The 57,004-nt window shown below is 58.9% G+C and carries 50 protein-coding genes (2 of these 50 running past the window's edge); 33 read left to right on the top strand and 17 right to left on the bottom strand.

Translation table 11 applies throughout. The features are described 5' to 3' along the window. Positions 1–361: the 5' portion of a bifunctional nicotinamidase/pyrazinamidase gene (gene pncA / locus IEX36_RS06775; RefSeq protein ID WP_188758495.1), read on the bottom strand. 284 nt of this gene lie to the left of the window's left edge; 361 of the gene's 645 nt are visible here — the first part of the coding sequence; the start codon lies at positions 359–361; the stop codon falls past the left edge of the window. Positions 362–888: 527 nt separating this feature from the next. Between pncA and IEX36_RS06770 the strand changes: the two genes are divergently transcribed. The 6 genes from IEX36_RS06770 (at position 889) to IEX36_RS06745 (ending at position 6,813) form a co-directional block, all read left to right on the top strand. Further along, on the top strand, positions 889–2,634 hold the full coding sequence (locus IEX36_RS06770; protein ID WP_373283031.1) for an acyl-CoA carboxylase subunit beta: 1,746 nt from the start codon (positions 889–891) through the stop codon (positions 2,632–2,634). 38 nt (positions 2,635–2,672) lie between these two features. Further along, the gene (locus tag IEX36_RS06765) at positions 2,673–3,806 is read left to right on the top strand and encodes a hypothetical protein (RefSeq protein WP_188758493.1); all 1,134 of its coding nucleotides are present in this window, start codon (positions 2,673–2,675) and stop codon (positions 3,804–3,806) included. Positions 3,807–3,833: 27 nt separating this feature from the next. After that, a complete protein-coding gene (locus IEX36_RS06760) occupies positions 3,834–4,697 on the top strand; it encodes a hydroxymethylglutaryl-CoA lyase (RefSeq protein WP_188758492.1) in 864 nt (287 codons plus the stop codon). An 11-nt stretch (positions 4,698–4,708) separates the two neighbouring features. Continuing rightward, a complete protein-coding gene (locus IEX36_RS06755; protein WP_229668770.1) occupies positions 4,709–5,500 on the top strand; it encodes an enoyl-CoA hydratase/isomerase family protein in 792 nt (263 codons plus the stop codon). Positions 5,501–5,613: 113 nt separating this feature from the next. Beyond that, entirely contained in the window at positions 5,614–6,036 is a 423-nt protein-coding gene (locus IEX36_RS06750; RefSeq protein WP_188758491.1) for an acyl-CoA thioesterase, read from the top strand. A 39-nt stretch (positions 6,037–6,075) separates the two neighbouring features. Next, positions 6,076–6,813 (top strand): SDR family oxidoreductase, encoded by a 738-nt coding sequence (locus IEX36_RS06745; RefSeq protein WP_188758490.1) that lies wholly within the window; start codon positions 6,076–6,078, stop codon positions 6,811–6,813. A 119-nt stretch (positions 6,814–6,932) separates the two neighbouring features. On the opposite strand, the gene IEX36_RS06740 is transcribed toward IEX36_RS06745, so the two are convergent. The 3 genes from IEX36_RS06740 to cyaY form a co-directional block, all read right to left on the bottom strand. Continuing rightward, positions 6,933–7,349, bottom strand: a complete 417-nt coding sequence (locus IEX36_RS06740) for a cobalamin B12-binding domain-containing protein (protein WP_188758489.1) — start codon at positions 7,347–7,349, stop codon at positions 6,933–6,935. Positions 7,350–7,368: 19 nt separating this feature from the next. Further along, positions 7,369–8,157, bottom strand: a complete 789-nt coding sequence (locus tag IEX36_RS06735; protein WP_188758488.1) for a glycosyltransferase family 2 protein — start codon at positions 8,155–8,157, stop codon at positions 7,369–7,371. A gap of 102 nt (positions 8,158–8,259) precedes the next feature. Further along, entirely contained in the window at positions 8,260–9,243 is a 984-nt protein-coding gene (cyaY, locus tag IEX36_RS17655; RefSeq protein ID WP_308422282.1) for an iron donor protein CyaY, read from the bottom strand. Positions 9,244–9,609: 366 nt separating this feature from the next. Here cyaY and IEX36_RS06725 point away from each other — a divergent pair, with 366 nt between their 5' ends. After that, positions 9,610–9,789 carry a hypothetical protein gene (locus IEX36_RS06725; RefSeq protein WP_188758487.1) on the top strand — a complete coding sequence of 60 codons (180 nt, stop codon included), beginning with the start codon at positions 9,610–9,612 and terminating at the stop codon, positions 9,787–9,789. Positions 9,790–10,158: 369 nt separating this feature from the next. Continuing rightward, positions 10,159–10,671: a hypothetical protein gene (locus IEX36_RS06720; protein WP_188758486.1), complete on the top strand. Its 513-nt coding sequence runs from the start codon at positions 10,159–10,161 to the stop codon at positions 10,669–10,671. Positions 10,672–10,733: 62 nt separating this feature from the next. Here the strand turns inward: IEX36_RS06720 and IEX36_RS06715 are convergent, their stop codons facing one another. Next, entirely contained in the window at positions 10,734–11,156 is a 423-nt protein-coding gene (locus IEX36_RS06715; RefSeq protein ID WP_188758485.1) for a VOC family protein, read from the bottom strand. 93 nt (positions 11,157–11,249) lie between these two features. Between IEX36_RS06715 and IEX36_RS06710 the strand changes: the two genes are divergently transcribed. Together IEX36_RS06710 and IEX36_RS06705 are read left to right on the top strand one after the other, a co-directional pair. Continuing rightward, positions 11,250–12,830 (top strand): carboxylesterase/lipase family protein, encoded by a 1,581-nt coding sequence (locus tag IEX36_RS06710; protein ID WP_229668769.1) that lies wholly within the window; start codon positions 11,250–11,252, stop codon positions 12,828–12,830. A 2-nt stretch (positions 12,831–12,832) separates the two neighbouring features. After that, entirely contained in the window at positions 12,833–13,252 is a 420-nt protein-coding gene (locus IEX36_RS06705; protein ID WP_188758484.1) for a nuclear transport factor 2 family protein, read from the top strand. Here the strand turns inward: IEX36_RS06705 and IEX36_RS06700 are convergent. Next, the gene (locus IEX36_RS06700; protein WP_188758483.1) at positions 13,225–14,607 is read right to left on the bottom strand and encodes an ATP-binding protein; all 1,383 of its coding nucleotides are present in this window, start codon (positions 14,605–14,607) and stop codon (positions 13,225–13,227) included. The genes IEX36_RS06705 and IEX36_RS06700 overlap by 28 nt on opposite strands. Continuing rightward, positions 14,585–15,301 carry a response regulator transcription factor gene (locus IEX36_RS06695; RefSeq protein ID WP_188758482.1) on the bottom strand — a complete coding sequence of 239 codons (717 nt, stop codon included), beginning with the start codon at positions 15,299–15,301 and terminating at the stop codon, positions 14,585–14,587. The genes IEX36_RS06700 and IEX36_RS06695 overlap by 23 nt, the downstream gene beginning before the upstream one ends. Before the next feature lie 202 nt (positions 15,302–15,503). Between IEX36_RS06695 and IEX36_RS06690 the strand changes: the two genes are divergently transcribed. The 7 genes from IEX36_RS06690 (at position 15,504) to IEX36_RS06660 (ending at position 20,171) form a co-directional block, all read left to right on the top strand. Further along, a complete protein-coding gene (locus IEX36_RS06690; RefSeq protein WP_188758481.1) occupies positions 15,504–15,935 on the top strand; it encodes a hypothetical protein in 432 nt (143 codons plus the stop codon). 102 nt (positions 15,936–16,037) lie between these two features. Then, the gene (locus tag IEX36_RS06685) at positions 16,038–16,520 is read left to right on the top strand and encodes a Spy/CpxP family protein refolding chaperone (protein WP_188758480.1); all 483 of its coding nucleotides are present in this window, start codon (positions 16,038–16,040) and stop codon (positions 16,518–16,520) included. A 21-nt stretch (positions 16,521–16,541) separates the two neighbouring features. Beyond that, positions 16,542–17,225 carry a hypothetical protein gene (locus IEX36_RS06680; protein WP_188758479.1) on the top strand — a complete coding sequence of 228 codons (684 nt, stop codon included), beginning with the start codon at positions 16,542–16,544 and terminating at the stop codon, positions 17,223–17,225. Between the two features lie 160 nt (positions 17,226–17,385). Further along, positions 17,386–18,663 carry a TIGR03435 family protein gene (locus tag IEX36_RS06675; RefSeq protein WP_188758478.1) on the top strand — a complete coding sequence of 426 codons (1,278 nt, stop codon included), beginning with the start codon at positions 17,386–17,388 and terminating at the stop codon, positions 18,661–18,663. Positions 18,664–18,805: 142 nt separating this feature from the next. Next, positions 18,806–19,138: a type II toxin-antitoxin system RelE/ParE family toxin gene (locus IEX36_RS06670; protein ID WP_188758477.1), complete on the top strand. Its 333-nt coding sequence runs from the start codon at positions 18,806–18,808 to the stop codon at positions 19,136–19,138. Further along, the gene (locus IEX36_RS06665; RefSeq protein ID WP_188758476.1) at positions 19,113–19,403 is read left to right on the top strand and encodes an addiction module antidote protein; all 291 of its coding nucleotides are present in this window, start codon (positions 19,113–19,115) and stop codon (positions 19,401–19,403) included. The genes IEX36_RS06670 and IEX36_RS06665 overlap by 26 nt, the downstream gene beginning before the upstream one ends. Before the next feature lie 228 nt (positions 19,404–19,631). Next, positions 19,632–20,171: a hypothetical protein gene (locus IEX36_RS06660; RefSeq protein WP_188758475.1), complete on the top strand. Its 540-nt coding sequence runs from the start codon at positions 19,632–19,634 to the stop codon at positions 20,169–20,171. Here the strand turns inward: IEX36_RS06660 and IEX36_RS06655 are convergent. Next, the gene (locus IEX36_RS06655) at positions 20,147–21,541 is read right to left on the bottom strand and encodes an NAD-dependent succinate-semialdehyde dehydrogenase (protein WP_188758474.1); all 1,395 of its coding nucleotides are present in this window, start codon (positions 21,539–21,541) and stop codon (positions 20,147–20,149) included. The genes IEX36_RS06660 and IEX36_RS06655 overlap by 25 nt on opposite strands. Positions 21,542–21,644: 103 nt before the next feature. Next, on the bottom strand, positions 21,645–22,913 hold the full coding sequence (locus tag IEX36_RS06650; RefSeq protein ID WP_188758473.1) for an allantoate amidohydrolase: 1,269 nt from the start codon (positions 22,911–22,913) through the stop codon (positions 21,645–21,647). 121 nt (positions 22,914–23,034) lie between these two features. Here IEX36_RS06650 and IEX36_RS06645 point away from each other — a divergent pair, with 121 nt between their 5' ends. The 3 genes from IEX36_RS06645 to IEX36_RS06635 all read left to right on the top strand — a co-directional run bounded on the left by IEX36_RS06645 (position 23,035) and on the right by IEX36_RS06635 (position 25,364). After that, entirely contained in the window at positions 23,035–23,508 is a 474-nt protein-coding gene (locus tag IEX36_RS06645; protein WP_188758472.1) for a nucleoside deaminase, read from the top strand. 2 nt (positions 23,509–23,510) lie between these two features. Next, the gene (locus tag IEX36_RS06640) at positions 23,511–24,812 is read left to right on the top strand and encodes a homoserine dehydrogenase (protein WP_188758471.1); all 1,302 of its coding nucleotides are present in this window, start codon (positions 23,511–23,513) and stop codon (positions 24,810–24,812) included. 117 nt (positions 24,813–24,929) lie between these two features. Continuing rightward, entirely contained in the window at positions 24,930–25,364 is a 435-nt protein-coding gene (locus IEX36_RS06635; RefSeq protein WP_188758470.1) for a hypothetical protein, read from the top strand. 256 nt (positions 25,365–25,620) lie between these two features. Here IEX36_RS06635 and moeB read toward each other — a convergent pair whose 3' ends face one another. Continuing rightward, the gene (gene moeB, locus IEX36_RS06630) at positions 25,621–26,856 is read right to left on the bottom strand and encodes a molybdopterin-synthase adenylyltransferase MoeB (RefSeq protein WP_188758469.1); all 1,236 of its coding nucleotides are present in this window, start codon (positions 26,854–26,856) and stop codon (positions 25,621–25,623) included. Between the two features lie 186 nt (positions 26,857–27,042). Between moeB and IEX36_RS06625 the strand changes: the two genes are divergently transcribed. Beyond that, entirely contained in the window at positions 27,043–27,738 is a 696-nt protein-coding gene (locus IEX36_RS06625) for an SGNH/GDSL hydrolase family protein (protein WP_188758468.1), read from the top strand. A 116-nt stretch (positions 27,739–27,854) separates the two neighbouring features. On the opposite strand, the gene IEX36_RS06620 is transcribed toward IEX36_RS06625, so the two are convergent. From IEX36_RS06620 to IEX36_RS06610, 3 genes are read right to left on the bottom strand one after another with little or no spacing between them, the layout of a single operon-like run. Continuing rightward, positions 27,855–29,405, bottom strand: a complete 1,551-nt coding sequence (locus IEX36_RS06620; RefSeq protein ID WP_188758467.1) for an NAD(P)/FAD-dependent oxidoreductase — start codon at positions 29,403–29,405, stop codon at positions 27,855–27,857. Continuing rightward, on the bottom strand, positions 29,402–30,355 hold the full coding sequence (locus tag IEX36_RS06615) for an archaeosine biosynthesis radical SAM protein RaSEA (protein ID WP_188758466.1): 954 nt from the start codon (positions 30,353–30,355) through the stop codon (positions 29,402–29,404). The genes IEX36_RS06620 and IEX36_RS06615 overlap by 4 nt, the downstream gene beginning before the upstream one ends. Continuing rightward, entirely contained in the window at positions 30,352–31,671 is a 1,320-nt protein-coding gene (locus IEX36_RS06610) for an asparagine synthase-related protein (protein WP_188758465.1), read from the bottom strand. The genes IEX36_RS06615 and IEX36_RS06610 overlap by 4 nt, the downstream gene beginning before the upstream one ends. Before the next feature lie 109 nt (positions 31,672–31,780). Between IEX36_RS06610 and IEX36_RS06605 the strand changes: the two genes are divergently transcribed. The 4 genes from IEX36_RS06605 to IEX36_RS06590 all read left to right on the top strand — a co-directional run bounded on the left by IEX36_RS06605 (position 31,781) and on the right by IEX36_RS06590 (position 37,617). Next, positions 31,781–32,716 (top strand): YihY/virulence factor BrkB family protein, encoded by a 936-nt coding sequence (locus IEX36_RS06605; protein WP_188758464.1) that lies wholly within the window; start codon positions 31,781–31,783, stop codon positions 32,714–32,716. Positions 32,717–32,723: 7 nt separating this feature from the next. Further along, positions 32,724–34,910 carry a PP2C family protein-serine/threonine phosphatase gene (locus IEX36_RS06600; RefSeq protein ID WP_188758463.1) on the top strand — a complete coding sequence of 729 codons (2,187 nt, stop codon included), beginning with the start codon at positions 32,724–32,726 and terminating at the stop codon, positions 34,908–34,910. Positions 34,911–35,131: 221 nt separating this feature from the next. Beyond that, entirely contained in the window at positions 35,132–36,460 is a 1,329-nt protein-coding gene (locus IEX36_RS06595) for a sugar porter family MFS transporter (RefSeq protein WP_188758462.1), read from the top strand. 26 nt (positions 36,461–36,486) lie between these two features. Further along, the gene (locus tag IEX36_RS06590) at positions 36,487–37,617 is read left to right on the top strand and encodes a glycoside hydrolase family 172 protein (RefSeq protein WP_188758461.1); all 1,131 of its coding nucleotides are present in this window, start codon (positions 36,487–36,489) and stop codon (positions 37,615–37,617) included. An 82-nt stretch (positions 37,618–37,699) separates the two neighbouring features. Here IEX36_RS06590 and IEX36_RS06585 read toward each other — a convergent pair whose 3' ends face one another. Next, on the bottom strand, positions 37,700–38,710 hold the full coding sequence (locus IEX36_RS06585) for a YncE family protein (RefSeq protein WP_188758460.1): 1,011 nt from the start codon (positions 38,708–38,710) through the stop codon (positions 37,700–37,702). 249 nt (positions 38,711–38,959) lie between these two features. On the opposite strand from IEX36_RS06585, the gene IEX36_RS06580 reads away from it, so the two are divergent. The 8 genes from IEX36_RS06580 to IEX36_RS06545 all read left to right on the top strand — a co-directional run bounded on the left by IEX36_RS06580 (position 38,960) and on the right by IEX36_RS06545 (position 54,410). Further along, entirely contained in the window at positions 38,960–39,967 is a 1,008-nt protein-coding gene (locus tag IEX36_RS06580; protein WP_188758459.1) for a LacI family DNA-binding transcriptional regulator, read from the top strand. A 241-nt stretch (positions 39,968–40,208) separates the two neighbouring features. Beyond that, on the top strand, positions 40,209–43,775 hold the full coding sequence (locus IEX36_RS06575; RefSeq protein ID WP_188758458.1) for a TonB-dependent receptor: 3,567 nt from the start codon (positions 40,209–40,211) through the stop codon (positions 43,773–43,775). Between the two features lie 266 nt (positions 43,776–44,041). Beyond that, positions 44,042–45,646: a fucose isomerase gene (locus IEX36_RS06570; protein ID WP_188758457.1), complete on the top strand. Its 1,605-nt coding sequence runs from the start codon at positions 44,042–44,044 to the stop codon at positions 45,644–45,646. Between the two features lie 12 nt (positions 45,647–45,658). Further along, positions 45,659–47,248, top strand: coding sequence for a ribulokinase (locus IEX36_RS06565; protein ID WP_188758456.1), 1,590 nt, complete (start codon positions 45,659–45,661; stop codon positions 47,246–47,248). Then, a complete protein-coding gene (locus IEX36_RS06560; RefSeq protein ID WP_188758455.1) occupies positions 47,245–48,573 on the top strand; it encodes a sugar porter family MFS transporter in 1,329 nt (442 codons plus the stop codon). Before IEX36_RS06565 ends, IEX36_RS06560 begins: the two co-directional genes overlap by 4 nt. Positions 48,574–48,594: 21 nt before the next feature. Continuing rightward, entirely contained in the window at positions 48,595–49,722 is a 1,128-nt protein-coding gene (locus IEX36_RS06555) for a glycoside hydrolase family 172 protein (RefSeq protein ID WP_188758454.1), read from the top strand. A gap of 25 nt (positions 49,723–49,747) precedes the next feature. After that, positions 49,748–52,105, top strand: coding sequence for a glycoside hydrolase family protein (locus IEX36_RS06550; RefSeq protein WP_188758453.1), 2,358 nt, complete (start codon positions 49,748–49,750; stop codon positions 52,103–52,105). A gap of 262 nt (positions 52,106–52,367) precedes the next feature. Next, positions 52,368–54,410 carry a beta-L-arabinofuranosidase domain-containing protein gene (locus tag IEX36_RS06545; RefSeq protein WP_188758452.1) on the top strand — a complete coding sequence of 681 codons (2,043 nt, stop codon included), beginning with the start codon at positions 52,368–52,370 and terminating at the stop codon, positions 54,408–54,410. A gap of 306 nt (positions 54,411–54,716) precedes the next feature. On the opposite strand, the gene serB is transcribed toward IEX36_RS06545, so the two are convergent. The 3 genes from serB to IEX36_RS06535 form a co-directional block, all read right to left on the bottom strand. Beyond that, entirely contained in the window at positions 54,717–55,946 is a 1,230-nt protein-coding gene (gene serB / locus IEX36_RS06540) for a phosphoserine phosphatase SerB (protein WP_188758451.1), read from the bottom strand. 351 nt (positions 55,947–56,297) lie between these two features. Then, on the bottom strand, positions 56,298–56,645 hold the full coding sequence (locus tag IEX36_RS17765) for an outer membrane beta-barrel protein (protein WP_444542338.1): 348 nt from the start codon (positions 56,643–56,645) through the stop codon (positions 56,298–56,300). Continuing rightward, positions 56,563–57,004: the 3' portion of a hypothetical protein gene (locus tag IEX36_RS06535; RefSeq protein WP_188758450.1), read on the bottom strand. It continues 1,124 nt past the right edge of the window; the window shows 442 of its 1,566 coding nt (coding positions 1,125–1,566); its start codon lies beyond the right edge, outside the window; it ends in the stop codon at positions 56,563–56,565. The genes IEX36_RS17765 and IEX36_RS06535 overlap by 83 nt, the downstream gene beginning before the upstream one ends.

Raw genomic sequence — 57,004 nt, 5'->3', positions numbered from 1 at the left:
TGTGTCGGCGGAAGCCTTTGCGGAGGATCAGTTCGGCGTGGGGGGTTTCGAGCGCCGGGTGCAGGGCCGCGCCTTCGGAGTGCTGGAGGCAGTGTTCGGGCCACAGCGTTTGGGGGCCGTAGGGGACTTCGATGACTTCGTAGGGCTGCTTGCCCTGGGTTGTGGCGAAGGAGATGTGGCCCGCCGGGTGCCAGTCCTGCGTGAGGATGACGTGGTCGAATTTTTGCGCGAGGGCGTTGATGATGGGGACGACCTGGTCGCCGTCTTTGACTGCGAGCGCGTCTCCGATGCCGTTCGCGGCAGGGCAGAAGTCGTTCTGGACGTCGATGACGAGGAGCGCGTCGGTGGGTTGGAGGGTCATTTGGATGCTTTCAGGCGTTCGCTCAAGATGGTGACGAGATCCTTTGCTTGGCGCTGGAATTGGTTTTGCAGAGATAAAAGATAGCGATTAGGAGAAGGCCCGTCCGAATCAAACCCTCTATCGAATAAAGCGAGGTGAGAAGATCACCATTTGTGAGCGGTTCTCCGAAAAATGTGTGAATTTTTAGAGACGGACTGCGCACCATTTTCCGTATCAGGATGTGATCGAGCTGACCCGTCACAATTGGCCAGATGATGACTGCGAGACCTAGCCAGATAAAACCCCAATCACGAGTCCGGAGATACTTAAATACCAAACTTGCGCCAAGAGCAAGATAAGACACCACAGCCAAAGAAAATAAGAACAAGTTGAGATACATGTTTTCCTCGCGAAATGATCATAGCGTGCGATCTCGATCTTCCGGCAGCTTTTGTAAGCGGGTCGGCTATGTCGACTTAGCATTGATATGCACCGATATTGCAGAGATGCTATGCTGACACGTTTTGCGGGGTGTTATGGCGGATGGCGTGAAGTTGGAGAATGGGTTGGCGTCGAAGGTGGATGTGAAGGCGGCGCGGTTTGGGGCGAATCGTGACGCGCTCGCGGTTTTGATGGCGGCGCTTGCGAAACAGGAGAGTGAGATTCGGCTGGGTGGTGGGGCGAAGGCTGCGGAGGCTCAGCGGGCCAAGGGACGGTTGACCGTGCGGGAGCGGCTGAAGCTGCTGCTTGATGACGGCTTGGAGCTGATGGAGCTGGGGCTTTGGGCGGCGCATGGGATGTATGAGGAGTATGGTGGCGCTCCGGCGGCGGGAGTGGTGACGGGGCTGGGGCGCGTGTTCGGGCGGCTGTGCATGATTATTGCCAACGACGCGACGGTGAAGGCGGGCGCGTTTTTTCCGATGACGGCGAAGAAGGTGATTCGCGCGCAGACGATTGCGCTGGAGAACCGGATTCCTACGCTGTATCTGGTCGACTCGGCGGGGGTGTTTCTGCCGCTGCAGGAGGATGTGTTTCCTGACCAGGATGACTTTGGGCGCGTGTTTCGCAACAACGCCGTGATGAGCTCGCTGGGCGTGCCGCAGATGACAGCGATTATGGGGATGTGCGTGGCCGGCGGCGCGTATCTGCCGGTGATGACCGATACGGTGCTGATGACGGAGGGTTCGGGATTGTTTCTGGCGGGGCCTTCGCTGGTGCAGGCTGCGATTGGGCAGAAGACGGGCGCGGAGGAGTTAGGTGGGGCTTCGATGCACGCGGAGATTTCGGGGACGGTGGATTTTAAGGAGCCGAATGATGAGGCTTGCATTGTGCGGCTGCGGTCGCTGGTGGGGAAGATTGGGGAGCGGATTTCGGGAGTTGGGTCTCAGGTCTCAGGTGTCAGGTCTCAGGTATCGGGTGAGGTGTTTTCGAGGGTTCCGTTTGATGCGGCCAAGGATGCGCCGAAGTTTGCGGCGGAGGATTTGTATGGGTTGATTGATCCTGATCCGGCGCGGGCGGCGACGAATACGTATGACATGCGCGAGGTGATTGCGCGGATTGTGGACTGCTCGGAGTTTGATGAGTACAAGGCGGAGTTTGGCCGGACGGTGCTGTGCGGCTATGCGCGGATTGGCGGGCGTGCTGTGGGGATTGTGGCCAACCAGAAGGTGCATCAGCAGCAGACGGCGCTTGATGGCACGAAGCGGATGGAGGTCGGCGGGGTCATCTATACGGAGTCGGCACAGAAGGCGGCGCGGTTCATTATGGATTGCAACCAGGCGCTGGTGCCGCTGGTGTTTCTGCATGACGTGAATGGGTTCATGGTGGGCAAGGACGCGGAGTGGAGTGGGATTATTCGCGCGGGAGCGAAGATGGTGTCGGCTGTCTCGACCAGCGTGGTGCCGAAGATTACGGTGATCGTCGGCGGCAGCTTTGGCGCGGGGCACTATGCGATGTGCGGCAAGGCGTATGATCCGCGGTTTGTGTTTGCGTGGCCGACGGCGCGGTATGCGGTGATGAGCGGGGCTTCGGCGGCGACGACGCTGGTTGAGGTGCGGGTGAAGCAGTTAGAGCGCTCGGGTAAGAAGCTCGACGACGCGGAGAAGAAGGCTATCTTCGATGAGATCAAGGCGACGTATGATGCGCAGGCCGATCCTCGGTACGGCGCGGCGAGGTTGTGGGTGGATGCGATTATTGATCCGGCGAAGACGCGCGAGGTGTTGATGACTGCGCTGGAGGCTTGTGCGCTGAATACTGAGGTGCCGAAGTTTAATCCGGGGGTCTTGCAGACGTAGGTCTTTGTCGTTCTGCGGAAGTTATTGAAGGAGCGTCGATGGGTGGAAGTGTGAAAGCTTTGGCGTTATGGGCCGCCGTCTTGTTTTGCGCGGCTGGGATTTCATGCGCGCAGGATGCGGCGTCTGCGTGGGTTGGGGAGTGGGGTGCGTTTCAGGCGGCTTCAATGAATGGCACGCGATATAGCGGTGCGGGGTTGTCGATTTCAAATTGTGCGGCAGGGCGGTGCGAGTTTGCGATTCAGGTGATGAAGAGTGACGGCGGAAATGGAGGGGCGAAGGGATTTCTCGCCTTGCAGTCGCCGACGATGGCGGTTGCGCACCTGGTGTCGTTTGGTGAGGAGCATTGCACGCTTCAGTTAGCACTGAGTGCTGCTGCGCCTGAGATCGAGGTGCGGCCGGGCGGCGGTGATTGCAGCTACTATCAGACGCCAGGTGTGAAGTTTGAAGGGAAGTTTCCGCTGCACAGCCGCGTCCATTATGTGGACGATGAGATTGCGTCGTGCTTTGCTGCGGCTTCTAAGGTGAAGCTGGCTCTGTGCCGGAATGAGCAGCTTAGCAAGCAAAAGACCCAGTGGATGATTCAGTACCTGCAGGTGCAGGAGTTGAGTGATGTGTCTGCGGCAGAGGAGTTGAACCGCGAGGGCGTGGCGGAGGCTGCGTTATTTGCTGGGTGTGAACATGCAGCGGTGGTGGATGGCTGTTTGCGCGATGCGTTCTCGAAATCGCAGCGAGAGCTTGAGGCACGGATGCAGGCCTGGCATGATACGGTGACGGAGCCGGGCGATCCGGTGGTGGCTGCGGTGAAGGCGAAGGAGATTGCAGGGCGCTATCGCAGGCGATTTGCGAATGGCGATGTGACGGGAGACCACTTTACTTCAATCGACAAGATGACGATTACGGCACTTGCGAACGCGGTTGATTTCGATCTGCACCTGGAGTTTTACAACGGACACGAGTGCAGTCTTAAGGGCAAGGCAACGTATGCGCGCGCGGGGTCGTTTGTTTATCTGCAGAAGTCGGATGACGCGCAGGAACCGGAGTGTGTGTTTGAGATTGTTCCGGAGAAGAATGGGGTGAAGCTGAAGGACAAGACTGGCGGTTGCAAGATGATGAGTTGCGGCGAGCGTGGCGGGTATGGTGGCGAGGGATTTACCTTCAAAGAGCGATACTGAAGTTGTTTTTGTTGGGAAGGAGAAGGAGTGGTCAAGATCATCGAATGCCCGCGGGATGCGTGGCAGGGGCTGCCTAAGAATATGCCTGCCGAGATCAAGGCGGACTATCTGCGGGTGTTGATTGCGGCGGGGTTCAAGCATATTGATGCGGTGAGCTTTGTTTCGCGGACGGCGGTGCCGCAGATGGCGGACTCGGAGCTGGTGCTTGAGTATCTCGATCCTCCCGATGATGTCGAGATCATCGGCATTGTGGTGAATGAGAAGGGCGCTGAGCGGGCGGTGAAGACCGGCAGCGTGCAGACGCTGGGGTTTCCTTATTCGGTGTCGGCGGAGTTTTTAAAGCGCAATCAGAACCAGACGCCTGAGGAGTCGCTGGATGAGCTGGAGAAGATTGGCACGATGGCGTATAAGGCTGGGTTGGATGTGGTGGCGTATATCTCGATGGCATTCGGCAACCCGTATGGCGAGGCGTGGGACATTGATGAGGTGGTCTCGGCATGTGACCTGCTGGCCGACAATGGCGTGAAGCAGATTTCGCTGGCCGACACCGTGGGGCTGGCTACTCCGAAGCAGGTAGCTGATTTGGTGGCCGATGTGATGGCTGTGCACGATGAGCTGGAGGTTGGTGTGCATCTTCATGCGCGGCCGGATGGTGCGGCCGCTTTGATCGCGTCGGCGTATGGCGCCGGGTGCAGACGGTTCGATGCGGCGATTGGCGGGCTGGGCGGGTGTCCGTTTGCGCAGGATGCGCTGGTGGGGAATGTGCCGACGGAGTTGTTAATTGCTGAGCTGAAGGCGCTGGGCGCCGAGCTGGAGCCGTTGAGACCGCTGGATGGTTTGATTGCGGCGAGCGAGGAGATTGCGCGGAAGTATGGGGAGCGGGTGCAATAGATAGTTGCTGGTTGGGGGTTCGTTTGGATTACTCGACGATTCTGGTTGCGGAAGAGGATGGGGTTCGGACGATTACGCTGAATCGTCCGGAGCGGCGCAATGCGATGACGCCTGCGATGCAGGATGAGCTGCTTGCTGCGATGGATGAGGCGGCGGTGAGTGATTGTCGCGTGGTTGTGTTTGCCGGCGCGGGCGAGGCTTTTTGTTCGGGGCTTGATCTGAGTGCATTGCAGGCGATGAATGATAGGTCGGACGCGGAACATAGCGCTGATGCGGAGCGGGTGGCGCGGCTGTTTCGCTCGCTGTATGAGTTGCCGAAGCCAACGATTGCGATGGTGCATGGTGCAGCGGTTGCCGGAGGAACGGGGCTGGCGACGATCTGCGACTTCACGCTGGCTGTGCCTGGGGCGAAGTTTGGATATACCGAGGTGAGGATCGGATTTGTGCCGGCGCTGGTGTCGGCATTCCTGACGCTGCAGGTTGGAGAGAAGCGTGCGCGGGACCTGCTGCTGACGGGGAGGTTGTTTTCTGCTGAAGAGGCGCATCGTGTGGGGTTGGTGAATGAGGTCGTGCAGCCGGAGAATCTGCGGGCGCGTGTGGTGGAACTGGCTGACGCGCTGAAGCTAAACAGTCCGGCTTCGATGGCAGCGACGAAGCGGTTGTTGGCAGCGCAGAACAAGGCCTGGCTCGACCGGGCGATTGAGCTGGCGATGGCGGCGAATGCGGATTCGCGTGGGACGGCGGATTTTCGCGAGGGTGTGGCGGCGTTTCTGGAGAAGCGCAAGCCGGTGTGGAAAGGCTGACCACGGATTGCACGGATCAGCACGGATTTAGATCGTCGTCGTTTCCGTCTCTCATCCGTGCAAATCCGCGTCGATCCGCGGTCGCTTTTTGGGGTCTTCGATAGACTGTGTGGATGAGCCATAAGAAGCATGTTTGCGAGACGCGGGTGCGTGTGCGCTATGCGGAGACGGACCAGATGGGCGTCGTGTATCACGCGAACTATCTGGTGTGGTTTGAGGTAGGCCGGGTGGAGTTTATCCGGCAACTGGGGCTGGATTACAAGTCGATGGAGCAGGATGACGGCTGCGGCATCGCCGTGGTGCAGGTGGAGGCGCGGTATCGTGCGCCTGCCCGGTATGACGATGAGCTGGTGATTGAGACGCGGCTTGTGGCTGCGCGCGGGCCGGTGGTGCGGTTTGGCTATCGGATTCTGCGCGCGAAGGATGGCGCGCTGCTTTGCGAGGGTGAGTCGGGCCATGTGGTTGTGGGCAAGGACATGAAGCGGGCAAAACTTCCTCAGCGGTATGCGGAACGTTTTGCTGAGTGTCTCATCTAAACATTCGTGCGGTTTGCACAGACTACGAGGTGAAATGCGATGAGTGCTGTGAAGAAGGTTGCGCTGATTACGGGCGCGAACAGAGGGCTTGGACTGGAGACGGCGCGGCAGCTGGGCAAGCAGGGCATCACTGTGCTGCTGGGTGCGCGTGATTTGGCCAAAAGTGAGACTGCTGCGGCTGCGTTGAAAAAGGAAGGTATCGACGCGCGTGCGGTGAAGCTGGATGTGGGTAATGCTGCTGATTACGCGGCTGTGGCTGCGCAGATTGAGAAGGAGTTTGGCCGGCTCGACATTCTGGTGAATAACGCGGGAATCTTTCTGGACTCGCGCGGTCCGAACGAGACGAGCAAGACTTCGCAGGAGATTCTGCACAAGACGTTCGATACGAATTTCTTTGACGTGGTGGCGCTGACGCAGGCGCTGCTGCCGCTCGTGAAGAAGAGCGCGGCGGGGCGGATTGTGAACCTGTCTAGCATTCTGGGTTCGCTTACGCTTCATGCGACGAAGGGATCGTATGTCTACGATGCGAAGACGTTTGCGTATAACGCATCGAAGGCCGCGCTGAATTCGTTCACGATTCATCTGGCGCATGAGTTGGCAGGGACGAAGATCAAGGTGAACTCGGCGCATCCGGGCTGGGTGAAGACAGACATGGGCGGTGAGGGCGCGCAGATGGAGATCGTCGATGGGGTGAAGACCAGCGTGGAGCTGGCTACGCTGCCGGAGGATGGGCCGACGGGCGGGTACTTCCACATGGGAAAATCCTTGCCTTGGTAAAGGGAGGCTTAACACCGATTTGCACCGATAACACCGATATGAATACGACCGCGCGTCGTATTGGGTATTGGGATGGTTTGATCGGCGCTATTTGAGAAGATCGGTGTTGTGTCGATTGCTTACAGCGCGAGCTTGCGGGGCTTTATATTTTCGCGGATGAAGTGGATGGTGGTTTCAAGCGGCGTTCCTGGACCGAAGATGGCTCGGACGCCGCTTTGCTTGAGTGCGGGGATGTCTTCTTCAGGGATGGTACCGCCGAGGATGACGAGGATGTCGTCGGCGTGTTGGGCTTTGAGTAGATCGAGAATGCGAGGCACGATGACGTTGTGCGCGCCGGACAGGATTGACAGGCCGATGCAGTCTACGTCTTCCTGAATGGCTGCGGAGACGATCATCTCGGGTGTCTGGCGGAGACCGGTGTAGATGACCTCCATCCCGGCGTCGCGCAGTGCGCGGGCGATGACTTTCGCGCCGCGGTCGTGACCGTCGAGGCCGGGCTTGGCGACGAGGACGCGGATGGGAGCGGTGGTTGGCACGCGGCAAGTATACGCGGCACTAGCGCTTGCGCGCGGCGTTCCAGGCCTTGGCGTATTTCCAGCTTGTGTAGGTGGAGTGGTAGGCGTGCAGCAGTAGGCCCTCGCGGCCGTCGAGGAAGCCGAGGCGGAAGAAGAAATTCCAGATGAAGGTAAGCTGCGGGACGACGCGCATGTTGAAGAAGAATGCGGGCCAGGAGCGGCTGGTCGTGCCTTTGGCGACCAGGATTTCTGCGCCCAGTGTGCTGTAGCGGTCCATGTGCTCGATGTAGCCTTCGATGGTGGGATAGGCATGGTGGATGAGGTCGTGGTTCAGGGTTTCGAGGCGGCCGTCGAAGGCGATGGTCTCGTGGACGGGGCGGTCGGTGAAGCGGGTGGCGGGGGCGAAGTTGGCGGAGTGGTTGCGGAAGAGGCGCAGCTTGGGGTCGGGGTAGTAGCCGCCACGCTTGATCCAGCGGCCAAGGAAGAGGTTGCGTCGGCGGAGCATGTAGGCGTCGGCGGAGGGATTGCCGGGTAGGAGCAGGCGGATCTCGTTTTGGAGCTCGGGCGTGAGTTCTTCGTCGGCGTCGAGCGAGAGTACCCAGGTACCGGTGCACTTTTCGATGGCGGAGTTTTTCTGTGCGGCGAAGCCCTTCCAGGATTCGGAGAAGACCTTGACGTGGGGGAAGGAGTGCGCGATCTCGAGTGTGCGGTCGGAGGAACCAGAGTCGACGATGATGACCTCATCGGCGAAGGCGACGCTCGAAAGTGTTCGGGCGAGGTTGGCCTCTTCGTTGAGCGTGATGATGGCTACGGAGAGCGTGACTGGCATGAACGTCGACTACCTCGGCCCTGGGTCTGAGTCAGTTCAGGGAAAGTTTAGCAGCAGATATCCGGTTTTCTGTGATTCGGTTGAATGATTTTGTGGCGGGGTTCAGGGCAGGGTGATGGCGTCGTCGCCGAGATGTTCGCGGAGCAGGCGTTGGGTGAGCGGCTTGAGGGCTTCGCCGGTCCTGGGGAGGGTGAAGGCGTTGGCGGACTCGTTCCACTCGAGCTTGAAGCTGGTGGCCTGAGCGGAGATCCAGATCTGGCGGATAGGGGTGTTGGGGGTGATGACGAACTTGCTGGAGCCGTTCTCGAAGACGATGTTCATGACGCCGTTGTTGTCTTCGAACTCGAAGCCGGGGTCGTCGTCTTCGGCGGCGATGATGGATTGCTTGAGGGACTCGAGAGCCTGGTCGGAGACGCGGCGGAAGGTTGCTTCATCGATCATGGGTCTAGTGTAGCCGGAGGCGTCGTTTTGCGGTGTGTGGGGGCCTACCCGGGTGGAAGTGTGCAAAGTCTTCGGGTGATGGTGGTTAAGTCTGGACTCGGTTGCATGGATGGCTGGGATGACTTCGTGTGTGTCGGGTTCGACGTTGAGGTGTTTGGCGAGGGATTCGATGAGTCCTGCGGCGGTGGTGCGGGTGATGGGGTGGAGTTGGGGTGGGAAGGCTTCGTCGGTGGATGCGGTTTCTTCTGCTTCGGTTGGAGGTTCTATTTTTGCCGGCTCGGGTGCGGGTTCGATCTGTGGTTGTGGGCGGCGGCTGCGGGTGATGTTGACGGAGGCGATCTGGAGGCCGAAGAGGATGAGTCCGGCGCGGCGCGGGTCGATGTCGTTGAAGGCGACGGAGGTGAGGACTTTGCCGAGGGCGTTCTGGATGTCGGCGCGGGTGCGCGGCTCGGGGATGGAGAGGCCGTGGCGGCGAGCGTAGCGGGCCTGGGGGTTGGGAGCGGGCTTGCGGGACTCGTGGTGATAGTAGCAGTGCTGCTGGTTGCGCAGGGCGGGGCTGCCGCAGCGGTGTCCGTCGATGAAGATGTGGTGGCAGCGGAAGTGTTCGGGGACTTCGCGGCGGGATTCGGTGGTCTCTTCGTGCATGGCTGCTCCTTAAATGCGGAAGCCCGGCTGGGAGCCGGGCTTTTTGATCTCTGTATTTAAGTTTATGGGATGGAGCAAAACTAAACCGCCAAGTTGGCGAGGAAAATTTTTGTGGTGGAAGTGGTTTGATTGGTTTGGGTTGGTGGGTTTTTCGCTTGGTTGGTGTGGGGTTTGAGGGCTTGACAGGAATTTGTGGTCGTTTCGCCCTGCGGGCTTCACTCCGTTCCCTTCGGCTTTGCTCAGGCAGAGCGGTGACGCCTGCGACTTGGCGAAGGATGGGGCACCCGAGTTTTTTGTGGTGGGATGAGGGCGGTAGGGCAGCCGAGAAGAAGGCATATCCCAGGGGCTGAAGCCCCCCTTTTTTTTGTGGCTGGTGTTGCCCGGACTGAAGTCCGGGCCTATCTCAGGAGCAACGACAAGGGCAACAGCAACGACAACAGCAACGATAACAACAACAGCAACGATAACAACAACAGCAACGACAACAGCAACAGCAACGACAATCCGAGCGATGAGGGTATTTTGAACTTTCTTCGAAATTTATGAGGCGGGCTTTCAGCCCTTTGATTTCTACCTACTCTTTACCTGGGGCTACGCCCCAGGCTGGTATGAGGCGGGCCTTTGGCCCTTGGTTTGGTGGCGGTGCTTCAGTGTGTTGCTTCCTTGCTGGGTCGTGGCGGGGTGAGCGAAATGCGGGGGTTCTTCGCTGCGCTCAGAATGACAGCGGGAAAAACGAAGGAGAAATTCAGGGGGCCTCTCTGACGTGCATGAGGTGGGTGTGGGGAAAGCGGATTCGCGCTTTGCGCGAATTACCCAGGTCTCAGAAGCGAGACCTGGGACATCCGGCTCCTGGCATGGTTTGGGGATTATCGTTGGTTCATATTTTTAAGCTAGGGTGGGTTGCGGGAAGGGATGATGCTTCGATTCGATATGGGCGCTTTTTATCGGGCTGTGGATGAGCATCGGCAGAGGCGCGGGTTGAATTGGGTCGAGCTGGCGGCTGAGGTAAATCGGCCTTTTGAGGGCAATACTTCAATTCCGATCCATGCGGCGACAATACGCGATATGCCGAAGAAGCGGTCGGTGACGAGCGCTGTGGTGTTGCAGGTTTTGCGCTGGATGGAGGCTGCTCCGGAGGATTTTCTTGATGGCGCAGATCGAGAGCCGATGGAGGGTGAGCGGCTTCCGGAGGCGGGTCCGAGGGAGATTCTGCGGTTCGATACGGGGGCGTTGCATGCGGCGCTCGATCGACGGCGCAGAGAACGCGCGATGACGTGGAGGCAGGTGGCCGAGGAGCTGCCGGGATTTACGGCGACGATGTTGACGAATCTTGCCGGCGGGCCGCTGATTGGGTTTCCGCGTGTGATGACGCTGACGCAGTGGCTGGGATTACCGGCGGCGAAGTTTGTGCGGGCCTGTCTGCACTGAGCGCGAATTTTTCATGTCTAAGAAGCGAGACATGGGGAAACCAGGCGTGGTGGGTCGAGATGCTATAGATTTTCTGCGGTGCCGCCCCAGTCCTGGGGATGGACGTCGGCTACGGATTGGGAGAAGGTCCAGGCGTATCCGGCGAAGTCGGTTGCGTTGTATTGGCGCTCGCCGTAAGGGTGGGTGGTGGGTTCCTGTGTGATTTGCGCTCCGTGGGCGCGGGCGTGGGCGCAGTGGGCGTCGGCGTCGTCGACGCGGATGGTGATGGAGCAGCCGACGCCGAGTGGGGCATTGAACTCGTTGGCGCGGAGCTCGCGCACGGTGAGGGCACCGTCGCCGACGTTGAGTTGCACGCGGTGATCGCCGATGCGGAGACGCACGGTGAATCCGAAGGCGGCAGAGAGCCATGCGGCTGCCTGGTGGACGTTGGAGTAGGCGAGGACGGGTATGACGGTGGCGCGTTGGATGGACTTGTTGTTGAGCATGGGTCTCCGCTTCAGCCATTATGCGCGAATTGTGGCTTGAGGTTGTGCGCGCGACGTCGATCGTTCTTGACTCCGATGGAGTGGAGCATTATTGTGATCGCGACCCAAGAGGACATGATGATCCGTAAAAGCTCGCCTATTTGCCTGCTTCTCGTTTGCTTCTTTGCCCAGTTTGCGTATGCACAAGCGGCTGCGCCCAAAGTGAAGACTACGCAGGGAGAAGCTGCGGGGAAGTGGATTCATGATGGAAAAGAGAAGGCTTTCTTTGGCTTGCCTTATGCTGCGCCGCCTACGGGCGATCTGCGGTGGAAGGCTCCTGAGCCGCCGGCGAAGTGGAGTGGTGTTCGCGACGCTACGAAGTTTGGCAATCGGTGCGAGCAATGGCATGTATGGGATGACTATATCTTTACGGACGCGGGGCCTTCGGAGGACTGTCTGTACCTGAATGTCTACGAACCTGCTGCGGCAAAGCGGGGTGGCAAACTTCCGGTGATGGTTTGGATTCATGGCGGCGGTTTTCTTGCGGGGGCTGGTTCGGAGCCGCGCTATACCAATCCCGCGCTGGTGGCGAAAGGCGTGATCGTTGTGACGCTGAATTATCGCTTGAATGTCTTTGGCTTTCTCGCCAGTGAAGACCTGGCCAAAGAACAAGGCGGGCATGCGGGCAACTATGGCTTGATGGATATTGTTGCCGCGCTGCGGTGGGTGAAGGCCAACATTGGGGCCTTTGGAGGTGATGCGAATAATGTCACCATCTTTGGAGAAAGCGCGGGCTCGTTTGCTGTGAGCGCGCTGAGTGTTGCGCCCTCGGCGCGTGGGCTGTTTCAGAAGGAGATTGGAGAAAGCGGGGCTTTTTTCGGCAGCGTCATTCCGATGACCTCGGCCAGTGAACGCGCGAAGCGGGATCAGGCGTTTGTGACTTCGCTGGGCGCTACCAGCCTGGAAGAGTTGCGCGCGATGCCGGCCGATAAAATTCTCGACGCTGCGAAGAAGCAGCGAGGGATTGGATTCTCGGCTGTAGTCGATGGGTCGTTTCTGCCGGAGTCTCTGCCGGATGCTTATGCTGCCGGTCGCGAAGCGCATGTGCCGTCCATCATCGGCTGGAACCGCGATGAGCGCGCTGGTGTGCTTTCGAAGGGAATGACCGCTGAAAAATGGAAGGCCTTCGCCAAAGAGCACTATGGCGATAAGGCTGACGAGTTCCTTGCAGCTTTTCCGGGGAATATCGATGAGCAGGCTGTGCGCTCTGCGGATGACTTCACGACTAACGGCTTCATTGCGATGGGTGCGTGGAGGTGGGTGGAGGGCCAGAGCAAGACGGGGCAGGCTCCGGTCTATCGTTATCGGTTCGATCGTCCCGCGCCGGCAGAGCCGCTTCACCCCACGGGCAAGTATGCGTTTCACTCGACTGAGTTGGAGTATGTGTTTGGGACACTCGATGTTCGTCATGGAGCTACATGGCAACCGGCTGACCGCAAGCTAAGCGATGAGGTCATCACCTATTGGACTAACTTCGCGCGGACGGGCGATCCCAACGGTGGTGGTTTGCCGCAGTGGCCGCGTTATGACAAGGAGAAGATGGTGATTCATCTCGATGATCCGATTACGGTCACACTGGACACGACTCGTGCCGAGTTTGAATTTATGGCGAATGAGCCGCCGCTGAGACGCTAGCGATGGACGAGCGACAAAAGAAGGACTGCGAGTCGGAAGTGCGGGACCATGCAATCCGTGTGGCGTTGGATCGGCACTGGGCGGCGTCGGATGCTAATGATTTTGAAACGGAGCATCTCATCTATCTCGAAGATGCGGTGCTTGAATATCCGCAATCGGGCGAGCGAACGCGCGGTCGATCCAACATACAGAGTCAGCGGGCCAGTCAGCCGAGCAAGAAGCGGTTTTCTATCCGGCGCATCGTTGGAAGCGGTGATCTTTGGGTCACCGAATTTGTGCTGACCTATGACGGCAAGCCGTCGTACACGGTGAGCATTATGGAGTTCAAGGGCGATAAGGTTGCGCGGGAGACGCAGTACTTTGCGGACCCATTTGTGGCCCCTGCATTCCGCGCTCAATGGGTCGAGCGGATGGACGGCTGAGGAAGAACGATTTCGATCTTTAGCCCGTGAGGTGCGGCGTTTTCGGCGCGGATCGTTCCTCCGTGGAGACGGACGACGCGGTCGGCGATTGCCAGGCCGAGGCCGGTGCCGCCTGACTGTCGGTCGCGGGCGCCGGTGACGCGATAGAACGGCCGGAAGATGTTTTGCAGTTCGGAGTCGGGTACGCCTGGGCCGTGGTCGCGGACGGCGAGGCGGACACTGGCTCCGGCGGGTAAGGTTTCGCGGGTCAGGCTTACTTCGACGGAGGTTCCGTTGTCCGTGTAACGCATCGCATTGCGCACGACGTTTTCGATGGCGCTGTGCAGGAGCTCCGCGCTGCCGTGCACGATGCAGGGCATGGCCGAGGTGAGAGTGATGCTGGCGTTCTGCTCCTGCGACTCGAATTCGGCGTTGCGGGTGATCTGTGAGAGAAGGTCTGCGAGATCGACATCGGCCATGGGGACCTGCGGAGCAGAGACATCGAGCTTCGCGATGGTCAGCAATCGTCCGATCATTTCGTCGAGAAGCTTGAGGTCTTCCTGCATGTGCTCGAAGGCGGGATCGTTGCCTTTCCTTTGGAGGCCCAGGTCGAGTGCGACGTTGAGTCGCGCCAGCGGAGATCGGAGCTCGTGAGAGACATCGGAGATGAGTTGACGTTGCCGCGAGACGAGCTCTTCAATTCTGGACGCCATTGCATTGAAATCGCGGACGAGGTCGCCGATTTCGTCCTGGCGTCGCGCGAGGTCCGGGCCGGCGCGGGCGCTGAGATCACCGGCAGCCAGCATCTGCGACATTTCGCGGAGGCGCAGAATCGGCGAGGTGAGATAGCGCGTGAGGAGTGAGCAGATGAGTCCGGAGACGAGAAGAGCGATGCCCCACTGCAGAACGACCGCGTCGCGGTTGATGCCAAGGGCTGCGCGAGGGCCTGCGGGAAGTTCGGTTGCGAAGATGTAATCGCGTCCGCTGGGGCCGCTGAGCCTTATTGCGACCCGCGCAATGCCGTACTTCATGTTGAAGTCCGACTTGCTGGAGACCTGCACATGCGTCGCCATACCTTGGAAAGAGCGGCAGCTGCTTCCGGCAATGACGTTTCCCGCGGCGTCGAAGAGACAGGCCGTCATGTGCGTCGCGTGGTCGATTTGAGTGAGGTACACGGATGCAGCGGCGGGGCCGTCGCGCTCGGCTGTTTCCACTGCGATGGCGCCGGAGTAGCTGGCGGTGTCGATGAGTGATGCGTGCCATCGTGAAGGCACACTGCGAGGCTCGACGATGAAGGTGAGGATGAGCGCAACGCCGGTGGCGATGACGGTTGCCCAAAACCAGGCGAAGATTTTAAGGAAGAGGTTGCGCATCATCGGCGTCCTTTGTGTTGGGTCGCGAAACGAAGAGATAACCGCTGCCTCGGACGGCTTTGATCCGCTGGCTGTCCTGCACTGCGGCAAGCTTCTTGCGCAGATTGCTGACGTGAACGTCGATGACTCGATCGAAAGGCCCGAGCTTTCTGCCGAGGACCGCCTGGGTGAGCTGCTCGCGGGAGAGGATGCGGCCGGGGTCGCGCATGAATGCTTCAAGCAAGGCGAATTCGACGCTGGTCAGATGGAGTGGCGCGTTTTCTAACCAGGCTTCGCGGATGGCTGGATCGATGCGGATATCACCTACGGCGAAGGGGCCGGCGGAGGCTTCGGTGCGGCTGGTTCGCCTCAGGATGGCACGGATGCGGGCGATGAGTTCGCGGGGGTTAAAGGGTTTGGGGACATAGTCGTCGGCCCCCATCTCGAGGCCGAGAATGCGGTCGGAGTCTTCGCCGCGCGCGGTGAGGATGAGCACTGGAGCAGGCGAGACTTTGCGCAGGCGGCGCAGCACGTCGAGGCCGCCCATGCCCGGCAACATGAGATCGAGCACGACGAGGGCATATTCCGTCGCGAGGGCGCGCTCCAGGCCGCGTGCACCGTCGTGCACCGTCTCGATGGCGAAGCCTTCGGTGGCCAGACGTTCGGCCAGAAGGTTGCAGAGTTGAACGTCATCGTCGACGAGGAGAACCCGGTCCATAGTTTTCCGCCACCCGCCTGCCGATTCGATAGTAGACGATTCGCTACCGGGTGCGATCGGTCTTTACACAACTTTACTTTGCTTAACCAAGCCATACCGCACGGTGCTGCTGGTGCTGCTGAAATCGAAATTGTGATGAATGAGTTCATCATGAGCGGGGCTTCGATGAAAGACACAGGCGCTCGCTCGAAGGAGGAGAAGTATGAAGCGAATTATGTCTGTGATGATCAAACCGCTGCTCGTGATTTTGATCGGCGGAGCTTTCGCAACGAGTGTGCAGGCGCAGAGCGCGCATGCGATGACGGTCAGCATTCCGTTCCAATTCACTGTCGGTACGCGGAGCATTGCACCGGGAACTTACCGGTTCAATCTGGAGCCGGACTCATTCGAGCTCTCCATAATCAATACAAAGAATGGGCATGCGGAGTTGTTTGCGGTGCTTCCTGAGCAGGAGCGAACACTCAGGCCGCTCGGGCATCTTGTTTTTGAGAAGCGGGAAGACGATCGCGTTCTGAACGAGGTTCATTTTTCGGGGACCGACATGTTCATCGAGGTGGTCCAGCCGCACGGTGCTCGAAGGGTCATGGCGAAGCGATCGTTGCCGAGCGATTCGGTGTCGGTGGCGCAACGCTGAGCGATCTGTCGACGGGTTGGGGCTCGCATGGTTCTTTCCTGGAGTGAGCCCCTGACTTCCATCTTTAACGCTCGTTCCAATTGCAGGGTGAGAGGTATTTGTATGAAGCGATTCACACTATGGGCCACCGTGGCGGTGGTGGTTGGGCTGATGGCGTTCGTCATTGTGCGTGCGGACGCGCGAGGGCGGAGTGGCTGGTGCGGGCACGGATGGCATCGCCCGGGACCCGGGAACTATGTGGCTCACGCATTGAATCTGAGTGATGCGCAGAGGACGCAGATCAAAACAATCTGGCAGGCAGAGCGGCCGACCGTATCGGCGCGGGTTCAGGAACTCCTTGCGGAAAACAAGGAGATGAACGCGCTGGCTGCCGAGGAAAATCCGGACCAGAGCAAAGTCGAAGCGGTTGCGAATCGTCAGGCCAGCACGATTGCGGCGCTGCTGATGGAGAAAGAGAAGATGCAATCGAAGATATACGGCACGGTCCTGAATCCTGATCAGCGCGTGAAGGCTGATGAGCTTGAGAAGAGATGGGAGTCCCGGCTGGACCGCGTCGCCAACCACCTTGCAACACAACCCAAGTGAAGACGTTCGGGAGGAAATACGATGTATCTTCAACGCCATGCCAAGGCCGTTCTTCTCACGCTTACGGTGATGTATGTCGTTCTGCTGAAAGCCGGGGGGTCGAATGTAAGCGTCGCTTTCCACGTGCCACATGATGGAGCGGTCGCGGTTGCTTTTGTGGCACAGCACAGCTGGGCGATCCGGTGGGGATCGTTTTGCGAATTCGTGTCTGCGATTCCGTTGGGTATCTTCATGGCCCTTAGCGTCGGGCTTTTGCGATCTTCAGGTGCGCGTTCGGGTGGCGAACAGATTGCGGCCCTGGGCGGGATCGCTGCTCCGATGATGCTGGTTGGCTCCGCTTTGGCGACGTGGTCGCTGACCAGGCCGGGTGTGGCTGCGGCAACGGGCGCCGTTGTAGCGCTGCAGTCGCTGGGGTTCGATGGGGGAGGTCCCGGCTTCGCGGTGTTTCTTGGGTTGTTTGTCGCCGGAGTATCGGTGGCGGCGGGCAAGCTGTTGCCGCGATGGCTGATGGGGCTGGGTATTGTGGTTGCGGCCGCGGGTGTGCTCTCTGCGCTGACACTGATGAATTTCACTGCGGGCTATTTCATTCCTGTGGCGCGGTTTCTGAGTATTGTGTGGATGGTTGGCTTCGCGCTCAAATTGCCGGCTGCTGTGCCGTTGAGTGAGGACAGGCGTGCGGCACTCGCGGGGGAACCGGGATATTGACCCGTCGCTGGAGTTGCCGAGTGGAGGATTGGCAAAGCGGTTCGCGCGAATGTGAGTTACCCAGGTCTCAGAAACGAGACCTGGGGCGCCCGCACGCATTTTGGGTTTGCCATCAACAAACTAATGTAGTAGATATTATGACAACTGTAGGAGTATGCCGATGAGCTGCGTCTCCGGAGTGACGGGATCGAATCTGAAGAAGCGCATCGTCCGGATTGTGGCGGAGCAGGTGCGGTTCAAGCTGGATGTCTGGCGCAAGCTGCTGCTGTGTGCGGCTGCGGTGTTCGTGGTGATGTTGCCTGTGGGGGTGGGGTTGGCCCATGCTGCGCAGGACCAGATGATGGTCGCGCGGGGTAACGGGATTGAGGGTTCGTGGCAAGGCACGCTGGAGGGACCGAACGGCGGCCGGCGCATCGTGGTGCAGATCGGCAGGAATGACGCGGGCGCGTTGCGTGTGATCGTGTTTCGGCTGGATATGAATGGCCCGATGGGCGTGCCGCGATTTGCGGCTTCGGATGTGAGCTTTGTCGGCGATGAGCTGAAGTTTTCGCTGGTGTTCGGGAACTCGAGCTACGACGGGAAGATGAACAGCCAGCATGATTCGATCAGCGGCTCCTGGACTGGACAACAGGGAACAGAACGGCTGGTGCTGGAGCGCGCTACTCCGGATACGGCGTGGACCATTCCGCAGGCTCCGCGCATGAAGCCGATGGCGGCGGACGCGAATCCGGGTATCGAGGTGGCGACGATCAAGCCGAGCAAGGCGGCCGGACATATGATGTTTCAGATCTCCGGCGATCGGCTCCTCATATCGAGTATGTCGCTTCAGGATTTGGTGATGTTTGCCTACGATCTGGAGCCTAAGCAGATGGTGAACGCGCCTTCGTGGTCCGGCTCGGACAGGTACGACATTGAGATTCAGCCCGATCAGCCGGGCTCGCCGAGCAAGGAGCAGTGGAATGGCATTTTGCGGAAGCTGCTCGCCGAGCGGTTTCAACTGAAGTTTCACACGGAGCAGAAAGTGCTGTCGGCGTACATTCTGACGGTGGCCAAGGGCGGCCCGAAGATGACGAGGAGCGATGTTCAGAAGCTGGGTGGGCGCGGAGGGCCGGAAGGAGCCATGATGAGGCCGGGCAGGCTGAATGCGCAGGGTATGTCCATGGCTGACTTTGTTCATACGCTGCGCAGGATATTCGACCGCCCGGTGGTCGATCAGACTGGCCTGTCGGGTCTGTGGGATTTGAATCTGAAGTGGACGCCGGACGAGACGCAGACGGGCATGATGAGCGGACCTCAGCCGGTCGCGGAGGACTCCGCCGATGCGCCGCCGCCGTTGTTCACGGCGCTGGAGGAACAGCTTGGGTTGAAGCTGGAGTCGGGCAAGACGCAGGTGCCGGTGTTCGTGTTCGATAGCGTGGAGAAGCCTTCGGCGAATTGATGGGGCTTCGCGCGGCTTGCTTTTGGCACGGCTGAAGCCGTGCCCTTCCACCAAAATTGAAATTGGGCACCCCGCACCAGGCTGTTTGTGGCTTGCCATTGTGTAACTTATGGGTTACATTTGAATTTGACTGAGGTGGGGGTTGGCAGAGATTCGGAGGACCCAGGAATTTGCTGAGTGGTTGATGGAGTTGCGAGACCGGCAGGGACGGGCGCGGATTTTGACGCGGATCGACCGGCTTGAAGATGGGAATCCGGGCAGGTATCGCGCGCTGGGCGGTGGTGTCTTTGAGTTGAAGATCGATTTTGGGCCGGGATACCGCGTGTACTACATGAAGGTCGGCGAGATTGTGATTGTGTTGCTCTGTGGCGGCGATAAGAGCACACAGGCGAAAGACATCAGGCGGGCGAAAGAGCTTGCGAAGCGGATTGAAGAGGAAGGGTGGCTCGATGAAAGTGCGGACGAAGAAGTATGATGCGGCGGAGTTTCTGACCGACGATGAGACTATCTCGGCGTATTTGACGGAAGCGCTGGAGAGTGATGATCCGCGGTACATTGCGAAGGCGCTGGGTGCGGTGGCGCGGGCGAAGGGTGGGATTGCTCAGCTTGCGCGCGATACGGGGATTGCGCGTGAGGCGCTGTATCGGGCGTTGAGCGACGCGGGGAATCCAGAGTTAGGGACGGTGCTGAAGGTTGCTCATGCGCTTGGGGTGAGGTTGTCGGCTACGCTGGTGGCGTAATTTTGTGGCGGGTTGGTCGGAGGATTCTGGTCGTTGCGCCCTTCGGGCTTCACTCCGGCCTTCGGCAGAGTGGAAGGCGCTTCGCGCGGCTTGCTTTTTGGCACGGCTGAAGCCGTGCCCTTCCACCGAAAACTAAAATTGGGCAGCCCTTGGAGGTTGCGCGAATGAACCCAGGTCTCAAAAGCGAGACCTGGGGCTCCCGGCACCCGGCTCGGGTAAACTCGCTGCATGCCGCAATCAGATTTCAAGTTCATGGATGCCGAACGAGATAGGCACTATAGTGCCATTGGCCGCGTAGCAGTCTTGTGGACGCGGGTCGAAAGCGAAATAGCGGCCACCGTTCGTATGCTTGCCGGGCTCGATTGGAAGGTGGGGTCATGCCTGACCGCACAGATTGCAAACACTGCACGAATGCTGGATGCCCTTTCGTCGCTATGTGAGCTTCGTTCTCCAGGGATGGCCTCAGACAAGGGGTTCAAGAAGCGCTTGGACAAGATTCTTGGGCTGGCCGAAAGGCGAAATCGTGTAGTTCATGACGTCTGGACGTTCGATCCTGGCACGACAACCAAGTGGCAAACAGCTGTTAGGCGGACACTGAAATCTGATGGTACAGAGATGTCAACCGAAGATGTGAACAAACTTGCAGATGAAATCGAAGTGGCGTGGAGTGAGTTCACGACGTTTTCGTATCACCTGCTCAACGATCTCAAGCTGTGGCCCGGCAATCCGCGCGATAACTTCGTTCAGCCCGAAACTACGGACGAGTGAGCCGAGGCGATGACTATGGTTTTGGCGTTGAGGAATTCGCGCATGCCGGCGGCGGCTAGTTCGCGGCCGTAGCCGGAGTGTTTGATGCCTCCGAAGGGTAGGCGTGGGTCGCTGGCTACCATCTCGTTGATGAAGACTGCTCCGGCCTGGATTTCGGCGATGAGGCGCTGCTGCTCGGTGGGGTCGCTGGTCCAGGCGCTGGCGGCGAGGCCGAAGGGGGTGTCGTTGGCGATGGCGATGGCTTCGTCGAGGTCGCGGACGCGGAAGAGCATGGCTACGGGGCCGAAGATCTCTTCGCGGTAGACGGGCGAGGTGCGCGGGACACTGGTGATGACGGTGGGTTCGAAGTAGTTGCCCGCGCCGGCCATGCGCTGGCCTCCGGTGAGGATGCGCGCGCCGGATTGGGTGGCGGCTTCGATTTGGGCTTCTAATTCCTCAAGAATTTGTAGCGTGGCAAGCGGGCCTAGATCGGTGTCTTCGCGCATGGGGTCGCCGACGCGGAGCTGGTTCATGAGCTCGACGAAGCGGGTGGTGAAGGCGTCGTAGATGCTGTCGTGGATGAGGAAGCGTTTGGCGGCGATGCAGGACTGGCCGGTGTTGACGCAGCGGGCGCGGACGGCGGTCTGGACGGCGTGGTCGAGATCGGCGGAGGGAAGGACGATGAAGGGGTCGGAGCCGCCGAGCTCGAGGACGGATTTTTTGATGAGCCAGCCGGCTTGTGCGGCGACGGCGCGGCCTGCGGGCTCGGAGCCGGTGAGTGTGACGGCGCCGACGCGCGGGTCGGCGAGGACGTGTTCGACGTGGCGCGCTCCGAGGAGGAGGGTTTGGAAGGTGCCGCGAGGGAAGCCGGCGCGGCGGACGAGGGATTCGATGGTGAGGGCGCACTCGGGGACGTTGGATGCGTGCTTGAGCAGGCCAACGTTGCCGGCCATGAGCGCGGGCGCGAGGAAGCGGAAGACCTGCCAGAAGGGGAAGTTCCACGGCATGATGGCGAGGATGATGCCGAGGGGTTCGTAGCGGACGTAGCTGGTGTGCGCCTCGCTGGTGGGGATGTGTTCGGGGGCGAGGATGCGGGCGGCGTTGTCGGCGTAGTAGCGGCAGGTGAGGGCGCACTTCTGGACTTCGAGGCGGGCGGCGTGGATGGGCTTGCCCATCTCGAGGGTGATGGTGGCGGCGAGCTCGTCGGCTTCGTCGTCGAGGATGGCGGCGAGCTTGCGCATCCAGAGGGCGCGGTGGTCGATGGAGATGTGCGCGTTGGCGCGGAAGGTCTCGTCGGCGAGAGAGATTTTCTGGCGCGTGGCCTCTTCGGTGAGTGGGTCGAAGACGCGGATGAGGCGGTTGTTGGCGGGGTTGATGGTTGCGATGGGCATGTGTGTGTGGCTCTGCTACTCCGATGCTAGAGCAAAATTGGTGCTGGGCGGGGAGAAAAGCGGGCCCTTGCGTTTGCGGCGGATGGATGACCATCCCGGCATTTCAGGCGGTTGGTTTTGGGATGGCTTCGTCGTTGCTGAGGAGCTTGAGGAATTCGAGGGTGGTGGTGAGGGCGGCTTCGATGTCGGGTGGGTGGACGCGCTCGTTGGGGTGGTGGCTGATGCCTTCGGGGCTGCGGAGGAAGAGCATCGCAGCGGGCAGGCGGCGGGCGACGATCATGGCGTCGTGACCGGCGCCGCTGGTCATTTTTTTGTGCGGGGCTTTTGCGGTGGTGGCGGCGGACTCGAGCAGTCTGGTGAGATGGCGGTCCATGGGGACGGCGGGTTGGTCGAGCTGGGTTTGGGTGGTGAGCTTGACTCCGCGTTTTGCGGCGCTGAGTTTTGCGGTGGTGGTGAGGTTGTTGATGGCGGTGGCGCGGGTGTCGTCGTTGGCGTGGCGGAGGTCGAGTGTGGCGGTGACGCGGGCGGGGATGATGTTGGTCGCTCCGGGATGGGCTTCGATGGTGTCGACGGTGGCGAGGAGGCCTTCACGGGAGGCGGCGTAGGCTTCGACTTCGGCGATCCATTCGGCGGCGGCGCTGAGGGCGTCGTGGCGGAGGTGCATGGGGGTGGCGCCGGCGTGGTTGGCTTGGCCCTCGAAGATGAAGGCGGTGCGGGTCTGTCCGGCGATGGCTTCGACGATGCCGAGGGGGAGGGATTCGCTTTCGAGCACGGGGCCTTGTTCGATGTGGACTTCGAGATAGGCGAAGCTGCCGGTGGCGAGCTCGGCGTTGGGCAGCTCGGCGAGGTTGAGGCCGAAGATGCGGATGGCTTCGGCGACGGTGACGCCGTTGCGGTCGGGGAGGGCGAGGGTTTCGGCGTCGAGCTCACCGATGAGCGCGAGGCTGCCGAGGAAGGGTTTGCTGAAGCGCACGCCTTCTTCTGCGGAGAAGCCGATGACTTCGATGCTGAAGGGAAGGTTCTGGCCGCGGAGCTCTTCGGCGACGGCGAGGCCGAGGACGACGCCGAGGGCGCCGTCGTAGGGGCCGGCGTTGGGTATGGTGTCGAGGTGCGAGCCGATGATGAGGCGCGGGGCTTGTGGCGTGGGGCCGGGGAGGACGCCGCGCAGATTGCCTGCGGCGTCGATGCGGACGGTCATGCCGGCGGCGTCCATCCAATCGCGGAGAAGGGTGTGGACGCGGCGCATGGCGGGTGAGAGGAAGGTGCGGGTGATCTGGCCGGGGACCTCGGTGCAGGCGGCGATCTCGCGGCAGCGGGAGAGGATGCGGTCGGCTGCGGGGCGTTGGCTGCGGGTTGGAATTGTAACTGTCATGGTTGCTTATTGTTTTGCTGGAAGGTTAGCGGCCGAGAGGTCTGTGGGGCGGTTGGAGGTGAGTGCATGTGACATAATTTGAGTGTCCCGCTCCATCAATGCAGATAAGGATATAGGGCCGATGCAAGGCAATCCAATCTTTATGGAAAAGGCGATCGCGCTGGCGACGGAGAATGTGACTTCGGGGCGCGGCGGGCCGTTTGGCGCGGTGATTGTGCGCGACGGTGCGGTGGTGGCGACCGGGGTGAACCAGGTGACGGCGCTGAAGGACGCCACGGCCCATGCCGAGGTGATGGCGATTCGGAATGCGTGCGCGGCGCTGGGAGCCTTTGAACTGCGTGGGTGCCAGGTTTATACGAGCTGTGAGCCTTGTCCGATGTGCCTGGCGGCGATTTATTGGGCTCGGTGTGAGGCGATCTTTTATAGCGGCACGTCTGCCGATGCTGCGGCCGCGGGTTTTGATGATGCGTTTTTGTATGACGAGATCAAGCGGCCGGTTGCGGCGCGGGGGATTCCGGCGGCGAGGATGCTGGCGGAGAAGGCAACGGAGAGTTTTGACGCCTGGAAGAAGCAGGCGGAGAGAGTGGATTACTGAGAATGGCTACGAAGAAGAAGCAGGCGAAGAAGGCGGATGCGGCGGTGAAGGTGGCGCTGCTGGGGTTTGGGACCGTGGGCAGTTCGGTGGCGCGGGTGCTCGCGGCGCAGAAGTTTGCGGGCATTGAGCTGACGCATATCTTCAACCGGAATGTGGGGCGGAAGCGCGCTTCGGATGCGGCGAAGGCTGTGTCTGGTTCGGTGAAGTGGACCGAGAATGTGGATGAGATTCTGCGGTCGGATGTGGATGTTGTGGTCGAGCTGACGGGTGGGCTGACCCCGACGGAGAGCTGGATTCGTAAGGCGTTGAGTTCAGGCAAGAGTGTGGTGACGGCGAATAAGCAGTTGATTGCTTATCGCGGGACTGGACTGGCGCGGCTGGCTGCGCAGCATGGCGTGTACCTGGTGCATGGCGCGGCGGTTGCGGGCGGTGTGCCGGTGATTCCGGGGATGCTGCAGGGGCTGGGCGGCGACAGGGTGACGCGGCTGAGCGGGATTTTGAATGGGACGTGCAACTACATTCTGAGCAGGATGGAGTCGGGCGCGGACTACGCGACGGTGTTGGCCGATGCGCAGCAGCTTGGGTATGCCGAGGCTGATCCTTCGGCGGATGTGGATGGGTACGATGCGCGGGCGAAGTTGTGCATCCTGTCGCGGATTGCGATGCGGGCGGAGCTGGATCCGGATGCGGTGCCGACGCAGACGATTGCTACGGTCGAAGCCGTAGATTTCGCTTATGCAAAAGAGCTGAACTGCACGATTCGGCAGATATCGCGGGCGCAGTTGGATGGGGCGGTGGTTCATGCGAGGGTGGCGCCGATGCTGGTGCCGTTGGCGTCGCCGCTGGCGTGGTCGCATGGGACGCAGAATATGGTGGTGACGAGTGGGGAGTTCGGCGGGGATGTGGTTTTCTCGGGCCACGGTGCGGGCGGCGAGCCTACGGCTGTTGCTGTCGTCTCGGATTTGCTGGCTGTGGCGCAGGGTTGCAGGTCGGTCGAGCTGCCGGTGAGGAAGCGCGCGGTGACGAGCGACTTTATGGCTCCGCACTATTTGCGGTTTGTGGTGGATGATAAGCCGGGGATTGTTTCGGCGATCTCGGGCGCGCTGGCGAAGGTGGGGGCGAATATTGATTCGCTGCTGCAACGGCGCGGCTATCCGAAGCATAAGCTGCCGTTTGTGATTACGACGGAGCCGAGCCTGACTTCGACGATCGAGAAGGCGATGGTGTCGATTGGCAAGATGGACTGCATGTTGGAGAAGCCGCTTTGTCTGCAGATTCTGGTGCCGGAGGATAAGGCGGAGTAGGGTTCGTGCCTCGCCCGCAATACAACGGCGGAATGGATGGAGCGTCCGGCAAGGTGTTCGATTCAAGGCAGAAACCCGCAAATTTATGGGACTTATTGAAGGGATGCTTAGAAGTCGATGATCGATCAAATCTTAAAAGATGCTATCGAACACCCCCATATCTTTTTATGGTGCGGCACTCCGGATGAAACAAAAATCAATAAATGGATACCACCCAATGGTGTCCAAGTTCCTCTTGATTTAAGAAAATTGTGGATTGCGACAGGAGGCGGAGAGATGTTTGAAAGTGAAACTCTCCTAAGTCCGTTTGCAGTTAATCCTGAGTATGACATTAATGCTAGAAATGAATTCTATTGGACATCTGGTGTCGACAAAACCCTCCTGGTTTTTCATTGCGGGACCTGGATATCTGCGATAAGGGATAGCGCCCCCCATTTCGTCTCTTTTAAAGAAGATGAGATGGAAAACAAATTGCAGTTCGAGAGTGTTAGCGCATGGTATAGCCAAACCTTGCGTAGAGAGTACGCGAACCGCTATGGTCTGAAAGATTAACGTTAGCGTGACAATGGTCTTCGATGCTCCGAGCTTAATTTCCCAAGCCAATCCCGCTATACCGGCAAAGAACTGCGTTTGTTTGGACAGAATTTGGGTCTTCTTAGGGAAGATGTGACTTCGCCATACTAGGTTTGAAAGTCGAAAACGCAGATTCCTCCGCTGCGCTAGGGAATGGGAATGCAAAGAGGCGCGAAAAAGAAGGGCGCATCCGAGGTGGGATGCGCCGTTGTTTTTTCTGCGAAGTGGTTTTGGTTTAGTACTTGGGCAGGGACTTGTCGATCTTGTCGGCCCAGGCGGTGATGCCTCCGGTGAGGTTGGAGACGTTGGTGAAGCCGGCGTTCTTCAGGAGGATGGAGGCCTTCTGGCTGCGTGCTCCTGATTTGCAGTGAACGATGACTTCGTCGTTTTTGTGTGCGGCGATCTCGCTCAGGCGTGACTCGATGGTGCCGAGCGGGATGAGCGGTGCGCCGATGTTGACGATCTGGTACTCGTGCGGCTCGCGGACGTCGAGGACGAAGATGTTCTCCTTCGCGTCGAGCTTTTTCTTAAGCTGCTCGACGGAGATCTGCGGGATGCCGTCGACGATGGGCAGGTCGGCTACGGCCTTGTCGCGGGCGACTTCGAGCGGACCGACCTCGGTGGGCTTCTCGATGCCGCAGAACTGGTCGTAGTCGATCAGCTCGGTGACGGTGGGGTGCGTGCCGCAGACGGGGCAGTCGGGGTTCTTGCGCAGCTTGAGCTGGCGGAAGTTCATGCCGAGCGCGTCGACGAGCAGGAGACGGCCGACGAGCGGCTCGCCGATGCCGAGGATGAGCTTGATGGTCTCGGTGGCCTGGATGATGCCGAGCAGGCCGGGGAGAATGCCGAGCACGCCGCCTTCGGCGCAGGAGGGCACCAGGCCCGGCGGTGGCGGCTCGGGATAGAGGCAGCGGTAGCAGGGGCCGAGCGGCGCGCCGAAGACGCTGGCCTGGCCCTCGAAGCGGTAGATGGAGGCGTAGGCGTTGGGCTTGCCGAGCAGGACGCAGGCGTCGTTGACGAGGTAGCGCGTCTGGAAGTTGTCGGTGCCGTCGGCGATGACGTCGTAGTCCTTGAGGATGTCGAGCGCGTTGTGGCTCGTGAGCATCGTGTTGTGCTTGACGACGTTGAGGTTCGGGTTGAGGCCCTTGAGCATGATCTCGGCCGAGTCGACTTTGAGCTTGCCGACGGTGGCTTCGGAGTGGATGATCTGGCGCTGGAGGTTGCTCTTGTCGACGACGTCGAAGTCGATGAGGCCGATGGTGCCTACGCCGGCGGCGGCGAGGTAGAGCGCGAGGGGCGCGCCGAGGCCGCCGGTGCCGACGCAGAGGACCTTTGCCGCTTTCAATTTACGCTGGCCCTCCATGCCGACCTCGGGCAGGATGAGGTGGCGGGAGTAGCGGGCGATCTCGTCGTTGGAGAGCTTGGGTAGTTCTTTGTTGATTTCGGTGGCTTCTTCGATGGCAGTTGGCATTCGGGATCTTCCTCAATGCTTCGTGGCGTTTGCTTAATTCTAGATGCTTTTGGGAGCAGAAAGGCTCAGACCGGCTGCTGTGGGTGGCGCGGCTTGCAAGTTGTTGATTTTAGGTGCTGCTTGTTCTGGGCTCGTGAGGGCGTGTAGATTTTTATGGTTGAAAAATTGTTTTTGAGGGGGATGTGGATGCGGATTGCTTTGCGGTGTGCGGTGTGGGTGGTTTGCGTTGGGTTTGCGGTCTCGGCGGGTGTGGCTCAGGCGCGGCATGCGGCTGGGGGCAAGAGCATTCTGGAGAAGATTGAGTGGACGTGGGCGGCGCAGCCGGATGCGGTGGATGCCGCGTTGCCGAATGTGTTGCTGGTGGGGGATTCGATTACGCGTGGGTACTATCCGGAGGTGGCGAAGCTGCTGGCGGGGCGGGCGAACTGTTATTTGTTTGCGACGTCGGCGGCTTCGGGTGATCCGCGGCTGGATGCTCAGGTGAGGGATTATTTTCGGATGATGCCGCTGCACTTTGCCGTGATTCACTTCAACAACGGGATGCATGGGTGGAAGTACACCGAGGCGGAGTATGCGGAGGGGTTGCCGGGGCTGGTGGAGACGCTGCGGACGAATGGGCGTGGCGCGAAGCTGGTGTGGGCGACGACGACTCCGGTGCATGCGAGCGATGCCGGTGGGGCTACGAATGCTCGGATCGATGTGCGGAATGCGGATGCGCTGGCGGTGATGAAGCGGTTTCGTGTGCAGGTGGATGATCAGCATGGGTTGATGCTTGGGCATGATGATTTGCATAACGGGAATGTTCACTATACCCCAGCGGGGTATGAGGTGCAGGCGGAGCAGGCGGTGAAGGTGATTGAGGGGTTGTTGCCGGGGCGGTAGGTGGTGCATATGGGCATACGGACTGCTATCGAGCAGGTGGCGAGGCTCGCGGAAGAAATACAGGGGTCTCTCCACTTCGCTCCGCTCCGGTCGAGATGACGTGCGTTTGTGTTGGATTAGAAGCCGCAGCGTTGGAGGAGTTGGTCGATGTCTTCCGGGCTGGCGTTGAGTTTGGGGGCGGCCTGGATGAGGTCGTTGGCATCGACAGGATACCAGTTGCGGCGGGTTGCGTTGCCGAGGCTGGCTACATTGATGGGGTCGATGGCGCCGAGGATGTCTTCGCGGAGCTCGGCGGCTTGTGCGGGAGTTGCGATGTGGAGGGCGCGTTCGCAGAGGCTTTTGCTCGCCGGACCGAAGGTCGGGTGGGTGTGGAGGAGGAAGGATGGGGCGAGTTCTGGCTTGTTGAGACGGTGGGCGGTTTCGGCGTAGCTGACGGCGGCGAAGTAGAGCAGCGAGAGCGCGCTGAAGGTGGGGAAGTCGTGCATGTTGGCGTAGAGCGCGGCGATGAGGCGGGTGGCGGCGAGTTGGTCGGCTTCGGTTTCGGCGGCGTAGGTTTGGAGTTCGTGCGCGAGGCTGGGTGAGTCGAATGATTGAGCGTCGGTCGATTGATTTAGGATGCGGGCGAGGCGGTCGATGCCTGTCAGGGTGAGTGGGAAGCCGGTGGAGAGGAGTGGGTCGACGAAGCCTGCGGCGGAGGGGAGAAGCGCCCAGCGTTTGCCGGTGATGGCTGCGCTTTGGAAGGAGAGGTGTGGGATGTGGCGGAAGGGTTGGGTGGGTTTTGCATCGGAGAATTGATGCTGGAGCGCGGGGATGTGGGTGAGGATGCGTTGCCAGGCGGGTGCGCCTTCGCTGAGGTTGAGTTTTGTGGCGAGCGCGTCTGTGGCGGCGATGCCTGCGCTGGTGATGCCGTTGTTGAATTGGAGGACCCAGATCCAGCCTCCATCGAAGATGTGATGGACTGCGGCGGCGTCTACGGGATAGGGCGGGGCTTGGTGTGAGGGTTCGATTTTGCCTGCGCCGGTGAAGTGGGTGTAGAGGGCTTGGGTGTGGGGGAGGTTGGGGAGCGGCTTTTCACCCAGATTGAGCGCGTGGTGGAGCAGGCCGCGCGGGCCGGTGGCGTCGATGAGGAGCTTTGCGGAGATGGTGATGGGGTTGTTGTGGCGTGTGGCTTCGAATTGGATTGCTGAATCGTGCTCGGTGATTTTGGTGAGGGTGGTTTCGTCGAGGTAGTCGACGCCGAGGGACTGGGCTTCGCGGACGAGGAGGTGATCGAAGTCGGCGCGGTACCAGTGGGTGTCGGCGATGCGGTCGTGCGGGCTGGCGGCGACGAGGAGTTGGTGGCTGCGGTCGGGTGGGAAGGGTTGTGGGTCTTCGAGATCGTGATGGTAGAAGGTGAAGCCGCGCTTGAGACCGCAGGCTATTTGTGGGTGTGCTTGTTGCCATGTGCCCCACTTGCTGAGCGGGCGGATGGTGGGGAGATCGTAGCGGGTGGTGAGCTCTTCGAGCAGCAGGTTGGTGAGTGGGGTGGAGGATTCGCCGATGACTGTGCGGGGGTGCGTGCCTCGTTCGATGAGGACGACGGAGTGGCCGAGGCGGTGGGCGATCATGCTGAGGAGTGAGCCTCCGAAGCCTGAGCCTGCGATGGCGATGTCGTAGTGGCGGGTCACGTGCGGCCCTCGCACGTGGAGCATTCGATCGGCGCGAGGATGGTCTGGTGCAGGTTCATCTGGTGGAGGCGCTCGATGCGTTGCGGGCCGCAGTGTGGGCAGGTGGGCTTTGCGTCCCAGAGGTCGGTGAAGACTCGGCCACGGTTGAGGGTGAGGCCGTAGTTTGCTGCGGCTTCGAGAGTGCTGAGTTTTGGTGGGGAAAATTGGCCGATGATTTGGAGGTGTTCCATTGCGCCGTTGCCTGCGCGGGTGGGGATGAGGGTGGCGGCGGTGGCTCCGGAGTTGAAGGCGAAGTCGAGTGAGCGGGCAGCCCATTCGAGCGATTCTTCTTCGCGCATGAATGGTGGCTGGACGAGGATGAAGACGCGGAGGGCGATTTCGTTTTGCTGGAGGAAGTCTGCGGCGCGCTTGAACTGGTCGAGCGTCATGCGCTTGTTGAGCTGGGTGAGGACTTCGGGGTGGGCGGTTTCGAGGCCCATGGCTACTTCGAGCTTGCCGGTGAGGTTACTTTTGAATTGCAAGCATCTTTGATTTGCGAGCGATGGGTGGCACTCGACGATAACTCGCTCGAAGTGGACTGTTTGCGTGGCGATGGCGGCGTAGTCTTCGGGTGGGATGGCTTGCGGGTCGAAGAAGCTGCCGGCGTTGTAGAGCTTGATTTGGCGGGATGGTGGGAGCTGCGAGAGTGCGTATTGGATTTGTGCGGGGATGGCTCCGGTAGGGACGGTTGTGGTGAGTGTGTTCTTCCAGAGGTCGCACATCACGCAGCGGAATGGGCACTCGCGGTTGGTGAGGAAGATGGTGGCTACGGGGACGATTTCGTTTTCGGCGGAGCGTTCGTCTTCGACGAGGAAGGCATAGGGGCGTAGTGGGTCGAGATGGTTGCGATCGGGGCGTTGGGCGATGATCCATTGATCGCGTGCGGCAGTCGATGCGGGGTAGGTGCTCATTGGTAGAGCGAGAGGAATTGTTTGCGGTACTCGGCTTCGCGATAGGGGAGGCGTCGACGCATCGAGTCTTCCGGGAGTGCGCCGTGCTGGAAGCGGCGTTTGGGGAAGACGGGCATCTTCATGCCGGTGACGGAGGCGATGCCGCGGGAGACGATCTCGCCTTTGAGTTCGTAGAGGCGCGGGACGTTGTATTGGGTGATGTCGATGAAGGGGATGGCTTCGGCTACGGCGATGACTTCGGAGCGCGTGAAGGGACTGAAGCCCTGGAAGCCGAAGTGGTGCGCGGGCGCGTAGGTGCGGGTGTAGGAGCGGCTGAGTCCGCCGGAGTAGGTGAGCGAGTGTTTGATTTTGCCGACGCCCCAGCCTTCCTGGTAGAGCATTCGGTTGTTAATGACGCTGGTGATGGTGAGCTCGGGGTTTTCTTCGATGGGATAGTCTTTGAGGTTTTCGTCGCCGCCGTCGCCGTCGATGAGGTGCAGCCAGTCGGGGTAGCGGGCGCGGATGCCTCGGCATAGAGCGAGAGCCATGGTGGCGGATTCGATGTCGAGGGGCTTGTAGTCTTCGGTGATGCGGATGGTCTCGGCGGCGTTGAGTGTGGCGGCATCGGCTTCGATGGGTTCGAGGAAGAGTTCGAGGTCGACGGCTTGGAGGAAGGAGCGGGCTTGCTCGACGTCGGGACCGTTGCCGAGGTCGAGCGTGAAGGCTTTGAGGCGTGAAGGGTTCATGCCGAGCTTGCGCATGACGTGGTAGGTGGTGAGGAAGACGCTGCCGCTGTCGATGCCTCCGGAGAACGCGACGCCGATGGGTTCGGCGGCGGGGATGCGCTGGAGCCACTGCGCGATCTCTTCGGCGACGGCGGAGATGTAGGCGTGGCCGATGTGGTCGAGGTCGGCGGGCAGCGCGGCGGAGACGGGTGTGAAGAAGCGGGTGTAGACGGGGTCGGGGTCGGGGCAGCCGATGAGCTGGATGTCGACGATGTGGTGCGCGGGCACCATGCGGGTGTAGCTGGGGTGGAATTGGGAGTCGAGGCCTTCGGCGCGGAGCCAGTTGTAGATGGTGTCGATGCGCGAGGCGACGATGAGTGCGGGGCCTTCTGCGCGCTTGGCGAGGAAGTAGCGCATGGGGCGGTCGAGCGAGCGGACCATGCGGACGTTCTTGCCGGATTTGGCGAGGAGGGCGAAGGAGCCGTGGATGGTGCGGATGGCTTCGGCGGGCTGGCTGAAGAGCAGGGCGCGGGCCTCGTCGAGGGTGAGGTTGTAGAGGTTGTTGTACTCGGGCTCGATGAGGTCGACGACGCGTTCGATGTAGTGGTTCATGTGTGGTCTTCTTTGGGATTGAGTTTATCAAGTGGAGAGTGCGAGTGGCGTGGGGGCTCTGCTAGCATCGGCATAGCGATGTGGGTTTTCTCGCGTCCAATTTTTAATTATGTCGTCGAATCTTTCGGACAAGAGCGCTGCTTCTGCGCAAAAGAGCGCGGAGCCGCAGGCGAAACCTATCGAACAGGTTCGGCCCGTTGTCCCGTCGGATGGGCTTGGCGCGCGGCTTGCGGCGCTGGCTCGCTACATGATGCGGACCGAGGTGCATACCTATGCGTTCAGCGTCGCGGCGAATGCGATCCTCTCGCTGTTTCCGTTTATTGTGCTGCTGCTTTCGATTACGCGTAATGTGTTTCATTCGCGGACGATGGAGATCGTTGTCAGCGACATGATGAAGACGTTTCTGCCGGTGGGGCAGGATTTTGTGATGCGGAATATGCAACTGTTGACGCATCCGCATAAAGGGACTGAAGTCTTTTCGCTGGTGATGCTGCTGATTACTTCAACGGGCGTGTTTTTGCCGCTGGAGGTGGCGCTGAACAACGTCTGGGGCGTGAAGAAAAACCGCAGCTATCTGCATAATCAAGGGATTTCGCTAGGACTCGCATTTGCGGTGGGTTTGCTGGCGCTGGGCTCGGTGGCTTCGACGGCAGGGCAGCAGGCGATTCTGTCCTGGGTGTTCTTTGGACACACGCAGAATCTGGTTTACCGGTTTATGTCGTTCTGGTTTTTGAGATTTTCGGCAGGGTTTGCGAGTATCCTGCTGTTCTTCTTGATTTATTGGATTTTGCCCTACAGGAAGGTGCCAGCGCGGGCGGTGCTGCCGACGGCGATTGTGGTGGGACTGCTGTGGGCGCTGGCGCGGCACATCTATATATGGGCGCTGCCGTGGATTGACTTCCAGTCGATTTATGGACCGTTCTATATTTCTGTTGGGCTGATGATGTGGGCGTTTCTGTCGGGGCTGCTATTGTTGGCGGGAGCGCATTTTTCGGCTACGCGGTATACGCTGCGCCTGGCGCGGCAGGCAAAGGCGGAGGAGTAAGAGGCAGATGCAGGGCGGAACAGGAGCGCGCGTTGCGGACTGGGTGAGGACGCACATTCCTTCGGGGCTGGCGGGGGCGGCGTTCTGGCTCGCGTTGCAATTCTGTGTGCTGGTGGGATTGAGCCGGTTGCCGGGTGAGTTCGGGAAGTTCTTTGGCGTGGTGGAGTTTTTTGTTGGTGTGGCGCTGGTGGTGGTTGGTGTGGCGCTGGCGGTGCAGTTGGTGCGTAAGCACATGCTGTGGAGTCTGCGGAACAAGCTGGTAGTGACGTATCTGCTGATTGGCGTGGCGCCGGTGGTGCTGTTTGCGACGCTGGTGTTGATCTCGGCTTACATCGCGGCAGGACAGTTTGCGATTCACCTGGCGGACTCGCGGTTGCAGAGCGAAGTGGAACAGATGAGCGCGGAGAATGGGCACCGCGCGGACTTTCTGGCACTGGTGATGAATGGGAATTTGCCCGGGCCGGCTGCGGGGCCGTCGACGACAAGTGAGAGTGTGCGGGGCACGGATGGTGAGCGGTTCAAGCTGCACTCGACGACGACGACGTATGTGGATGGCGCGCGCGTGGCGACGGGAACGAATGGGGACAGCAATACTCCGTTTGGGTTGCCGCTATGGGCGGCGAACCTGCATGGCGGCGAGTTTCATGGGATGGTGATCGATGGCGGCAAGCTGTACCTGGTGGCGTTGAACCAGCAAAGGCTGCACGACAAGAGGATGTTTACGGTCGTGGACAGCATGTCGGTGAATTCGACGCTGATGGACATGGTCGCCGCGGGGCTGGGCAGGGCGGTGCTGTTTCCGCTAAGAATTGAGAACTCGGACGAGACGACGCAGAGCGGCGGGTTCAAGCGGGAGTCGCGGGCGAGGACGCTGGAGAAGGCAGAAGAGGGCCACGGCGCGGGAGGACCGATTGAGGGAGGCGGCGAGGTCCGAGGGGTGAACCTGGCGGACATTCGCGTGCGTTTTCTTTCGACGGTGGCGATGACGGAGTGGGACACGGGCGCGCCGTATGGGGTGGCGATTGAGGTGGATTCGCGGCCGTCGCTGTTGTACCGGCAGTTGTTTGGCGGATCGCTGGGCGGGATTGTGACCAGCGTGATCCGGTTGTTCCTGATTGTGCTGTGCGTGGTGTTTGCGCTGATTGAGCTGCTGGCGCTGTGGATGGCGATTCGGTTGAGCAAGACGATTACGGCTTCGGTGTCGGATCTTTATCAGGCGACGCAGCAGATTGATAAAGGATCTCTGAGCCACAGGATTGGTGTCGAGCGTACGGACCAGCTTGCGGAGCTGAGCCGGTCGTTCAACAAGATGGCTGAGTCGCTGGAACGGCTGATCGAAGAGCAGAAGGAAAAGGAGCGGTTGCAGAACGAGATCTCGATTGCGCAGGAGGTGCAGGCGAACCTGTTTCCGCACCACATCTCGAATTTGAAGACGCTGGAGCTGCATGGGGTTTGCAGGCCGGCGCGGTCGGTGAGCGGAGACTACTACGACTTCCTGGTGTTTCACGAGGAGGCGCACAATGGGCATGCGCGGCGCGAGACGGGTGTGGGGATTGCAATTGGCGATATCAGCGGGAAGGGAATTTCGGCTGCACTGCTGATGGCGACGCTGCACTCGGCGGTGCGGGCGTACAGGTTTGCGAGCGAGGAGCTGGTGTACAGCGAGTCGGTAGTGGATGGGCTGATGTCCAGCCGCGATGGGCGTGGGGGTGATTGCGATGAGCTGTTTCATTCGCCGGGGCGGATTCTGTCGTTGCTGAACAGGCATCTTTACCGGAGCACGCAGCCGGAGAAGTACGCGACGCTGTTTTTAGCGCACTATGATGTGGAGTCGTCGTTGATGACGTACTCGAATGCGGGACAGTTGCCGCCGCTGGTGCTGGGACGCGACGGCGCTGTGCGCAGGCTCGACCAGGGTGGGACGGTGGTAGGGCTGATGGACGGGATGCGGTATGAAGAAGGCCGTGTGCAGATGCAGCCGGGCGACATTATGGTTGCGTATTCGGATGGGGTGACGGAGCCGGAGAATGACTTCGGCGAGTTTGGCGAAGAGCGGATGATTGAAGTTATTCGGCGCTATAGGGACCAGCCTCTGCATGTGATTTCGACGCAGGTGATGCATGCGCTGGACGCGTGGATTGGCGCGGCGGAGCAGCCGGACGATATTACGCTGGTGTTGGCGCGGCAGATGTAAGCCAGCTGGCTGGGCGCCAGCAAGCTGGCCCAGGTCCCCGTTGTATAGGGTGAGACGGTTTGCCTGAAATCTGATAAGCAATCATAGGCAGTCTGTGACAGACTGTATGGGCTCGCGCGAGCTGCCGATTGTTGCGTCTGAAAAAGGACGCTCGGTGGAGGTGTGGGCGCATACTACCCGGCTTGCGAGACAGCGGGCGGGACGCAGATTCAGGATGGCAGATGGCGATCAATTCTTATGTGATTAAAAGCACCGTGGTGGGCGCGCTGGGCGGTCTACTGTTCGGCTTCGACACGGCGGTGATCTCAGGCACGACGAATGCGCTGACTCAGACCTATCATCTTTCTCCTACGCTGCTGGGCGTAACGGTTTCGAGCGCGCTGGTGGGCACGGTGATTGGCGCGATGTCCGCGGGTATTCCAGGGCAGAAGTATGGGCGGCGCGACAGCCTGCGGGTGATGGCGTTTTTTTATGTTGTCTCGGCGCTGGGTTGCGCGCTGGCGTGGAACTGGCCGGCGCTGATCTTCTTTCGGTTTATCGGCGGGCTGGGGATTGGCGGATCTTCGGTGCTGGGGCCGATGTATATCGCTGAGATCTCGCCGCCGGAGTGGCGTGGACGGCTGGTGGGGTTCTTTCAGGTGAACATCGTGGTCGGCATTCTGCTGGCGTATATGTCGAACGCGATCATCGACACGATGCGCCTGGGTGCGATGGAGTGGCGATGGCAGCTTGGCATCTCGGCGGTGCCTGCGGTGCTGTTTTTGATTGCGCTGTTTGGGATTCCGCGCAGCCCGCGCTGGCTGGTGATGAAGGCGCGGCTGGATGAAGCGCTGGAGGTGCTGCACCTGACGGGCGTGACGAAGGCGAAGGAAGAGCTGGATGAGATTGTGGCTTCGGTCCACCTGGAGCGGAGCGGTTCGAGCGATCCGCTGTTCTCGAAGCAGTATCGGTTTCCGGTGTTTCTGGCGATTACGGTGGGGATGTTCTGCCAGTTGTCGGGCATCAATGCGATTCTTTACTACCTGAACGACATCTTTGCGTTTGCAGGTGCGAGCAAGGTTTCGGGCGCGCTGCAGGCTGTGGCCGTGGGCGCGATGAACCTGGTGGCGACGCTGGTGGCGATGTCGGTGATTGATAAGTTTGGGCGCAAGAAGCTGCTGCTGGTGGGTACGGCAGGGCTGGTGGTGTGTCTGGCGGGCGTGTCGTATATCTTTGAGGCGCACAAGCATCTGGACTGGCTGGTGTGGCTGCTGATGGCGTACATTGCCTGCTTTGCGATCTCGCAGGGAGCGGTGGTCTGGGTGTACATCAGCGAGGTGTTTCCGAACCGCGTGAGGGCGAAGGGGCAGGCGCTGGGCAGCTCGTCGCACTGGGTGACGAATGCGATTATCTCGCTGGTGTTTCCGATTATGGCGGGGTCGAGCGGCGCGTATCCGTTTATGTTTTTCGCGGTGATGATGGTCGTCGACTTCTTCATGATTCTGCGGTACTACCCGGAGACAAAGGGGATTTCGCTGGAGCAGGTGCAGCATAGCTTCGGCATTGACTAGCGCATTTCGCAAACGATGAGGTGCAGATGAAGGCGCGTCTTTTTGTTGTGGCTTTGCTTGCTGCGGGTTTTGCGGCGATGGCTGTGGCGCAGCGTCCGACGGACTGGCCAGATGTGACGCAGCAGCAGAACTACGTGCTGCATCGCGCATCGAGCACGGACCCGACGGGCGCGAATGCCGACTTTCGCCGGATTGAGCCGGGCGCGACGCTGACGGCGTTGGATGTGGATGGGCCCGGTGAGGTGTCGCACCTGTGGTTTACGATTGCGAGCGGTGAGCCCTATCACCTGAAGCGCATTGTGCTGCGCATCTACTGGGACGGCGAGCAGAGCCCGAGTGTCGAGACGCCGATTGGCGACTTCTTCGGACTAGGGTTGGGTGAGTATTATCGCTGGCAGTCGGAGATGCTTTCAGTGGGCAGCGACAAGAGCCTGAACTCGTTTTTCCCGATGCCGTTCCGGCATCATGCGCGCATCACGATTACGAATGAGGGCAAGCAGCCGGTTCACAGCTTCTACTACAACATCGACTATCGAACGTATGCGCACGAGTTGCCGCGCGATACGCTGTACTTTCATGCGGAGTACCGGCAGGCGCAGCCGAACCGCGGCTGGACGAACAAGTGGACGGGCAATGGCGATCCGCTGGTGAATGGGAAGACGAACCTGGATGGCAAGGACAACTACGTCTGGATGGAGGCGAAGGGACATGGGCAGTATGTGGGGGTGACCATGTCGGTGCTGCAGAACCAGGATGGATGGTGGGGCGAGGGCGACGACATGTTTTTTGTCGATGACGAGAAGACGCCGTCGATTGTTGGGACGGGGTCGGAGGATTACTTTCTGGGCGCGTGGGGATTTTCCGGGGGACCATTTTCGTATCAGCTTTATGGCGCTCCGGTAGTGGGTGGGGATGTGGCGGGGAGCAGGTCGAGTGTGTATCGCTTTCATCTTGACTCGCCGATTCCGTTTACGAAGTCGTTCAAGGCGACGATTGAGTATGGCAATGCGAATCATCGCTCGGACAACTTCTATTCGGTAGCGTACTGGTATCAGGCTGAGCCGCACGAGGCGTTTCCTCCGCTGCCTCCGGTGGAAGCGCGGCTGCCTGCGTTGCAGGATGTCGGGGGGCCGGGGAACGGTGCGCCTGCGAAATGATGTGTCTGGCTACTGGCGCATCTGAAGAGAGTTGCACCGGAGCGCGTTGATACTGGCTGCTCCGGTGCGTCTCGTCTGTGTGCTACTTGCGTCCGACTTCTACGATCATGAAGGTTCCAGGTTTGGGCCTGGGGCGACCTGTGCCGTTTGGTTGCATCTCAGCCGTGGGTAGGAATATCTGGCCGGTTCTCCGGTCAAGTCCCATGGTGCGGGCGCCTGCCGCGGTTTTTACTGTCTGGTCGACTTCCCACGTGCCGTTCTTCTCGGAGGCTACGATGAGCGTGCCGTCGCCGCAGCTGGCAAATGCGTGGCCGTCGGCGAACTGCGTCGCGTCGACGCCGGTACCGATCGGCAGCGATGCTTCGACCTTGCCGTTGTCGGTGTTCATGACGACGAGCACGTGCGGATTGCGGCAACCGATGAAGAGGTGGTGTCCTGCGCGATCGATGGCCATGCCTACGGGGTGGCCTCCGGGAGCGACGGGCCAGCGGGCGATGACTTTGCGCGAGTGCAGATCGACGACCGCGACGAGGTCCTTGTTTTCGAGATTGACGTAGACTTTGCCGTTGCCGTCGGATGCGAGGAACTCGGGCGCGCCGCCGAGATCGATGGGCGGGTCAATCTTGCCGTTCTTCGGGTCGATGTCGGGGCTGAAGGTCATGAGGGCGTTGCCGTCGCCGGAGACGGCGATGACTTTGTCGAGCTTGCGGTCGTAGATGATGCCGTCGGAGTCGGGCATGGTGGGGATGCGGCCGAGCACGGCGTAGGTTTTGAGATCGAAGATGATGATGGCCCCGCTGCCGCCACCGTCGGTGATGAAGCCGCGGCCCAGCTTCGGAACCAAGGCCACGCCGTGGGAGCGGACCTGTCCGGGTATGTCGCCGAGCACTTTGCCGGAGTCTTCGTCGATGGCCAGGGTGTGGGTTGCACGGGTAACGAAGAGCCGATGCTGCGGCGCGTCGATGGTGACGTAGTCCCAGCCGCCTTCGCCGCCGATGTGGAAGGTGTTTGTTACCTGCCAGTTGGTCTGCGCGGTGGCAGACAGGACTCCTGCGCTGATGCATAGCGCGAGAGTCATGAAAATCCGCTTCATTGTCATCTAAATTCTCCTTTGCGACCTCATGCTTCTGTTCTGTCAGAGTGCCAGATAGGAAGAGGCTAATCGCGAGAGATTAAGTGTGCCTTAAAAAGGGCCCGTTCGTTCAAGCAGGAACGGCAGTCTGGAGCAAGAAAACGGGCCGTTTCATCACCTGGGCTACACTAACAAGGCTCCTGATACAAAATATCGGTCAGGCCCATCGGCAGCGAATTCACTCAGCAAGCGGGGGCGAAACCTAACTCAATGGCAACGATCGTGGAAGTGGCACAACGCGCCGGCGTTTCGATTGCAACGGTTTCCAATGTCATCCGTGGCACCAAGCGAGTGAGCGCTCCGGTGCTGGCACGGGTTCAGGCTGCCATTCGCGAGTTGGACTACTACCCCAATGAGATTGCGCGCAGCCTGAAGGTGAAACAAACCCGGATGATGGGAATCGTCGTACCCGACATTACGAATCCCTTTTTTCCAGAGGTGATTCGAGGTGCGGAGGACAGTGCGTACGAACGCGGCTATTTTCTTGTCACCGCGAATACGGACGAGCAGATCGGACGTGAGCGACGCGTCGTATCCGCGCTCCGCTCCTATCGTGTCGATGGGATACTGCTTGCGTCAGCGCCTGGTCACGATACCAACCACATTCAAAGCGCGATCGCCTCTGGATTGCCGGTGGTGTGCATCGACCGGCCTGTTTCCGGAGTCAAGACCGATGCTGTGCTTCTGGACAATGTCCGCGGCGCACACGAGTGCTTGCGGCACCTCATCCAGATGGGGCACAGAAAGATTGCGATCATTACCGGAAAGCTTGACGCCCAGATAGCGCGCGAGCGCCTTGCAGGATACGAGAAGGCACTGCATGAAGCAGACATATCGGTTGATCCTGCGCTGGTGCTGGAGGGCGACTTTCGCGATGAGTCCGGCTACAGGCTTGGCAAACAACTGCTTCGAGGAAGAAGCAAGGCCACTGCGGTCTTTGTCTGCAATGGCGTCATGACACTAGGGTTGCTGAAGGCGCTCGAAGAGTCGGGGAAACGATGTCCGGAAGATATCGCCCTGGCTACGTTTGATGATCTTGCAGTGGACCGCTCCTTCCACCCGCATCTGACGGCGGTGGTGCAGCCTAGCTATGAAATGGGCGCGCGTGCGGCTACGATTCTGATGGACCGCATCGAAGGGAAGCGGACGGGAGAGCCTTCGGCGGTGCGGATTGTGCCTACGCTTGTTGTCCGGGAGTCGACCCGGCAGCGGCGCTGACGGCGGCATGATGGGCTGAGGGCTCACCCAAAAATATTTTCTTGACAGTGAATGCATCCTGGTGCTTGAATGCGTGGTGTCGTTGAGTTAAAGGTTTCACTTTATTCGAGGCGAAGACTCGAAGGGTCCCTCGCACCAGCAGCACGGCTCCGTTTCCTGTGTTTTCTGTATATTCGTTGTCCCGGAGCCTCGTAGTGTTCCATATTGCGCTCGCTTGAAGAGCATCGTTCGGAGGCTGAAAATGAATCGTTTCACCAAAGGAATTCGTTCGCCGCGTTTTTTGAGCCATCTGCGTCTGGCCCTGAGGGCCGGGCTGGCCATATTCGCTGCGTTGTGTATCTGCTCGGTACCGCTCTTCGCGCAAACGGCGACCGGCTCCATTACGGGGACGGTTGAAGATGTCTCCGGGCACGTGATTGCCGGCGCCGGTGTCACCCTGACCAACGTCGCCACGAATGAGACTCGTACGGCGACGACCAACAACAGCGGCTACTATTCGCTGACGCTTCTGCCGCCGGCAAGCTACAAGATCGCAATCCAGGCGTCCGGCTTCAGCCAATATCTGCAATCCAATATCGTGCTGAACGTCCAGGACGCGCTTACCATCAATTGCACGCTCCAGGTCGGACAGGTTGCGCAGCAGGTCACTGTTACCGAGCTGCCCTCGCAGTTGCAGACTGAGACCTCCTCGCTTGGCCAGGTCATCTCCAACAAGACCATCGTCGACCTGCCTGTGAACGGCCGGAACAGCTACAGCTTTGCAGCGCTTGTTCCTGGCGTGTTGCCTTCCGCCGGATTCACCCAGACGGCCTTTGACGAGTACAACGATCAGTTCATCTCCATCAATGGAGCGCGTCCCAACCAGAACGTATTTCTTCTCGATGGCGGTATGAACACTCAGCCTGCGTTGAACGGGCCGGGTTTTTATCCCAGCATCGATATGGTGCAGCAGTACAAGGTGCAGACCAACAACTTCAGCGCGCAGTTTTCGAACTCTTCCGGCGGCGTCATCAACGTCATTACGAAGTCCGGAAGCAACAAGTTTCATGGCACGCTGTATGAGTTCTATCGGAGCACCGGCCTGAATGCGAATAACTTCTTCGCCAATCAAGCCGGGCTTGCACGCGCACCCTTCCGTTACAACCAGTTTGGCGGCAGCGTCGGAGGGCCCATCTTTCGTAACAAGACCTTCTTCTTCTTTTCCTATGAAGGACTGCGCTGGACCCAGGCCCTGACTACGACCGGCACGCTTCCAACTGCCGCGGAGCGCACGGGTGATTTTTCCGCGGGGCCTCTTGATCAGAATGGCAACGTCGTTCCCATCTATGATCCCTTCTCCACTGTGGCCGATCCGGCGCATCCGGGGCAGTTTATTCGCACGCAGTTTCCAGGCAACAAGATTCCTCAGGGTGAGATCGATCAGGTTGCGTCCAATCTGCTGAACTACATTCCTTTGCCCAACCAGCCGGGCAAAGGTGCGGGTGTGAATAACTTCATCTCCAACTCTAGTTCACCGATCAACAAGGATGACTACTCGGTCCGCATCGACCAGGCACTGTCGCAAAACTCCAAGCTCTTCGGCCGGTTTTCCATCTCGACCACGCACCAGGTACGTCCGCCGATCTTCGGCAATACTCCCAATTTCAAAGTCAGTTCGCCGATTCTGGGACCAGACACGCTGCGCCAGATGCAGGCAACCATCGACGACACGACTGTGCTGGGCCCGCACGTTGTGCTGGAGCTTAACTCGAGCTATGTCCGCTTCCATCTGGCGCGAACGCCTCCGGGGCTTGGCTTCGATCCGACACAGCTCGGCTTCCCGTCCTATTTCGCAGATCTTGCGAAGAAGACGCCTCCTTGCTTTCCGACGGCAATCATTGGAGGCCTGGGCACGGGTGAGTCGATCCCCAATGTTGGCTGGGGCGGTTTGCTTGGGCAACTCTGCTGGATCGGCATTCTGAATGATGCGAACCAGATCTACCACGAGGATGGCAATCTCACGATCGTTGCCGGGACGCACACGCTCAAGATGGGCGGGGATTTCGGTATCGGCATGTTCACGACCGCGCGGTTCAACAACGGCGCCGGGTTCTATGTCTTTGGGCCTGATTGGACTCAAGGGCCGAACCCCTTCAATGCAGGTACGGGCGTAGGGTTTGCCTCGTTCCTCACAGGTTCAGGCGACTTCGGCTTCAACTATACGGGTGGGCCTGACGAGATCAATAGTTTCCGCTACTACGGTGGCTACTTTCAAGATGACTGGAAGGCTACTCCTTCTCTTACGCTCAATCTCGGCATTCGTTATGACTACAACACACCATGGCGTGAACGCGACAATCGCATCACAGATTGGGACCCCACGTCGGCTTCACCGCTTCAGGTGCCGGGCATGCATCTTGTTGGTGGTCTCTCCTTTCCGGGTGTGAATGGGCTCTCACGCTATCAGTTCAATCCGGATAAACGAGCCGGCATCCAGCCGCGTCTTGGCTTCTCGTACGGCATTGGCAGCAACACGGCAGTGCGCGGCGGCTTCGGCATCTTCATGGGGCCGACGGTAGGGAGCGGATACAACAATAACGGCGTTCCCAGTACGGGCTTCATCGGCAGCACGCCGTGGGTTACAACGCTCGATGGTGTCCATCCGCTCAATCTGCTCAGCAATCCTTATCCGCAGGGATTCATTTATGCCACGGGGAGTTCGCAAGGACTCGCCACCGACCTTGGCCAGTCTGTTGTTGGCATGGACCGCAATCGCCATACTGCCTACTCGGAGGAATGGGATTTCGATGTGCAGCGAACTCTGCCTAAGGATGTGCTGGTTGACCTCGCCTATGCCGGCAGCCACGGCGTTCACCTGTATGGCGACTACAACGCCGATCAGCTTCCGGACCAATATCTGAGTATGGGAACGCAGCTTCAGGCGCAGGTGACGAATCCCTTCTATGGACAGATCACTACGGGTGGACTCAGTGGTCCTACTGTCGCGAAGAGCCAGCTGCTGCTGCCTTATCCGCAGTTCACGGGAGTTACGCTGGGCAATGGGTCTTCCTACGGCGCCTCGGTTTACAACTCGCTGCAATTGAAGGTAGAACGCCGCTTCAATAATGGCTTCAGTCTGCTTGGTTCGTGGACGTGGTCCAAGCTGATGGACAACGTCGGGGCCACAACGACGGGCTTCCCTGGAGGTAACTTTGGCGGCGGCGCAGTGCAGGATTGGGACAATCTTCGCGGTGAGTGGTCGCTGGCAACGTTCGATACTCCGAATTACCTTGCCATCAATGGCATCTATGAGCTTCCTTTTGGTAAGGGAAAGCCCTGGGCGCATAGCAGCAGGTTTGCGGACTATCTTATCGGCGGATGGCAGATCAATGGCATCGGCACTGTTTTGGGCGGCACACCGCAGCAGGTTACGATGGCTGCCAATACGCTGTTCAACAATGGCGGGACACAGCGCGCTAACTGGAACGGAAAGAATCCGTCTCTGCATACACCAATCAGCAAGCGCCTGAACGCCTACTTCAACGTAGCTGATTTCAGCGCGCCCGCTGCGTTCACCTACGGCAACTCCCCGCGTTCGATTGGCTCGCTTCGGGCTCCTGGGGTGGCGAACCTTGATCTTTCCGGGGTTAAGAATACGCACCTGTTCGAAAACGTGAATCTTCAGTTCCGTGCGGAGGCCTTCAACATCTTCAACCACCCGCAGTTCGGTCCTCCGGATACTAATCTTGGAGACGGCACTACGGGGTCGATTTCAACGCAAGTCAACAATCCGCGAGAACTACAATTTGCGTTGAAGCTGATCTTCTAAAACACACCCCGATACCGGCCAACGGGAATCTCCTGTTGGCCGGGCGGTGACAGGGGTATGGACAAAGGATTGCGCATGCGTGCAGGCCAAAGTGGAAGAATTTCTCCACAAAGCAGCTTAGATCGGCGTGCAATCTCTCCACATTTCACCATTCGGAATTTCTGTAATTCGTTTTTGAGCATGTCAGGCAGAATGGTGGCTGAGGTTTGTAGTTGTCGCAAGATCAATCTCGAATCAGTAAACGTCCATACAACAGGGGTGAATCGATGAAAGAAGTTGTACTTGTTACCAGCGGCGATTTGCGGGAATCCGCCAACAAAGTGTGCTGGCCGGCGCAGCAGGAATTGGAGAAGCTCCTGACGGAGCGGTTTGCTGCTGAAGGCGTCACAGTCCGGCGTGCCTTTCCGGTGGATACCGCTAAGGGACATGGGTTCATCTCCAGCCAGCGGATGGGCATGGATGTTTTTGCCGGAATCGATCCGGAGGCGAACATGGTGTTCGCCACTGCGGCGTGGCAGTACACGCATCATGTTCTGCCGGGAATGCGCAGCCATCGCGGTCCGATTCTTACGGTGGCGAATTGGTCGGGGCAGTGGCCTGGTCTGGTCGGTCTGCTGAACCTGAATGGATCGCTGGTGAAGGCTGGAGTGAAGTTCAACACCTTGTGGAGCGAACGATTTGATGACGCATATTTCCTGTCGCGCCTGCGGGAATGGATTAAGCAAGGAAAGGTTACGCATGATCTGTCGCATGTGCGTGGTTTGAACGTAGATGTGCTGCCAGCGAGCGAGCGCAGTATTGGAGAGAAGCTGGCAGCTGAGGTGCAGAAGAAGAAAGCCATTCTGGGGGTCTTCGATGAAGGCTGCATGGGGATGTATAACGCCATCATCGACGACGAACTGTTGAACCCGCTTGGCGTTTATAAGGAACGTCTGAGCCAGTCGGCGCTGGTTGCGCGGATGCGGACCGTTCGCGATGATGACGCGAGCGCGATAAGACGGTGGCTGGATGAGAAAGGAATGCGCTTCCATACCGGCAAGGATGCGAAGACAGAGCTGACCGATGCGCAGATTCAGGAGCAGTGCAAGATGTATATTGCTGCCGTTCGAATTGCCAGCGAATTCGGCTGTGATGCGATTGGCATTCAGTATCAGCAGGGATTGAAGGACATGGTCCCGGCGTCTGATCTGGTGGAAGGGCTGCTCAACAATACTGATCGGCCTCCCGTGTATAGCGAAGCGGGAGAGGAGTTGTTTGCTGGAAGAGCGTTGCCTCATTTCAATGAAGTGGATGAGTGCGCTGGGCTGGATGCGCTGGTGACGAACCGTTGCTGGACCGCGCTTGGGCTTGATCCGGCCACGACTCTGCATGATCTTCGCTGGGGCGAACACTATCGCGGGGATGGTGTGGATGACTTTGTCTGGGTGCTGCAAATCTCTGGAGCGGCTCCGGCGAGTCATTTCGTGGATGGATATCGCGGCGCGGCGAGCGATCGGCAGCCGCCGATGTACTTTCCGTTGGGCGGTGGAACGCTGAAGGGAATTGGCCGGCCGGGAAAGATTGTCTGGAGCCGTGTGTTTGTAGAAGGCGGCGGTCTGCATGTCGATATGGGGCTCGGCTCTGTCGTGAAGCTGCCTGACGAGGAGACGCAGCGTCGCTGGAGTCAGACGACGTCTCAGTGGCCGATGGTAAGCGCAGTATTCGATGGTGTGTCGCGCGACTCGTTTATGGCTCGGCACCGTGCCAATCACGTAAATATCGTCTATGCTCCCACGGCGGAGGATGCCGCGCGTGCGCTCGCAGTGAAGGCGGCGATGTTTCATGCGTTGGGCGTTCAGGTACATCTGTGCGGCGCGGTTGAGTTCAAATAAGCGGGAGATGCGGTGAGTATCGTCGCTGGAATTGATTTTGGGACTCTGAGCGTGCGCGTTTCTCTGTTCGACAGCCAGGAAGGCCGGTTGGGGACAGGTGTTGCGGAGTATCCGCTCTGCCGCTCTGCACGTGATCCCAATTTTGCTACGCAGAGCCATCAGGCGCAGATGGATGCGCTGGAGAAGGCAATGCGCGCCGCATTGAAAAGCAGCGGGGTAAAGGGAAGCCAGGTGAAGGCCCTCGCCGTGGATGCGACAGGATCGAGTGTGATTCCTGTGGATGATGAGCTCAATCCGCTCGATGATTACTACTTGTGGTGTGATCACCGCGCATGGCGTGAAGCGGAGGAGATTACTGCTCGAGCACACGCTCAAAATCTGAAGGCGATTGACTGGTGCGGAGGGATGTACTCCTCTGAATGGGGATTCGCCAAACTACTGCACTGGATGCGGCACAATCCAGAGAAGCGCGAACGCCTGGCCACTGCGCTTGAAAACTGCGACATGGTGGTTGCCACGCTGTGCGGTGTCCATTCTGTGCAGGATGTTGCGCGCAGCGTTTGCGCCATGGGGCATAAGTGGATGTGGAACCCACAGTGGGGCGGGCTTCCGTCTGATGATTTTCTCGTCTCGGTCGATCCTCTCCTAAAAGGTGTTCGGCAGAAGCTTGCGGGGCGTTATGCTGCGTCGGACCGCATCGCAGGTTCGCTGTGTGCGGAGTGGGCTGCGCGACTGTGCTTAGAGGAGGGCATTCCTATTCCAACGGCTGCGCTGGATGCGCACTGGGATGCTGTGGGGGCGAACATTCGGCTGGGCGATGTCGTGAATGTGATCGGCACTTCGACTTGCATGATCGGTGTGAGCGAAGCGCAGTCGCTGGTGCCGGGAGTGTGCGGTGTCGTGCCGGGGTCTGTGCTGCCGGGGTATACGGGGATTGAGGCAGGGCTTTCGGCGGTGGGCGATCTCTTCGATGGAATTGCGAGGCGTGCGGGCTCTTCAGTTGCTGTTCTCAGCGAAGGGATGGATTCGTGGTGCGCAGGCCGCACAGGTCTTCTACGGATGACGTGGGACAACGGCGACCGCACCGTGCTGGTGAATCCGCGATTGGGCGGGATGACTATTGGCTGGAATCCAACGCACACAGCGCAGGATGAGTTGTTTGCTGCTATTGAGGGAACGGCGCTGCATACGCGGATCATTCTGGAGCAAATGAGCGAGTACGGATCGCAGGTGAACCGCATCATCAATGGCGGCGGTATTCCCCAGAAGAGCCCTCTGCTCAACCGCATCTATGCCAATGCACTGAACAAGCCGGTGTTGGTCCCATCGGGAGACGTAACAAGTCTGGGGTCTGCGATCTTCGCATTTTTGGCATGTGGTGAGTTTGAGACGGTGCAAGAGGCGCAGGAGGCATTGTGTCCGCCGTGCACGAGCTACCTGCCTGATGAATATGGGGCCGCAGTGTATGACGAATTGTATCCGCTGTTCAGCGGCGTGTACTTTGCCTTTGGACAACCGACTGCTCCGCCGGCAGAGATGGGACGGATTCTTCCATCTCTTCGAGAGATCGCTTCCAATGCTGTTGCGATGGAGAGTGCATGAACATTAACTCATATGTTGTGAAGGGAACAGTAGTCGCTGCTCTGGGTGGATTGCTGTTCGGCTTTGATACTGCTGTTATCTCCGGCACGACTCAGGCGTTGACCAGCGTATTTCACTTGTCGCCTTTTCTTCTGGGCGTAACGGTGTTCAGCGCGCTTCTTGGGACTGTGATAGCGGCACTCGGCGCAGGGATCCCAGGGCAACGGTATGGGCGACGCGACTCGTTGCGTGTGATGGCGCTCTTCTATGTGGTTTCCGCGCTGGGCTGCGCCTTTGCGTGGAACTGGACGTCGTTGATCGTATTTCGCTTTATTGGCGGTCTCGGCATTGGAGGGTCGTCCGTACTTGGCCCGATGTACATTGCTGAGATTGCGCCACCGAACTGGCGAGGGCGACTTGTAGGCTTCTTTCAGGTAAACATCGTTGTGGGCATTCTTCTGGCTTACCTGTCGAACTACCTTATCGGGACGATGCATTTTGGAGCGATGGAGTGGCGATGGGAGCTTGGCGTTTCGGGCATTCCGGCGCTGCTCTTCCTTCTCGCGCTGTTTACGATTCCGCGAAGCCCGCGCTGGCTCGCAATGCAGAAGAGACTCGGTGAAGCGCTGGATGTGCTGCGGTTGATCGGTGTGACGGATGCGAAGGCGGAGCTGGATGAGATTGTGGCGTCGGTTCACCTTGAGCGTGCGGCTTCAAAGGAGCCACTGTTCTCGCGCAAATATGCAAAGCCTATTTTCCTGGCCATTACGGTGGGGATGTTCTGTCAGTTGTCGGGAATCAATGCAATCCTCTATTACCTCAATGACATCTTTGCGCTCGCTGGAGCGAGCCAGATGTCGGGCAATCTGCAGGCCGTAGCTGTTGGCGCCATGAACCTCGTAGCTACGCTGGCCGCAATGTCCGTGATTGACCATATTGGAAGAAAGAAGCTGCTGCTCATCGGCACAAGTGGCTTGGTGGTGTGCCTGGCGGGAGTTTCGGCGATCTTCTATACGCGCGAGCACATGGACTGGCTTGTATGGTTTTTGATGGCCTACATTGCGTGCTTTGCAATTTCGCAGGGCGCCGTCATCTGGGTTTATGTGAGCGAGGTCTTTCCGAACCGCGTGCGGTCCAAGGGGCAAAGCGTGGGGAGCTCATCGCACTGGATTACGAACGCGATTATCTCGCTGGTATTTCCTGTCATGGCCACCTCATCGGGGGCGTATCCGTTTATATTTTTTGGCGTGATGATGGTTCTCGATCTTTTTGTTATCGCCTTCTACTATCCGGAGACCTCCGGCATATCGCTGGAGAGGATGCAGCATGAGTTTGGAATTGACTAGCGAAGAAATGAGGACGCAGTGATGAAACGATTTGTATCGATGTCGCTCCTGTTGGGAGTGTGTGTGGCAGCATGGGGCCAGAGTCCGAGCTCATGGCCCGACCTGACGCAGCAGCAGACGTACACGCCTCATCGTGCGTCGAGCACGGACCCGACCGGGGCGAATCAAGACTTTCGTACAGTCGGTCCGGGGGCGACCGCGACTGTGCTGGATGTCGATGGGCCGGGAACGATTGCGCATATATGGTTCACCATTGCCGATAACGAACCTTACAACCTCAAACGCATCGTCCTTCGCATGTACTGGGACGGAGAGACCAGCCCTAGCGTAGAGGCCCCGATTGGTGACTTCTTCGGCCTCGGGCTTGGCGAATACCACACATGGCAATCAGAGATGCTCTCGGTTGGCAATGACAAGTCTCTCAACTGCTTTTTCCCGATGCCATTCGCGAGTCATGCGCGCATTACTGTTACGAATGAGGGGAACCAACCCATCAATGCCCTCTACTACAACATTGATTACAGAACTTACTCGCATCCGCTGTCTCGGGACACGCTGTACTTTCACGCCGAGTACCAGCAGGCGCAGCCGAATCGTGGTTGGACAAATAACTGGAAGACAAACCAGGACGCGCTGGTTAATGACAAGACTAATTCCGACGGCCAAGGCAACTATGTGTGGATGGAGGCGAAAGGACATGGACAATATGTTGGTGTGACGATGTCGGTGCTCCAGAACCAGGACATGTGGTGGGGCGAAGGAGATGACATGTTCTTCATCGATGGGGCGAAGACGCCACAGATTATCGGCACGGGAACGGAAGATTATTTTCTCGGTGCGTGGGATTTTGGCGGGCGCCCTTTTTCTTATCAACTCTACGGCGCTCCGGTAGTCGGGGCTGAACTTGCCGGCAGCCGCTCCAGCGTGTATCGGTTCCATCTTGCGCAGCCTATTCCTTTTCAAAAATCTTTCAAGGCAACGATTGAGCACGGAAACGCGAACCATCGTTCGGATAACTTTTACTCCGTTGCGTATTGGTATCAGGCCGATCCCCACGAACCTCTGCCGCCATTGCCTCCTGTAGAGCAGCGTTTGCCTGCGCTTCAGCCAGCTGGTGGTCCGGGGAATAGTGGCGCAGGCGTGCACTAACTTTCCTCATGCTCACGGAGGAGCCATGTTGAAGATCATCGCTGCAGGCTACATACTCGCCGCTTCCACGCTTGCACTGGGAGCGGCAACGCTCGAGTCATCTGCTGGTTCGGTGCGCATGGTCGTCGAGCTCGGCCCATCGCCCATCGAACGTGTCGAAATTAAAGTGGATGGTCAATGGGTGCCCGCGCTTTTCTCTGCGCAGGCTGCGACGCGAGTGGTGACTCTGGGAACTCCTAATACTCCCCACTCGTGCGTTCTTCAGACTGAGGATGTAATTCCTAACGGCATCCTCTTGCGTGGAGACTGCGGCATCGGGAAATTCGAGCAGCGTATCCATCTCACGCCGGAGCCGGATGAACTTAACGTCACGGTAAGATTTATGCCCGAGTCTGGTGTCCGAATTAACTCCGTAGAGGACCGGTATGACTTTGCGCCTGGAAGGCGAGCGGCAGACGATCCTGAGGGCCCCGTCGATTTCGTCTGGAGCCAGAACATCAAGAACGAAGCGGATGACGACATTCCCAGCTGGTCATTCAAATCTCCGGTGGTGATGCTTCAGCAGGGGCCGGTTTTTGCGGCACTTATGCCGAAGTTGAGCGAGCGCCTGAGCGTTCCGCTTGCACTCGATCTCGACGTTACTTCGCAAAAACTCCCATGGCTCGCCTATGGAGCTATTCCGTCTCAGCCCTACGGTCATAGTTATTTTCGACGTTCGACAACCGGCGAGCCTAAGGTCATCGAAACGAGTACACCTGTTGGTCAGGAGGGAGTGATCGAATACAGATATTCGATCGTAGCGTCTCAACAGCCTTCCAAACTTGGTTACAGGCGCGCGGTACGTCTTCTTTGGCAACAACAGGGGCGAGAAGAGTTACTGTCTTCCTACGATGCGCAGCGGAATGTGACGCGTCCATGGCTGGTCACCTTTCAGGACTGGTCAACCGACACGTGGCTGCGCTATGCGGATGAGGTATACCGAGGTTTTCCGTGCGGCAGCAAACAGTGCGGTACGTTAGCGAGCTTCCGAAATCCAGGCGGGCATTGGGAGCAGCAAACCGGACCGGATGCGTGGTTCAACCCCTGGTTTGAAACCCTGCGCACCGCCTATGGTTGGTACCTCTATGGCCGCCGGACGGATAATGCTGATATTCAGCACAAAGCGGAATCTGTGCTGAATCTGGTATTGAGTAGCCCGCGAGATGGTGGAGCTTTTTCGACGATCTATCTGGTGGACAGCAAACAATGGCTTCACTCCGATGGGTGGGCTGGCTACGGCGATGACTATCATGCCTTCGGAATGTCGTGGACCGGCTATTGGATGCTGAAGTGGGGCAAGGATCTGACACCGGACCGCGAGCAGGAAATTGTGGCGTTTCTGCGCCCCTTTGGGGATTTTCTTGTAAAGCAACAACTTGCGAGCGGAGTTATCCCGGCGTGGTATGACAGCGATCTTAAACCTCGTGAGGAATTCCGTGACTTCAACGCTGAGACTGCGGCCTCAGGCTTGTTCCTTGCTTCTTTGGCCGAGGCTACGGGAGATCATGATTATCTCGCGGCTGCCCGGAAGACGATGGACTTTGTCACACGCGAGGTGTTGCCGCGTCAGCGCTGGTTCGATTTTGAGACGTTTCTTTCCTGTGCGCGCAAGCCGTTTGACTTCTACGATCCATGGACCGCGCAGTATCCGCAAAACAATCTCTCGCAAATTCAGGCAGCGGCGGCTTATCTGAAGCTATACCAGATCACGAAGGAGCAAGAGTATCTCACCACGGGCACTCATGTTCTGGACTATCTGCTGCTCACGCAGCAGGTATGGAACAACCCCGCGTTTTCGCCGAAGCTTGTAGGCGGCTTTACCACTCAGAACACTGATGCTGAGTGGAGCGACGCCCGCGAAGCCTACGCCGCCGTGCTGCTGTGGCATTACTACCAGGCAACTGGAAACCAGGAATATCTGGAGCGTGCTGTTGGGGCAGCTCGTTCTACCTTTGCTATCGCGCCGTGGGAAAACTGGGCGCATACCGGATTCACCGACGAATCGGGTGCGCTTACCGGGTTTCACTGGGGACCGGGCAGCGGCATGACGTCGGTCGAAATGATGCATCCCATGCTGGGCGACGCTTATATCGATTTGTCGAATGACGCAGGAGTGTGCTTCAACGCGTGCTCTATTCGCGATCTTAGGATTAGAGGCGATCACATCTTCTTCAACCTCGACGCCGTTTCGTCTCTCGGCAAGATAAACATCCATTTCGCTGGAGCGAACGAGGCTGCGACCTATCAAATTATTTGGAATGGCAATCAGTCGGACATGATTGCTGGCAAGAGCATTGTGCAAAACGGATTTGCCGTGTCCCTGACAACGGATAAGAAGAAGTAATTGAACTCATGCAGATGCTGGTTGCTTCCTCGTATCTTTCCTCGGACGGCTCGCAAACGCAATTCACGGTAATTGAATCGCCTATCGGAAAGCAACGTTAGCAGCGCCTGGCTACAATGATCGGCTTGCCTCTTAGTTCGCTTTGCAGCGCGGCTTTCAAAACAGTGTTAGCGACTCACCAGAGAACCGTGCTCTTGCATGGAACTCTTCAAGACAAGGGTATTCATGATAATCATTGAGCGTAGCTTCTCAAGGAGATTAGATGAACCCTGAGTGTGATGGAAACTCAACGCACCTTTCTGTACTCGATCGCCGACAGTTCCTCCAGCTGGGTGCCGCTGGCGCAGCGTTTTTATTTGCGCAAGGAGTGCACGCGGCAGAAGGTGCTCCGGCCACATCTACCCACGGCGCCTTCGTCGAGCTTGCTCCCGGTGCCGTTGAGCCGCAGGGTTGGTTGCGCAATTATCTTTCCCGACAGGCAGCCCAACTTGGCTCTCAGTTACCAGATATCTCCTGGCCTTTTAGCGCGAGCTACTGGGACGGTCTCGAACAGGGGCCCAGTTGGTGGCCATGGGAGCAGCGCGCTTACTGGATCGACGGTGCTACACGGCTGGCCATCGTGATGCGCGACACCGCGCTTCTCCAGAAGACCCAAATACCCATTCTGTTCACGCTGCAGCATACCAAGGCAAATGGTTACCTTGGCCCTGCCTTCTTTGAAAACCCGGTAGGCGATGAGCACCGCTGGCCGCAATTAGTTTTTTTCCGTTCTTTGATGGCCTGTGCAGAAGCCCATGTGGGTCCGGTTGGCATCGTCGAGGCTATGCAGCGACACTACCTCAACGACCCTGCGGATTATGGGCTGCCCGAACGCAATATCACGAACCTCGAACCGATGCTGTGGTGCTACGGCCAGACCGGCAATACGAAGTTGCTTGCACTCGCTGAAGACTCATGGCGGCGCTACCTGGCGCAGGTAGCTGCGAAACCCGACAGCGGGGACCTTGGGGAAGCGCGCGTCTTTGCAGGTGGCCCCATTCACGCGCATGGTGTTACGTATGCCGAGACCGCGAAGCTGCCGGCAATTCTCTACATGTACACCGGCAATCCGGAATACCTGCGCTTCGCGCTGGCGGCGCAGCAACGCATCTTCTCGCATCACATGCTGGTCGACGGTATACCCTCAACATCGGAATGGTTCCGCACGCGCACTTCCCTCGACTCGCACGAAACCTGCGACATAGTAGACCATACCTGGGGTTGGGGCTATATGCTGCAAGCCACCGGTGATGGTCGATGGGGCGACCGCATCGAACGCGCCTGTTTCAATGCGGGCCCGGGGGCTATTCGTAACGATTGGAAGGCGCTGCAATACTTCTCCTGTCCCAATCAGTTCCTCGCAACCGAAAAGTCGGACCACAACGTGATGGAACATGGTGGTTACATGATGGCCTACCAACCAAATCCAGGCCGTCGCACCGCGTGCTGTGGCGGTAATGTGCATCGTCTCTATCCCAACTATGTCAGCCGCATGTGGATGCGCTCTGCGAATGGTGGTTTGGCCGCGACGCTCTATGGTCCATCAACGGTTCGCACCACGGTAGGCTTCGAGCGCACGCCAGTCGAGATTGTGCAGACGACAGACTATCCCTTCCGCGACAGTATCGCGTTCAAATTTGAGGGCCAGCATGAGGCACGGTTTCCGCTCTCGCTTCGCATACCAGCCTGGTGCCGTCATCCACAGCTCAGAATGAATGGAGAACTCGTTGCCATCACGCCGCGAAATGGTTTCGTTACTCTGGACCGTCTTTTTCATCCCGGCGACACGCTGACTCTTACACTCCCGATGGAGTTGGGGCGTACGTCCTGGCCCTACGGGGGAGTCGCGCTCGAGCGCGGACCACTGGTTTTCTCTCTGCCTATTCAGGAGGATTGGTCCACCTTTACTGTACCGGACTATTCAACTGCCGCCTTCCCGGGATACAACGCCAACCCTGCCGGTTCGTGGAACTACGCTCTCGTCCTCGGCTCTGAAGCGCTCGAAAATCAGGTGAAGGTAGAGCAGTCCACAGAAGAACTTGCAGACGATCCGTGGTCGCATCCAGCCGTCACCCTCTCTGTAGCCGCGCGTAAGGTTGAAGGTTACACGCTGCAAGATAGGACAAATCAGAGCGACCAGCTGTTCACTCCGCCCCTACCGGACCTAGCCTTTGCGCAGGTAGATTCAGAAACCGAGAAGATTACGCTGGTACCTTACGGGGCGACGCATCTGCGCGTGACGATCTTTCCGGAAATCGCAAGTTAGCCGCTGACCCGATTCAGCTCAAGGAAAAGGATCCGATGGAGCAATCGTTTATCAGCTTCCTTCGCTTTCTGATGTCGATGCCCTCAATGGCCCGAGTAGAAACCAGGCTAGCGCGAGCTGAAGTCTGGCTCGCGCGCTTGTGTCTGCAACGGATTTAGAAAGAGTAGATGGAAAGATCAAAGATGATGAGATCAGTGGCGTTCAAATTTGCTGCAAAAGAAGGCGAGTCCCTATGCTATTGAGGTGTCAAGGTATGGCGTTTGTTTGAGATGAAATTGCGTCATGAGTGTGGCGGGCCGATCGTTTTCAGGCCGACGGTTCGTGGGGATGAAGGTCGCGATCGCGAACGCCAATCAAATAGAGCAATCCATCCAAGCCCAATGACGAGATGGACTGAGGGGCACTTTGGCGTACCAACGGTTTGGCGCGATAGGCGATACCCATTCCCGCGAGCCTCAGCATCGGGATGTCGTTCGCTCCGTCTCCGACAGCCACTACCTGTTCCAGTGAAATGTCTTCGTCGCGGGCAATTTCCGCTAGAAGATCGGCTTTGCGATCGCCATTCACGATGGGAGGTATCACGCGACCAGTTACGACCCCGTCGATGATTTCGAGCTCATTCGCGTGGACATAGTCGATACCGAGCATTTGCTGAAGATGATGGGCAAAGAACGTAAAGCCACCAGAAAGGATGGCCGTTTTGTACCCAAGCAGCCGAAGAGTGCGGATGAGTCTCTCTGCGCCTTCTGCAAGCGGAATCTTACGCAACAATGTGTGGATGTGCTGTTCTTCTAGACCTTTGAGCAGTGCAACGCGCTGGCGGAAGCTCTCGTCGAAGTTCAATTGACCCCGCATCGCCTCTTCTGTAATCCGTGAAACCTGATCGCCAACGCCAGCCAGTTTTGCAAGTTCATCGATTACCTCACCCTGAATCAGCGTCGAATCCATATCGAATGCGAACAAGCGTCGGTTGCGGCGGAAGATGCTTTCACGTTGAAAGGCGATGTCGATGGAGAGTTGCTGCGCTGCGACGAGGAACTCGGCACGCATGGCGGGCTCGCGCGCGCCTTCGCCGCTGACTGCCAGTTCGATGCAAGCATTTCCGGAAGGATCGTCGGACGAGAGTTGGCCGGAGAGACGGTCAATGCGATCCACGTTCATTTCATGTGCCGCGACGATGGAAGTTACGCGCGCAAGATGGTTTGCGCAAATGGAGCGACCGAGGACGGTAATGATGAAGTGCTGCTTGTGCAACCCGCGCAGCCAGTGATGGAGCGAGTCATCGGGAACGGAGACGAACCGCACCTGGAGATTGAGTTCGTTCGCGCGGGCCGTCAAGTCAGTCTTCGCGGAAGCGAAGCTGCCGGCAGTAGGCATTTGGATCAGAATTCCGAGCGAGACGCTTTCGTGGACGACTGCCTGCCCAATATCCAGTACTACGATCTGATGACGGGCGAGTGAGCTGGTAAGTTCTGCCGTGAGTCCGGGATGATCGTGCCCGGAAAAATGGATGAGGACTGCCTTATCTGACGTCATACTGTATCTAGTTTAGGTTACAGTTCTCGCCGTGTGCAGGATGCCTGGGCGAACTGCCTGTTGGGGACAGTTGACGGAAGACGCTGGCTGACCGACTCGGAGGCGATCAAGGTAATTCTAAACATGAAGATAATTCTGCGACTAAGATACCGGGCCGGGGCCATACTCGTTTGGCCTTTGCTTCTTGAATGTGGCGTAGCAAGGAATAACGGCTCGGAGCAGTCGAGCCGTTATTCCTTGCGAAGCAATATTTGAGGCAAGGCAAATGCGGAATAGCTTTGGAAAAGAGGGCGGTGGGAGTACCGGGTACCGACTCGTTCCGGCCGCCCTGTACTCCTCACCACCTGGAGGCTAAAAGAAGAAGCGGCTCGATAGTTGCAATCTTCGCGAAGGCTGCGTGCCGGTAATCTGGCCGAAACTTGTGCTGTTGAGGAACGTTGCGGCAGCCGAGTTCGATGTTGTGGTAACGGATAGCGACGAATTCGGCTGAGTGAAGTTCGTGTGATTGATGACGTTGAATGCGTCTAAACGGATCTGGAAGCTTAGCTCCCGCCATAACGAGAAGTCCTTCGCGATAGAGGCATCGAAGTCCACTTCGCCTGGAGCGCGGTTGGAGTCACGTGGAACATTGCCGAACCCAGTGGGAATAATGCGAGTGCGCGCGCCGCTGATCGTGGAGTACACAGGAGTGCTGCGCATATTGTTTGATTTCGCTGACGACTGCGGAGCTGCCGGGAGATACGGTGATCGTGATCCAGCTCGTGCGGGTTCCTCCTGGCAGAGCGCCGTGTTTCGCCGGCACAGCGTGACCGTTGGCATACAACACCGCGACATCTCCCTTGAATGCAGCTTTCCAGCGGATGGAGAGGCCCTGGCGGTTGCTGAAGTCGATGGTGGTGGCTCCATGCGATGCAATGTCCAATAAATTGCCCCGGATGCGCAGCGAGGAAACTTTCATGGTCTCATTGTTGGTTAGTGGTTGCGGGAGAGTTTGTACATCATAGGCATCGCCGGCATGTGATGGCTCAATGCCCATCGTGCCTCTAACGATCGCGTCG

Origin of the sequence: Edaphobacter acidisoli, assembly GCF_014642855.1 — a bacterium.
Classification (GTDB): Bacteria; Acidobacteriota; Terriglobia; order Terriglobales; family Acidobacteriaceae; genus Edaphobacter; species Edaphobacter acidisoli.
This window is presented reverse-complemented; position numbering and strand designations above follow the sequence as displayed.

What these genes read in the sequence shown, in the direction of transcription:
- IEX36_RS06560 (WP_188758455.1), top strand. Translation starts at nt 47,245, where the DNA reads ATGAACATTAACTCATATGTTGTGAAGGGAACAGTAGTCGCTGCTCTG.
- IEX36_RS06625 (WP_188758468.1), top strand. Translation starts at nt 27,043, where the DNA reads ATGCGGATTGCTTTGCGGTGTGCGGTGTGGGTGGTTTGCGTTGGGTTT.
- IEX36_RS06720 (WP_188758486.1), top strand. Translation starts at nt 10,159, where the DNA reads ATGCTTCGATTCGATATGGGCGCTTTTTATCGGGCTGTGGATGAGCAT.
- IEX36_RS06695 (WP_188758482.1), bottom strand. Translation starts at nt 15,301, where the DNA reads ATGGACCGGGTTCTCCTCGTCGACGATGACGTTCAACTCTGCAACCTT.
- IEX36_RS06555 (WP_188758454.1), top strand. Translation starts at nt 48,595, where the DNA reads ATGAAACGATTTGTATCGATGTCGCTCCTGTTGGGAGTGTGTGTGGCA.
- IEX36_RS06640 (WP_188758471.1), top strand. Translation starts at nt 23,511, where the DNA reads ATGGCTACGAAGAAGAAGCAGGCGAAGAAGGCGGATGCGGCGGTGAAG.
- IEX36_RS06610 (WP_188758465.1), bottom strand. Translation starts at nt 31,671, where the DNA reads ATGAACCACTACATCGAACGCGTCGTCGACCTCATCGAGCCCGAGTAC.
- IEX36_RS06570 (WP_188758457.1), top strand. Translation starts at nt 44,042, where the DNA reads ATGAAAGAAGTTGTACTTGTTACCAGCGGCGATTTGCGGGAATCCGCC.
- IEX36_RS06585 (WP_188758460.1), bottom strand. Translation starts at nt 38,710, where the DNA reads ATGAAGCGGATTTTCATGACTCTCGCGCTATGCATCAGCGCAGGAGTC.
- IEX36_RS06575 (WP_188758458.1), top strand. Translation starts at nt 40,209, where the DNA reads ATGAATCGTTTCACCAAAGGAATTCGTTCGCCGCGTTTTTTGAGCCAT.
- IEX36_RS06745 (WP_188758490.1), top strand. Translation starts at nt 6,076, where the DNA reads ATGAGTGCTGTGAAGAAGGTTGCGCTGATTACGGGCGCGAACAGAGGG.
- IEX36_RS06690 (WP_188758481.1), top strand. Translation starts at nt 15,504, where the DNA reads ATGAAGCGAATTATGTCTGTGATGATCAAACCGCTGCTCGTGATTTTG.
- IEX36_RS06660 (WP_188758475.1), top strand. Translation starts at nt 19,632, where the DNA reads ATGCCGCAATCAGATTTCAAGTTCATGGATGCCGAACGAGATAGGCAC.
- IEX36_RS06705 (WP_188758484.1), top strand. Translation starts at nt 12,833, where the DNA reads ATGGACGAGCGACAAAAGAAGGACTGCGAGTCGGAAGTGCGGGACCAT.
- IEX36_RS06715 (WP_188758485.1), bottom strand. Translation starts at nt 11,156, where the DNA reads ATGCTCAACAACAAGTCCATCCAACGCGCCACCGTCATACCCGTCCTC.
- IEX36_RS06545 (WP_188758452.1), top strand. Translation starts at nt 52,368, where the DNA reads ATGAACCCTGAGTGTGATGGAAACTCAACGCACCTTTCTGTACTCGAT.
- IEX36_RS06735 (WP_188758488.1), bottom strand. Translation starts at nt 8,157, where the DNA reads ATGCCAGTCACGCTCTCCGTAGCCATCATCACGCTCAACGAAGAGGCC.
- IEX36_RS06765 (WP_188758493.1), top strand. Translation starts at nt 2,673, where the DNA reads ATGGGTGGAAGTGTGAAAGCTTTGGCGTTATGGGCCGCCGTCTTGTTT.
- IEX36_RS06600 (WP_188758463.1), top strand. Translation starts at nt 32,724, where the DNA reads ATGCAGGGCGGAACAGGAGCGCGCGTTGCGGACTGGGTGAGGACGCAC.
- moeB (WP_188758469.1), bottom strand. Translation starts at nt 26,856, where the DNA reads ATGCCAACTGCCATCGAAGAAGCCACCGAAATCAACAAAGAACTACCC.
- IEX36_RS06750 (WP_188758491.1), top strand. Translation starts at nt 5,614, where the DNA reads ATGAGCCATAAGAAGCATGTTTGCGAGACGCGGGTGCGTGTGCGCTAT.
- IEX36_RS06680 (WP_188758479.1), top strand. Translation starts at nt 16,542, where the DNA reads ATGTATCTTCAACGCCATGCCAAGGCCGTTCTTCTCACGCTTACGGTG.
- IEX36_RS06550 (WP_188758453.1), top strand. Translation starts at nt 49,748, where the DNA reads ATGTTGAAGATCATCGCTGCAGGCTACATACTCGCCGCTTCCACGCTT.
- serB (WP_188758451.1), bottom strand. Translation starts at nt 55,946, where the DNA reads ATGACGTCAGATAAGGCAGTCCTCATCCATTTTTCCGGGCACGATCAT.
- IEX36_RS17765 (WP_444542338.1), bottom strand. Translation starts at nt 56,645, where the DNA reads ATGCGCAGCACTCCTGTGTACTCCACGATCAGCGGCGCGCGCACTCGC.
- IEX36_RS06595 (WP_188758462.1), top strand. Translation starts at nt 35,132, where the DNA reads ATGGCGATCAATTCTTATGTGATTAAAAGCACCGTGGTGGGCGCGCTG.
- IEX36_RS06675 (WP_188758478.1), top strand. Translation starts at nt 17,386, where the DNA reads ATGAGCTGCGTCTCCGGAGTGACGGGATCGAATCTGAAGAAGCGCATC.
- IEX36_RS06700 (WP_188758483.1), bottom strand. Translation starts at nt 14,607, where the DNA reads ATGATGCGCAACCTCTTCCTTAAAATCTTCGCCTGGTTTTGGGCAACC.
- IEX36_RS06590 (WP_188758461.1), top strand. Translation starts at nt 36,487, where the DNA reads ATGAAGGCGCGTCTTTTTGTTGTGGCTTTGCTTGCTGCGGGTTTTGCG.
- IEX36_RS06645 (WP_188758472.1), top strand. Translation starts at nt 23,035, where the DNA reads ATGCAAGGCAATCCAATCTTTATGGAAAAGGCGATCGCGCTGGCGACG.
- IEX36_RS06605 (WP_188758464.1), top strand. Translation starts at nt 31,781, where the DNA reads ATGTCGTCGAATCTTTCGGACAAGAGCGCTGCTTCTGCGCAAAAGAGC.
- cyaY (WP_308422282.1), bottom strand. Translation starts at nt 9,243, where the DNA reads ATGCACGAAGAGACCACCGAATCCCGCCGCGAAGTCCCCGAACACTTC.
- IEX36_RS06580 (WP_188758459.1), top strand. Translation starts at nt 38,960, where the DNA reads ATGGCAACGATCGTGGAAGTGGCACAACGCGCCGGCGTTTCGATTGCA.
- IEX36_RS06650 (WP_188758473.1), bottom strand. Translation starts at nt 22,913, where the DNA reads ATGACAGTTACAATTCCAACCCGCAGCCAACGCCCCGCAGCCGACCGC.
- IEX36_RS06655 (WP_188758474.1), bottom strand. Translation starts at nt 21,541, where the DNA reads ATGCCCATCGCAACCATCAACCCCGCCAACAACCGCCTCATCCGCGTC.
- IEX36_RS06685 (WP_188758480.1), top strand. Translation starts at nt 16,038, where the DNA reads ATGAAGCGATTCACACTATGGGCCACCGTGGCGGTGGTGGTTGGGCTG.
- IEX36_RS06615 (WP_188758466.1), bottom strand. Translation starts at nt 30,355, where the DNA reads ATGAGCACCTACCCCGCATCGACTGCCGCACGCGATCAATGGATCATC.
- IEX36_RS06665 (WP_188758476.1), top strand. Translation starts at nt 19,113, where the DNA reads ATGAAAGTGCGGACGAAGAAGTATGATGCGGCGGAGTTTCTGACCGAC.
- IEX36_RS06635 (WP_188758470.1), top strand. Translation starts at nt 24,930, where the DNA reads ATGATCGATCAAATCTTAAAAGATGCTATCGAACACCCCCATATCTTT.